The organism is Microbispora sp. NBRC 16548, from assembly GCF_030268985.1.
GTDB classification, from domain to species: domain Bacteria; phylum Actinomycetota; class Actinomycetes; order Streptosporangiales; family Streptosporangiaceae; genus Microbispora; species Microbispora catharanthi.
Window position 1 is genome coordinate 1 of record NZ_BSSF01000003.1, and the last position, 56,023, is coordinate 56,023.

Genomic DNA, 56,023 nt, shown 5'->3' on the forward strand with positions numbered 1-56,023 from the left:
GCCCCGCCGAAGAGCGGTTCGGTGAACTGCCGGTTGACCAGCAGGTCCATCCGCCGCGCGGCCCGGACGTCCTGCGGAGAGGCAGTCACCGGCACGGTCGGCGACATGTTGAGCGTCACCCCGACCTGCTGACCGGGTCTGGCCATCTCCCGCAGGCGCGCGACGGCCAGGCCGTGGCCGAGCAGCAGGTGGTGGGCCGCGGCCAGCGCGCCGTGCCCCTCCTTGGCGCCCGGCGCGTGCCGGCCCTCGCCGTAGCCGACGATGGCCGAGCAGTACGGCTCGTTCAGCGTGATCCAGTTCGAGACCGAGTCGCCGAGGGCGTCGTACATCACCTCGGCGTAGTCGGCGAAGCGCTCGGCGGTGTCGCGGACCCGCCAGCCCCCGCGGTCCTCCAGCGCCTGCGGCAGGTCCCAGTGGTAGAGGGTCACGTACGGCTCGATGCCGCCCTCGCGCAGGGCGTCCACGAGCCGCCGGTAGAAGTCGAGCCCGCGCCGGTTCACCGGTCCGCGGCCGTCGGGCAGCACCCGCGGCCAGGCCACAGAGAATCGGTAGGCCCCCGCCCCCAGGTCTTTCATGAGATCGACATCTTCTTGCCAGCGGTGATAGTGGTCGCAGGCGAACTCGCCCGACTCGCCCCGTGCCACCGCGCCGGGCACCCGGCAGAAGGTGTCCCATATCGAGGGCCCCCGGCCGTCGGTGTCGACGGCCCCCTCGATTTGGTACGCCGCGGTGGCCGTGCCCCACACGAAGCCGGCGGGAAAGGTCCGCGGCCGGGTGAGGCTTTCCTCGATCGCCGTCATCCCTTGATCGCCCCTGACATGATTCCTCCAATGATCTGCCGGCCCAGGGCCGCGAAGACGGCCACGACGGGCACGGTCGCAAGCACCGTGCCGGTGAGCACGAGCGCGTAGTCGGTCGTGTAACCGCTGGCCAGCGAGGAGAGCGCGACCTGCACGGTCGGGTTCTCCGGGGTGAGGACCACCAACGGCCAGAAGAAGTCGTTCCATGCCTGCATGAACGTGAACAGCCCGAGCACGGCCGCGGCCGGCCGCGCCGCGGGCACCACCACGTGCCAGAACAGGCGCAAGGTGGAGCAGCCGTCGATCCGTCCGGCCTCCAGGAGTTCGTCCGGCACCGCGCTCGACAGGTACTGCGTCATGAAGAAGACGCCGAACGCCGTGACCAGGCCGGGCACGATCACCGCCTCCAGTCGACCGGTCCAGCCGAGCTCCGCCATGAGGATGTAGAGCGGGATGATCCCGAGCTGGTGTGGCACGGTGGTGGTCGCGATGGCCATGACCAGCAGCGACGTCCGGCCCCGGAAGCGGAGCTTGGCGAAGGCGAACCCGGCCAGCGTGGAGAACAGCACGACCGAGACGGTGACCGAGCCGGAGACGATGAAGGAGTTGAGCATCGCCTTACCGAACGCGGTCGTGTCGAAGACCCGCGCGATGTTCTCGAACAGGTGCCCGCCGGGCGTCAGGACGGGAGGCACGCGGGCGATGGCGTCGTTGTCGTGCGACGCCACGATGAGCGACCAGTAGACGGGGAACAGGGAGCCGAGCAGGACGGCGACCAGCGCCGCATAGGTCCAGAACCCGGCCGAGCGGCGCCCGCTGTGGGAGCGGGCCGCCCGCGAGCGGGGCACGCGCGCCTGCCGGGGGGCCTCGGTGATGATCGTCGTCACGTCAGCTTCTCCTGATCCGGCGGGTGACCGAGTAGTTGACCAGCGCCATGACCACGATGATCAGGCACAGGGTCCATGCGATGGCCGAGGCGTAGCCGAACTTGTACAGGCTGAACCCCTGCTCGTAGAGGTAGAGGCCGACGGTCTGGAACTGTCGGTCCGAGCCTCCCGTCGGGTTGCCCGTGCCGGCTTGGAACAGCAGCGGCTCGGCGATGATCTGGAAGCCGCCGATGGTGGACACGACGGCGGTGAAGATGATCGTCGGTCGCAGCATCGGGATCGTGATCTTCCGGAACTGGGTGAACTGGCCGGCCCCGTCCAGCGTCGCGGCCTCGTACAGATGGTCGGGGATCGTCTGCATGGCGGCCAGGTAGATCAGCGCGTTGTAGCCGGTCCACCGCCAGATGACGATGAGCGAGATGGCGATGTGCGAGGACAGGGTGCCCGCCTGCCAGTCAACCGGTTCGAGCCCCACCAGATCGAGCGCCCAGTTGACCATGCCGAAGTCACGGCCGAAGAGCTGGGCGAAGATGATCGTGACGGCGACGATGGACGTCACGTTGGGCAGCAGCACGCCCATCCGGAAGAACGTGCGGGCACGCAGGCTGCGGTTGAGCATGTGCGCGATGAACAGGGCCGCGAGCAGCTGCGGCACGGTGGACAGCAGCCAGATGCTGACGGTGTTGAACAGCGCGTTCCAGAAGTAGTCGTCGGTAAGCAGTTCGGCGTAGTTCGCCAGCCCCACCCAGTGCCGGGTGGGCTCCAGCAGGTTCCAGTTCGTGAGCGAGACGTACGCGGTGTACAGCAGCGGGAACATCCCCACCGCGCCGAACAGCAGGAAGAACGGGGCGATGTAGAAGTACGGCGAGCCCTTGACGTCGAGCTGGTAGGCCCAGCGGCGCCGTGGCCCGGATCGTGCGAGGGGCATGGATCCATCCCGGGGGAAGGGGTGAAGGCGGGCCCTGACCTCCCGCCGTCACCCGGCTTGGCTGGGCGGCTACTGCTCGATGCGCTCGACGTCCTTGAGCATCTGCTCCCAGGCCTGCGGACCGTCCTGCTTGCCCTCCTCCACCCGGTTGATCGCGTCGCGGATGGCGGTCTGGATGTCGCCGGCCCGCGGCCCCTGGTACTGCGGCTTCAGGTTCAGCGCGGCGGTGGTGAAGACCTGCCCGACCGGGGCGTCGTTGAAGAAGGCGTTCTTCAGGTTCTTGACCTCGGGCTTCTCGTACGTCGCCACGGTCGAGGGCAGGATGCCGTGCGCCTTGAACACCTCGATCTGCTGCTCGGGAGCCGTCAGCCAGGTGATCAGGTCCACCGCCTCCTTCACGTGCTTGCTCTGCGCCGGAACCGTCAGGTAGGAGCCGCCCCAGTTGCCGCCGCCGCCGGGGATGGCCGCGATGTCCCACTTGCCGGCGAATGCCTTGGCCTGGTCCTGGATCTTCGCGAGCATCCAGGCGGGACAGGCAACGGTGGCGAACTGGCTCTTGGCGAAACCGGTGTTCCACGCCGGGGAACTGCCCACCAGCTTGGCCGACTCGCCGTCGGCCACGGCCTTGAGCACCTCGTCGTACGCCGAGCGGACCGCCGGGTTGGAGGCGACGATCACCTGGTCGGAGGTGTCGTAGTAGCCGGTTTCGGCCTGTCCGATCATGGCGTTGAAGATCTGCGCGGCGCCGTCGAAGAAGCCGGCGCCCGCCGGCTTGTTCGCGGTGTACTTCTTGCCGGCCTCGAAGTACGACGCCCAGTCCGGCCAGAGCTTGCTCACCTCGTCGCGCTCGGTGGGCAGGCCGGCCTTCTCGAACAGGTCCCGCCGGTAGCACATGGCCAGGCCGCCGACGTCCGTCCCGTACCCGATCTGGGCCCCGTTCTTGGCCACCGACGCCTGCCACTTCCACGGCAACCACCGGTCCTTCAGCCCGTCGGCGCCGTGCTTGCGCAGGTCGACGAAGCGCTCCGGCTGCGCCCTGAACTGGGCGATGAAGCCGGTGTCGATGCCCTCCACGTCCGCCGCGCCGCTGCCCGTCGCCAGATGCGCGGCCAGGTTGCGGTGGTGGTCGTTGTACGCCGAAGTACGCTCGACGATCTTGATGTTCGGATGGGCGGCCTCGTACTTGGCGTACAACTCCTTGAACCCCATGTTTCCGAACAGGTTGAGGGTGAGGGTGATGTGGCCGTCGCCGGACGAGCCGGACGAGCCGCCGCAGCCGGCGGTGAGCACGCCGACGGTGAGCACACCCACGAGCAGACGAAGTTTCGCAGCAGACACCGTGAACTCCTTGGCAGGGAGAAGGGGGGTGGCTGCGAGATGCGACGGTCGAGCCGTGGCAACGAGAAGCATCGACCGATACGCCCGCCATAAGACATAACAGCAGCACGCGATGTCAAATCACGAAAATGTAACGCCGATGAAATTTCCGGCCACCTTGACAGACTTCCCGAGATTGCGTAATTTCCTCGAAACCGGTTACATGAAACCGGTTGCAGCGAGATGCGATAGCGTTCGATCCGTGGCAACGATCAGAGAGCTGGCACGCCTGTGCGGCGTGTCCCCGGCAACCGTCTCCCGCGTTTTCAACAATCCGGAGGTAGTGAACGCGAAGACCAGGACACAGGTTCTGCGGGCGGCGCGTCAGATCGGTTACCTGCCCAACGAGTCGGCCCGCACGCTGGCCACCAAGAAGTCCTTCATGGTCGGCCTTGTGTGGGACACCGACCACCGCCGCCCCGGCTGGCGGCACCCGTTCTTCCAGGAAATCCTCATCGGCCTGAAAACCGCGCTCAGCGGGCGCGGATACCACCTGCTCATGCTCGCCACCAGCGGGGACATGAACGGAGAGCGGACCGACGACGCCTTCGTGCGCGCCGTGCGCAGGCACAACCTGGACGGCGTGGTGATGATCGACAGCGGCACGTGGGATCCCTCACTGCGGCGGCTGGCCGAATCAGGCGTCCCGTGCGTCAGCCTCGACCGTCCCGTCGAGGGGCCCCGCGCCACATACGTGACCTCGGACAACGCGGGGGGCGCCCGCCTGGCCGTACGGCACCTGCACGAGCAGGGGCGCCGAGCCATCGCCACGATCACCGGCCCCGCGCACACCCGACCGGGCGCCGAGCGCCTGCGGGGCTACCAGGACGAACTGGCCCGGCTGGGGCTGCCCCGCCGGCCCGAGTTCGTAGTCGAGGGCGACTTCTACCTGTCGGGCGGCCACGCAGCGATGCGCCGCCTGCTGCAGGCCGACAACCGGCCCGACGCCGTGTTCGTCGCGGGCGACGAGATGGCCGTCGGCGCGCTGCGCGCGATCGGCGAGGCCGGCCTGAAGGTACCCGAGGACATCGCTCTTGTCGGGTTCGACGACATCGAGGTGGCCGCGCTCGTGCCGCCGGGCCTGACGACCGTCGCGCAGGACAAGGCCGGATTCGGCACCGCCGCCGCGGAGGCGGTCGTCTCCATGATCACCGGCGCGGACACCCCGCCACCCCGGATCCTGCCGGCCACGCTCGTCGTGCGAGGCTCCAGCACGCCCCCGCTGTGAGACACGGGCGAGTGCCGCCACATCGGGTCAGCGGGCGGCGCCGGGGACGCGGAGCCGGTCGACGGCCTCGCGGCGGCGCCGCTCGGGCCGCCGGTCGTAGCGCGCGGTGGTGGCGGGGGAGGCGTGGCCCACCAGGGCCTGGGTGGTGGCGAGGTCGACCCCGGCGTCGAGCAGTTCGCCGATGAACGTGCGCCGGAAGTCGTGCGGCGTACGGGGGGACGCCCCGGCCGCGGCCAGACGCCGGGAGACGATGTCGGCGATGGCCTGGCCGGTCATGTGGGCCAGCCGTAGCCGCCCGCCCTTGTTGATGGGGCAGAACAGGGGGCCCGTCGCCCGGCCGCGTACGGCGAGCCAGAGGTCGAGGCGTTCGACGGCTTCCGCGGTCAGGTAGACCAGCCGTTCCTTGTCGCCCTTGCCGCGCACCCGCAGGGAGCGCGCGTGAGGATCGAAGTCGGCCAGGGTGAGCCCGGCGATCTCGGCGCGGCGGCAGCCGGTGGAGTAGAGCGCCGCCAGCATCGCGCCGTCGCGGCGGCCGGCGGGGGAGTGGTCGCCGTCGCACACCTCGAGCGTGGCCGCCAGCGCCTCGGCCTCGACGTGCCGTCCCGCCGGAACGCGGGTGTGCTTGTAGGCGGGCAGGTCGGCGGCCCGCTGGTAGTCCTCGCCGCTCATCAGGCCGAGCCGCCACGCCTCCTTCAGCACGCGGCGCAGGGCGACCAGGTGCTTGTTGACGTGGGAGGGCGACCAGCCCTGCTCCCGCATCAGCGTCCGCAGACGGATGGTGTGCTCGTAGCGGAGCAGTTCCCAGGGCTGACCGGCGCCGGTCGCCTCCGGGTCGCCGGTGATGAGGCGGGCGACGCGGTCGAGACAGCCCTTCATCGTGCGCTTGGACTCGGGGCTCTGCAGCGCGTCGAGATACACCTGGTAAGGGTCGCACTCTGGCCGTGCGGGGGTGTTCCGCTCGGGGACGGCGGGGGTGTTCATCGCCTCGATCCTACTATGAATCTACATTGTAAAGGCAGGCGGTTAATGCAAGATCATTTACGCCGCCGATCAAACCCTCGGCGACAATGAGGCAACCATGCGAATCGGGATTCTCGGGCCGTTGTGGGTGACCGGCACCCAGATCAGGGGCGTGCGCCTGCGCGTGCTGCTGATCCGGCTCGCTCTGGAGCCCGGCAGGGTGGTCACCACCGAGAGACTCGCCGACGACCTCTGGGGGGAGCCGCCGGCGAACCCGGCGGCGGCGCTGCACTCCCTGGTGTCGCGGCTCCGTCGTGAGCTGCGGGAGGGGCTATCGGGTGCCGTGGTGTCGCATCCGGCCGGTTACCTGCTCGACGTCCCGCCACAGGAGGTGGACGCGGCGGAGTTCGAACGCCTGGTGCGCGCGGGCCGGGCCGAGCGCGATCCCCGGCGTGCCGCCGACTTCCTGCAGTCCGCCCTGTCGCTCTGGCGCGGTGCGGCGCTCGCCGACGCGGCGGATCTGTCGTTCGCGCGGGCGGCGGCGGCGCGCCTGGAGGAGTTGCGCCTTTCCGCACTGGAGGCCCGGGTGACGGCCGATCTCGCCGTGGCGGACGCGGCGGCGGCCGGAGCGCTGGTGGCGGAGCTGGAGGAGCTCGTCGCCGCGCACCCACTGCGAGAGCCGTTCCACGCCCTGCTGATGCGGGCGCTGCGCGCGGCGGGGCGACGCGGGGACGCGCTGGAGACGTTCGAACGCGTCAGGCGGCGGCTGGCGGACGAGCTGGGCGTCGATCCCGGGGCGGAACTGCGCGCGGCACACCTTGAGGCGCTGCGCGACCTGCCCGCGGCGCCGGCCTCACCGCGGCGGGCCGTACGGGGGAACGTGCCGGCGCCGGTGACGCGCCTGGTCGGGCGGCGGGAGGACGTGGCACGGGTGCGGAGCCTGCTGTCGGCCGCCCGGCTGGTCACGCTCACCGGACCGGGCGGCGCGGGCAAGACCAGGCTGGCGGTGGAGGTCGCGGGCGGGCTCACCGCCGCATCGGGCGTGTGGCTGGTCGAGCTGGCCTCTGCCGGTGATCCGGCGGACGTGGCCGCCGCCGTGCGGGCGACCATACCCCCGGCCACGCCCGAGCCGGACGGGGACGTCGCCACGCGGCCGGCCGCGTCGCCGCTCGACGCGCTGGTGGAGGCGCTGGCAGGCCGGGAGCTCGTGCTCGTGCTGGACAACTGCGAGCACGTCGTGGACGGCGCGGCGGCGGTGGCGGAGCGGTTGCTGGCGGGGGTGCCGGGGCTGCGGATCCTGGCGACCAGCCGTGAGCCGCTCGACGTCCCCGGCGAGCATCTCCATCCGGTGCGGCCGCTGGCGCTGCCCGGCGACGGGGTGGACGCGGCGCGGGCGCTGGAGTTCCCGGCGGTGGCGTTGTTCGCGGAGCGGGCGTCGGCGGCGCGTCCGGGGTTCGCCGTGGACGACTCCGTGGTGGCCGATGTGGTCGCGGTGTGCCGGGAGCTGGACGGCCTGCCGCTCGCGATCGAACTGGCGGCGGCCCGGCTGCGGTCGTTCACGGTGCGGCAGCTCGCCGAGGCGGTGGGGGAACGGCTGACGCTGCGCGGCGGCCGTACGGCGGGGCCGCGGCACCGGACGCTGCGGGCGGTTATCGACTGGAGCTGGGGTCTGCTGTCACCGGGGGAGCGCGTGGCGTTGCGCCGGTTGTCGGTGTTCGCGGGCGGGGCGACGGCGGAGGCGGCGCTGCGGGTGTGCGGGGCCGACCTGGAGACAGTGGCCTGTCTGATGGACAGGTCGCTGGTCGTGGTGGCCGAGCCGGACGGGCCCGCGGACCGGGCCGCGCGGGTGCGTTACCGGCTGCTGGAGACCGTCCGGGCGTACGCGGCCGAGCGGCTGGAGGAGGCGGGCGAGGCGCGGGCCGTGCGGGACCGGCATCTGGGCTTCTTCATCGAGACGGCGGAGGAGTCCGAGCCCGGGTTGCGTACGGCCGATCAGCTTCGCCTGCTGGCGATGCTGGACGCCGAGCGGGGAAACCTCGACGCGGCGCTGGGCCACGCCGTGCGGACCGGGCAGGAACGACGGGCGCTGCGGCTGTTCACGGCCAGGTTGTGGGCGTGGACGGTGCGGGGACGGGGCGACGAGGCGGCCGGGTGGGCGCGGGCGATCCGGGCGGCGCTGGGTGATGTCGCGCCGCCCGGGCTGGAGCTGTCGCACACGTTGTGCGCGCTGCTGGCGTCCGAGGGGCCGTACGCGCCGCCGGAGGCGCTGCGTGTGGTCGAGGAGTCGGGCCATCCCGTGGCGTTGTGGGCCTGGATCGTGGGGGTCAGGCCCTCGGGCGGGGGCCTGGAGCACTGGCGCAGGGCGCTTGCGGCGATGCGGGCGTTCGGCGATCACGAGGACCCGTGGGCGCGGGCGACGGCGCTGCTGATGGGTGGGATCGGGGAGTTCGAGTACGGCAGGGCGGGGGCGAGGGCGGCCGAGGCGTGGTTGCGGAAGGCGCTGGCGGGCTACCGCGCGCTGGGGGAGCGGTGGGGGCTGTCGCTGACGCTGTACTGGTTGTCGCTGGCGGCGGAGAACCGGGACGACGCGGGGGAGGCGCTGACGCTGCTGGAGGAGGCGGCGGAGCTGGCGGGGTTGATCGGCGGGGTGGACGCGGTTCCGGTCCCGTTGATGCTGCGGGTGCGGCTGGCCCAGTTGCGCGCCCGTACGGGTGACCTGGCGGGGGCGGAGCGGGAGCTGGCGCGGGCCGGCGAGGTGGCCGGCCGTACGGGGGATCGGGTGGCGGCGGCGCGGGTGCGGCAGGCCGCCGGGGAGGTGGCGCGGCGGCGGGGGGCGCTCGGTGAGGCGGAGGGCCTGCTGGTGGAGGCGCTGGAGCTGGTCGGCGGGCAGGCGGGCGTGCCCGCGCAGTTCCTGGCCACGGTCCATGTCGAGCTGGCGCGGGTGCGGGCGGAGCGTGGTGACCGCGAGGCGGCGTGGCGGTCGTTGCGTTCGGCGCTGGAGTCGTCGGGGCGCGCGGGTGACGAGACGGTGCGGGCGATGGTGCTGGAGGCGGTCGCGGAGTGGTGCGCCGGGGGCGGAGACCTGTCGCGTGCCGCGCTGCTCGCGGGTGCGGCGCGGTCGCTGCGGGGATTGGAGCTTACGTCGCGTGTCCGGAGCAGCCGCTGAGGTCGTCAGGGCAGTTGCGCGCGCACCCATCGAGGGTCGGGGTTGACGTGCGGCTCGCCCGCCACCACCACGGTCGGCACCGTCTCGTCGCCGCCGGTGGCGGCCCGGACCGCCGCGGCGCCGTCCGGGTCGCGCCAGATGTCGACCCAGTGCATCCGGTAGGCGTGGCGGCCGAGCCGCGTCCGCAATCGGAGGCAGTAGCGGCAGCCGGGGCGCCAGTAGACGATCGGGCGGCCGTCGGTCTCGCTGCGGCGCTGCGCCTCCGCCGCGCTGACGGACCTCGGGAAGACGAGTGGGGACAGCAGCGCTGCGGCCAGCAGGAAGATCAGGAGCAGCGTGACAGCGGCGCCGGGGAGCCCCTTGGTGACCTGCCGCGCCGCCGCGGCGAGCCCGACGGCCACGAAGAGGATCGGCAGCATCCATCGGCGCAGCATGGCGATCACGCTAGCGCACCGGCCCGTGGTGCCGGCGGTCGCGGCCCTCGAGGTGGCGGTCGAGGTGGGCGACCGCGCAGAGCAGTCACGCGCCCGCGCCGGACTGGATCAGGCGAGCAACCGGTCGACCAGCCCGTCGAGGTAGTCAGGGGTGAGCGGGCCCGCGTCGAACAGGACGCGCATGTAGATCGGCGCCAGGAGATGGTCCAGCACCTCCAGTGCGTCGGGCGGGTCCTCACCGCGGTCGCGGGCGCGGTCGAGCATGGCCTGCAACTGTCTGGTGCGGTCGGCCAGGAGCTCGTCGCGCGCCTGAAGGCCCTGCTGACCCTCGCCTGACAGCGCGATGGTCAGCCGCACCACCGCCAGGCCGTCGGGTCCGTTGACCTCGCGGGCCACGATGGCGGCGTAGGTGCGCAGGTCGCCGGCCAGGCTGCCGGTGTCAGGCATCGGCGCCTGCGCGTTGAGCCGGGTCAGCAGCACATCGCTGAGCAGGGCTTGGAGGTTGCCCCACCGGCGGTAGAGGCTGGTGTCGGCCACGCCCGCGCGGGCCGCGATTTCGCCGATGGTGAAGTTTCCGTAGCCGCGCTCGCTGACCAGCTCGGTAACGGCCGCGTGCACCGCCGCGCGGACCCGGGCGCTGCGTCCGCCGGGCCGCCTGGCCCGCCCCTGCTCGTCCATGCCCCCACCTTAACGCAGTCGAGACTTGCGTTAGAGTCTCTGTTAACGCAGTCATTGACTGCTTTTAGGAGGGATGTGTGTGAGAGCGTTGCTCACTCTGACCTGCGCAGGTCAGTTCATGGTGCTGCTCGACAACACGATCGTCGGCGCCTACGTGCTGCTGGTGGCCATGCTGCTGCTGTCGGGCGGCGTCTTCGCCGACCGGTTCGGCCGCAGGCGGGTGTTCCTGACCGGGGTGGTGGTGTTCACGGCCGCGTCGGTGGTGTGTTCGCTCGCGCCTTCGATCGGCTGGCTGATCGTCGGGCGGGTGTTCCAGGGTGTGGGGGCCGCGGCGCTGAGCCCCGCCTCGCTGGCGCTGCTCGCCGCCGCGTATCCCGCCCCGAGGGAGCGCGTCAGAGCGATCGGGTTGTGGGCCGGGTTCAGCGGCATCGGCCTGGCCGCCGGACCGCTGGCGGGCGGGATCCTGGTGGAGGCCTTCGGCTGGCCCGCCATCTTCCTGGTCAATGTGCCCATCGGGGCGGTCCTGCTGCTGGCCGGGCTGCCCGTGCTGGGGGAGTCCCGCAACCCGAGCGCGCCGCCGATCGACGTTCCCGGCACGGTCCTGTCCGTCGCGGGCGTGGGCGCTGTGACCTACGGCCTGATCGAGGGCGGTTCCCGCGGCTGGACCTCGCCGGTGATTCTGGGCAGCTTCGCCGCCGGGCTGGTGCTCCTGGCCGCGTTCGTCGTGGTCGAGGGTCGTGTGTCGACGCCGATGCTGCCGCTGCGGCTGTTTCGTCAGCGGCTGTTCACGGTGTCCAACACGGCGATGGTCGTGGTCGGGTTCGCGCTGATGGGGTCGTCGTTCTTCTTCTCCCAGTTCTTCGTCTATGTCCAGGGCACTTCGATCCTGGTCGCCGGGCTGCGGACCCTGCCCACCTCGCTGGCCATGGTGATCGTCAGCCCGTACGCGGGCCGGTTCGCGGCCAGGTACGGCTTCCGCGTCGTCGTCAGTATCGGCCTGGCCCTGGCCGGGCTGGGGCTGCTGGCGCTGGACTCCGTCCACGCCGATACCGGCTACGGGAACGTGTGGTGGCGGCTGGCGGTCGTCGGCATCGGGTTCGCTCTCACCATGTCGCCGCTGACCGGGGCCGCCATCCAGGCGGTCAGCCCGCAGGAGGGCGGCCTCGCCTCGGGCGTCAGCAGCACCACCCGGCAGATCGGCGCGGTGCTCGGAGTGGCGGTGCTCGGGGTGATCGTCCACACGCGGGAGTCCGGCGGCGCCTCCTTCGGATCCGGCCTCAACAGCGCCTTCCTCGCGGCGGGTGCTGTAACGCTGGCCTGCGCCGTATTCACCGGCCTGTGGCTGACCGCGGCCCGGACGCCGAGGGGCGTCCGGGGCGAACAGTCAGGAGGCCAAGCAGTCGGTGAGCCGCTGCTGACAGCTCCTCGCAGTCGGCCCACGTCCTGAGCCGCTCATCGCCAAGACCCTGCACATCCCGCACCTGGCCGACGAGCCCGGCGGTCCGCCGCGGCGACTGATCGTTTCGTTATTGCTTGTCGCGCGCGGCGGACCGTTTGGTGATCTCGGTCTTGACCGTCTCGTGCAGCTCGTCCGACGTGAAGCCGAGGTTGCGCAGGATCTGCGCGGCCAGGCTCTCCTCGGCGCGGATCAGGCCCAGCAGCGTGTGCTCCGTGCCGACCCAGTCGTGACCGAGGTCGGCGGACGCGCGGGATGCCTGCTCGATGGCCTCCTTGCTCTCCGGCCGGAACGCGATGTGACCCCGCAGCGCCTTCTGCCCGGCTGGCGGCATCGCTTCCTCGATCGCGTCGCGGATGCGTTGCTCCGACTCGGTTTTCGCCATCAGCACCTCGTACGCCAGGCCCCGCGGTTCGCCGAGCAGGCCGAGCAGGATGTGTTCGGTGCCGATGAAGTCGTGCTTGTGCGTTCGGGCGGCCTCCTGCGCCAGCACGATGCTGTGCCGGTTCAGGTCGGTGAACCGCTCGAACGCGTTGGGCGCGTGGCGTTGCTGGGCGGCCTGTTTGGACACCCCGATGGCGTCGCCGACCTCGCTCCACGACGCGCCGGCCTGCCTGGCCTTGCGGACGTAGTGGTCGACGAGCTGGTCACCGAGGTCGGACAGGGTCTGGGCACGAAGGTGTGCCTCACTGATGCGCGCCAGGTGATCGGCGTCGGGGAGTTCCTCGTCGAGACGGGCGATCAGGTCGGCGAGGCTGATGTTGAGTGGGCTCATGCGTCAACCGTAGGTTGACGATCCGCCAATCGTCAAGCTGTAGTTGACGGATGTTCCGGGCGTGCCGGGCACGGGCCGCGATACCCCGCTCAGTTGCCGATCTTGTCTAGCTCGGCGAGTTCCTCGTCGGAGAGCGAGAGTCCGGCGCCGGCGACGTTCTCGCGCAGATGCGTCACCGAGGAGGTGCCGGGAATCAGCAGGATGTTCGGCGACCGCTGCAGCAGCCAGGCCAGGGCGACAGACATCGGCGTCGCATCCAGCCGGGCGGCTACGGCCGACAACGCGGAGGACTGCAGAGGGCTGAAGCCGCCGAGCGGGAAGAAGGGCACGTAGGCGATGCCCTCTTCGGCGAGCTCGTCGATCAGGGCGTCGTCCTGGCGGTAGGCGAGGTTGTACATGTTCTGCACGCACACGATCGGCGCGATCGCCTGTGCCTCGGCGACCTGTTCCGGCGTCGCGTTGCTGACTCCGAGGTGGCGGATCAGGCCCTGCTGCTGGAGTTCGGCGAGCGTCTCGAAGGGCTCGGCGAGCGAACCGGGCTGGGGTCCCCGGGCGTCCCCGAGCCGGAGGTTGACCAGGTCGAGCACCTCGAGGCCGAGAGTTTCGAGGTTCTCGTGGACGGCGCGGCGCAGGTCTTCGGGCTTACGGGCCGGGGGCCAGCCTCCCTGCTCGTCGCGGATCGCGCCGACCTTGGTCACGATGTGCAGCGATTCCGGGTATGGGTGCAGCACTTCACGGATCAGCTGGTTGGTGACGCGCGGCCCGTAGGCGTCGGCGGTGTCGATGTGGGTGATGCCGAGGTCGATGACCTCGCGGAGGACTGCGAGTGCGCTGTCGTGGTCGGCGGGCGGGCCCATGACCCCGGGGCCGGCGAGCTGCATGGCGCCGTAGCCGAACCGGGTGACGGTCAGGTCACCCAGGGTCCAGGTGCCGCCGGGAAGCGAAGTGGAGAGCGTGCTCATGCCTCTGTCTTTCATGGTTGAGCTGGATGGTGGTGCCTCAACGGCTCCTTGCTGCAGTATGGATAGGTAACTTCCTGACGGGAAGTAGGCACTTCGGAGTGCGTAAGGCGCCCAGAGGTTAGAGGAGCGGCGGATGGCGACGATGACGGCGGCCCAGCAGAAGGCACAGGCCAAGGCGGAGTACAACGCCTTCGTAGCGGCCTGCCCCAGTCGCAAGCTGCTCGACCGGATCTCCGACAAATGGGTCACGCTGATCCTGGCCGCGCTGGGCAGCGACGGCTCGCATCAGCTGGGCGCCGACTGCGCCGGTGAGCCCCGGTCGATGCGCTTCTCGGAGCTGTCCCGCCTGTTGGCCGGCGTCAGTCAGAAGATGCTCACTCAGACGCTGCGCTCCCTGGAGCGTGACGGGCTGATCACCCGCACCGTGACGCCGACCGTGCCCGTCACGGTCTCCTACGAGCTGACCGACCTCGGTCTGTCCCTGCACCAGATGATGCGTGGTCTCAAGACCTGGGCCGAGACGCACATGGACGATGTGCTCGCCAACCGCGCGACGTACGACACCCGCACCACCTGAGCCGAGGAGCGGAGACGTCGCAAGAGCTCCGGGTGCCCGCCGGGCGGCGTCACGGTCTGCTCAGGGCAGCAGTGCCAGCTTGCCCACGGTGGCGCGCGCTTCCAGTTCTGCGAGCGCCTTCGGCCCCTCGGCCAGGTCATAGAGGGTGGGCCGGCCGGGGCCGAGCACTCCGGCTGCGAGGAGCCCGAGCATCTCACCCATGACTTCGCCGAAGACCTGCGGTGCGGCCTGGATCAGGGTGCCGATGTTCAGGCCGATGACGTGGACCTGGTGCTTGTAGACGAGCTCCCAGTTGGTGATCGCGGCCTCCCCGTCGGCCACGCCGTAGACGACGACCCGGCCGGTGACCCGCCTGGTCGCGGCCAGACTGGCGTCGAGGGTGGCGCCTCCGACCGACTCCAGTACCAGGTCGGCACCCGCGCCGCCGGTCAGTCGCAGGACCTCGGCTGCCAGGTCGGCGCCGCGGGAGTCGATGACGTGGTCGGCGCCCAGCGCTTGCACCACCTCGTGCTTGCCCGGCGAGGCCGTGGCGATCACCGTCGCGCCGTAGTGCTTGGCCATTCTCACCGCGGCCTGGCCGGTCCCGCCGGCCGCGGCGTGGATCAGCACGGTCTGTCCTGCGGCGATGCGGCCCAGTGGCTTGAGCGCCGCCAGCGCGGTCGGCCAGTTCACCACCAGGCCCAGCGCCTGCTGGTCGGCCCAGCCCGCCGGCACGGGGACCGCCGCGGCCGCGGGCAGCGCCATGTACTCGGCGAAGGCGCCGCCTCCGATGCCGACGCCGATGACGTGGGCGCCGGGCTCCAGGCCGGTCACCCCCTCGCCGACGGCGGTGACCTCGCCGGCGCCCTCGATGCCCGCCAGGTAAGGCGGCTGCGGGCCGCCCGCGAACGTGCCACGGGCCTGTGAGATGTCGACGAAGTTGACGCCGGCGGCGGTGACCCGGATCAGGATCTCGCCCGGGCCCGGGCTTGGTATCGGCGCGTCCGTGATCAGGCGCAGGTCCTGCGGGCCGTTCAGTGACGTCTGCTGCAGTGCGCGCATGGTGGAGGAAATGCTCACGGCGGTCGCCTTCCTTGTTTGTTTATCGAACGACAAACAAAAGTGCCACGGTGGTCTCCCCGGGTCAAGGTAAAGTTGATCGAACGACAAAGAAGTCCGGGAACGGAGACTGGATGGCTACTCGCGGCAGGCCGCGCACATTCGACCCGGACGCCGCCCTGCGCACGGCGCTGGACCTGTTCTGGGAGCGGGGCTACGAGGGGACCTCGCTCAACGACCTGGCCAAGGCCATGGGAATCGCCTCGGCCAGCATCTACGCCTGCTTCGGCAGCAAGGAGGACCTGTTCCGCAAGGTCATGGCGCTCTACGGCACGACCTCGGGCGAGCCGCCCAGGCGCGCGCTGCGGGAACAGCCGACCGCACGCGCCGCGGTCCACGCCATGCTGCGCGCCACCGCCGACGAGATCACCCGCCCGGACACGCCGCACTACTGCATGCTCATCCTGGCCGCGCCCACCGGCGCGGTGGAAAACCACGAGGTCCGGGAGTTCCTGGCCGACCTCCGGCGCGACATGCTGACCACCATCAAGGACCGGCTCGCCCGCGGCGTCACCGACGGCGACCTCGCCGCACCGCCCGCCGGCCTGGACGCCATCGCCCGCTACTACACCACCGTGGTGCAGGGCCTATCCGTACAAGCCCGAGACGGCGCCACCCGCACCGAGTTGGAAGCGGTCATCACCTGCGCGATGGCGGCCTGGGACACGCTCACGTCCACGCCGTCGCACATCGGCGGTTGAGAAGCAGGCGGGAGCCTGCCCATGCCGATGGCCTTTCTCGGCACAAGAAGGGGTGCCGTTAACGAGGGGCGAACGAACCGACATGTAGCTGAGCGTGACGTGCTGGGTTCACCATGAGGGGTCCGGCTCTGCAGTGCCGGTCTCTTCGTCGTGCTCGCGCAGCATGCGCATGACGGTGGCGGGTGAGGGGCGCTTGCCTTTCTTCGCACCTTTGGTGATGACGAGCCGGGCGGCGATATCACGCAGGCTCATGTCCTGGTCGCGCAGGCGGAGGGCCATCGAGAGCATGGCGTCATCGGTGACGCCGGCGCCGCCGATGGTCTTGCCGCGCCTGCGGGCGGACTCGTGACCTTCCAGGCTGCGGTCGCGGATGTACTCGCGTTCCATGCCGGAGAGGGCGGCGAGCACGGTGAAGGCGACGCCGGAGGGGTCGTGCGAGCCCTGGAGTTCGCCAGTGAGGAATTCCAGCGGACGCCGGAGGCGCGCAGTTCGCGGGCGAGGGCGACGGCCTTCTCCAGCTCTGGCCGCCGGGTGGCGCGGGTGGTGATCTTCTCAGAGAAGATCCGGGTGACGCCCGCGTCGGTGAGGGAGTCGATCTGGGTGTCGAGGGACTGGCGGGCGGCACCTATGAAACACCGGGTGCCGCGCGGATGGTGGTGGACATCACTGGGCAGCTGACGCCGCCACAGGCCCCAACCTTCTTCAGGTCGGCGCAGACCATCCCCATTCGGTGGCGATAAGCGTTCTTCTGCGGGTCCCTCTTGAACGCTGGGCAAGCATGTCCAGACCGGTCATCCGCGGTGTCATGGGGCCGAGGTGGTGCCCGGGGCTTGGACATCGGGACCGGCCGCGGGCGCGGCAACGGTGGCCGGCCGTACAAGCACAGTCAGCGAAAAGGCGACCGCGGTGGCGGCGGCGCCGACGACCACGCAGGTGACGAACCCCGCCTGGAGGCTGTGCGCGGTCCCGAGGAGTGGCCCGAAGGTGGCCACACCGATGGCCGCGCCGATCTGGCGGGAGGTGTTGAACATCGCGGACGCGGCTCCGTGCAGAGCGGGTTCGACGGCTGCGATGGACTGGGAGGTCATGGTGGGCACGAGCAGTCCCGAGCAGAAACCCGCGGGGACGAGGGCAAGCACCAGCGGCCACAGCGCGGATGCGGTGCTGGCCCACGCCACCGCGAGGAACGTGGTGGCCAGGGCGGCCTGGCTGGTGCCGAGGAGGGCCGCGCGTCCGATGCGTTGCGCGAGCGGGGCGGCGCGGATACTGCCGATCGAGATGAGGCCGGTCAGGGGCAGGAACAGCACGGCCGGGACTCCGATGACCACGTTGACGGCGAACACGGCACGCCAGTTCGCCAGCGCGACGAGCGCCCCGCCCAGCAGGGGGCCGGCGGCCATTCCGATGCCGCCCGCGGCGGCCCACCAGCCCACCAGTCGGTGCCGGGCCTGCTCGTCGGGTGCGGACGCGGTGGCCAGGACGAGCGCGCTCGGCAGCAGAAGAGCGGAGCCCGCGCTCTGGACCAGCCGGGCGACGTTGAGCACCGGCATGGAACCGGCGGCCGCGCAGACCGCGGACGAGGCGGTGAAGACCAGCAGGCCTGTCACGAAGGCCCGCTTCGCTCCGAGGGTGTCCGTGATCGCGCCGGCGCCGAGCATCACTGCGGCAAAGGAGAGGGTGTAGGCGTTGACCGCCCATTCGAGCTCGGACCGGGAGGCGTGCAGGTGCGAGGCGAGTTGGGCGAGGGTGAGGTTCACGATCGTGCCGTCGACGAAGACCATGAAGGCCGCGATCAGCGCGAGCGCCACGACGCCCCGACGGTGTTCGGCGGCCACTACCTGAACGCCTGCGGTGCCGTGGCGGACGCGGTGGCGACCGCCACGGCCAGGGGATCGCGGACGGGGCGGCCCAGGATGTCGGCGAGGTCGGGGCTGGTGCCGTCCAGGAAGCCGTGCCGGACACTGGCCGCGATCGAGACGAGCATGGGCGGTTGGAAGGGCAGCAACGGCGTCGCGTGGAGCCTGCGCCGGTACTCGCCCAGGCCGATGGTTCGGTGCGGGACCCCGAGTCGGCCTGCTACGCCCGCGGCCGTGATCGGCGTGCCGACCAGGTCGTAGGTGCGTCCGCTGTGACGCGCGGGATCCGCCGCGACGACCGCCGCGGCCTCGGCGAGGTCCGCGCGGGCGACCGCAGCCAGAGCGCCGCTGTCGCCGAACGCGGACTCCACCCCACTGCCTGCCCACATCAGCAGACCGCCGAAGAGTTCGGCGTAAAGACCGTTGCGCAGGATCGTCCACGGCACACCGCGACCTCGCACGAGCCGTTCGGTCGCACGGTGCGCCAGCGCGAAACCGAGATGGTCGCCGGCACCGGTCAGGCTCGTGTAGACGACATGCCGCACCCCGTCCCGGGCGGCGGCGTCCAGAACAGCCGCGTGCCGCCTGATGACCTGGTCGTCCTCGGCGTAACCGGCGGAGATCAGCACCAGGGTCGACACACCGGTGAGGTCGATGCCGGACGGCTCGTCGAAGTCCAGGAGCCGTTTCCCGTCGCCTGGGGTTCGGCTGCCGCCTGTCGCGATCGCACCCCGGGCACGCAGCGCTGCCAGAGTGGCCGAGCCGAGGTTCCCGTTCGCTCCGGTCACCAAGATCATGTCAGTCACGTCTCCCGATGTGGTTCTCTTCAGTAACTACGCTTGATCCTTATCCGCCCACCAAGCGGCCACAAGGAGGCAGTTCGATGTCACCCACGCACACGCCGGTAACCACCCCACCCGCCGACCTCGATCCCTGCGGGCGCGAGGACCACCCGGATTGCGGGATCCGCGACGTCCTGGACCGCATCGGGGACAAGTGGTCGGTACTCGTGATCGTCGAACTTGCCGGCGGCCCGCGCCGCTTCCGGGAACTGCAACGCGCGATCGACGGCATCTCCCAGCGCATGCTCACGCTCACGGTGCGCAGGCTGGAACGCGACGGGCTCATCCTGCGCACCGTGTACCCGATGGTCCCGGCCCAGGTCGACTACCGCCTCACCGAGACCGGGGCCGGCCTCACCCACCTGGTCAAGGCACTCGCCGACTGGTCCCTCACCCATCGCGCTGTCATCGCCGAGGCGCGGCACCACTACGACCAGACCCACCCCGACCACGACATTCGGTGACCGGCACCGTCGTTGCCGCGGCGCCGACGGCTCGTTGGGCTGAACGAGTGAACGCGGGCATGCCCGGCTGACGGGCTGATGGCGAGGGGCGGGGCGTTCGGGATGGCGCGACATCTGGGGCTGGACGAAGTCGTCGACCACTTCACGCTGGACGGCGACGAGTCCCGCTGGCTGCGCAACAAGACCGGAGCGACCCGGCTCGGCTTCGCGGTGCAGTTGAAGTTTCTGCTCTGGCGCGGCCGGTTCCCCAAGATGCGGTTGGAGCTGGCGGGCGACGCTGTCGAGCACGTCGCCCGCCAGGTCGGCGTCGCCGCCACCGACCTGGCGCTTTACGACCTCACCTCGCGGCAGGCTCAGCGGCACCGAACCGAGATCCGGGAGCTGACCGGCTGGCGCGAGTGCACCCGCACCGACCTGGTGAAGCTGACGTCGCCGCCGACCAAGGCGGCACCAAGTCCGCCGACGGTGACGACGGCGAGGGGGACGAGGACATCGAGGCGGTGCTGTCCCAGATCAAAGCCCACCCCGGCAACGTCAGCCTCAACTCGCTCCTCGACGAGATCTCCAAGCTCAAGCAGGTCCGTGCCCTGGCCGTCCCGGACAGTGCCTTCGCCCGCGTCGGCCCGCAGGTGATCAACGCGTGGCGGGCCCGAGCCGCAGCCTCCTCGCCCAGCCACCTGCGGCGTCTCGCCGACGAGGCACGACACGTACTGCTCGCCGCACTGGTCTACCAGCGCGAGCGGGAGATCACCGACACCCTGGTGGAGCTGCTGAACTCCACGGTGCACCACATCAACGCGCGGGCGGAGAAGGCGGCCTGATGGACCTGCTCGGCGTCCTTCGGTTCCGCTCGTCCAACGACCAGCACAGGCCGGTCATCGACGCCCTGGCGCTGATCGAGCGGCACAAGCACTCCTCCACCACCTACCTGCCGCTGGGCGAGACCATCCCGCTGGAGGGCGTTGTCCGCAAGGAGAGGACCTGCCCGACGACTTCGAGGCCAGCCGCGCCGAGTACTCGATGACCCGCCCCATCCGCTGGGACATGATCGAGAACAACTACGACCAGCTCATCAAGTACGCCACCGCGATCCAGGTCGGCACTGCCTCCACCGAGGCGATCCTGCGCCGCTTCACCCGCACCGCATCCCACCCCGTCTACCAGGCCATGCTGGAAGTCGGCCGCGCGCAGAAGACTCTCTTCGTCGCCCGCTACCTCCGTGACCGCGACCTGCAACGCGAGATTAAAGAGGGCCTGAACGTCGTCGAGGGCTGGAACGCCGCCAACGACGTGATCTTCTTCGGCAAGAGCGGCGAACTCGCCAGCAACCGCCGCGACCAGCTAGAACTGTCGATCCTGTCCCTACACCTGCTCCAAGCGGCCCTGGTCTTCATCAACACCCTGATGATCCAGGACATGCTCGCCGAGCCCGAATGGACCAGCGTCTTCACCGAGGAAGACCACCGCGCACTCACCCCGCTGTTCTGGACGCACGTACGGCCGTACGGCGAGGTAAGGCTGAACATGTCCAGCCGCCTGAACCTCTCTACCTCGGCGCCTGCCCCCGACGCGGCCTGAACGACCCCCAACCAGGCTAAGGACCGGCGAACCTTATCGCCCGTCACGCTCAGCTACATGTCGGTTGGTTCCGCCCTCGTTAACGACACCCCAAGAAGCCGCACGATCGCTGGCGCACCGGCGCCAGGGTGTCAGCGGTCGAGGCGGCGGTGGCGGCGGACCGACAGCGGGAGGAAGACCGCGATGAGCAGCAGCGGCCAGACCAGGGCCATGACCGCGGCGTGCTCGGCGATCCAGGTGGTGCCGCCCGCGCCGGGGTTGCCGAACAGGTCGCGGGTGGCGGCCATCGTGGCCGACAGGGGGTTCCACTCGGCGACGGCCGCGAGCCAGCCGGGCATGGTGCCGGTCCAGGCGAAGGCGCTGGACAGGAAGCCGATGGGCCACACGAGGATCTGGACGGCCATGACGGCTTCCGGGCCGCCGAGGGTCAGCCCGAGGTAGATGCCGACCCACAGGAACGCGAAGCGCAGCAGCAACAGCAGTCCGACGGCGAGGGCCGCGCGGACGGGGCCTTCGTGCCAGCGCCAGCCGACGGCCAGGCCGCAGGCGATCATGACGAGGAGGCCGAGGACGGTGTTGAGCATGTCCGCGACGCTGCGGCCGAGGACGACGGCGGCGGAGGCGATGGGCAGGGAGCGGAAACGGTCGGTGACGCCCTTGGCGGCGTCGCGGGCGACGGCGGTGAAGGTGGCCTCGATGCCGAAGAGCATGGTCATGGCGTACATGCCGGGCATGAGGTATTCGCGGTAGTCGCCGCCGCCCGGTACGGCCATGCCGCCACCGAACAGGTAGCCGAACATCAGCACGATCATGACGGGGAACAGCAGGCCGGCCACGACCTGGCCGGGTTTGCGGGCCCAGTGGGTGAGGTCGCGCAGCGTGACGGTCCAGCCGTCGGCCAGGGCCCAGCGCAGCCGCGCGGCGGCGGTGCGGGGGATCTCGGGTGCGGTGACGGTCATACTCATGCCGCGGCTCCCCTTCTCGTGCTGTTCTCCGTGCCGGTCAGGTGGAGAAAGACCTCGTCCAGGGTGGGCCGTCGCACGGCGATGTCCTCGACGGTGATGCCTGCGGCGTCGAGGGCGCGCAGGACCTCGGGGAGCGCGGCGGACCGGTCGCGCACGGGTGCGCTGACCCGGCGGGAGTCGGCGTCCACGTCGACGGACACATCACCCCGGGCGCCGGTAACCCGGCCGGCGATCGCGGCGGCGGCGGGCAGGTCGGCGGTGTGGCGCACGACGACGTCGAGGCGGTCGCCGCCGAGCGCGGACTTCAGCTCGTCGGGGGAGCCCTCGGCGACGACGCGGCCGGCGTCGACGACCGAGACGCGGGAGGCCAACTGGTCGGCCTCCTCCAGGTATTGGGTGGTGAGGAGCACGGTGGTGCCCTCGGCGACGAGGCCGCGGACGGCCTCCCACACCTCGGTGCGGCCGCGCGGGTCCAGACCGGTGGTGGGCTCGTCGAGGAACAGCACCGGCGGGGAGCAGATCATGCCGACCGCCAGGTCGAGGCGGCGGCGCATGCCACCGGAGTAGTGCCCGACGGGTTTGGTCCCGGTGTCGGCGAGGCCGAACCGGGCGAGCAACTCGTCGGCACGGGCGCGGGCCGCGGCCGGGCGCAGGTGGTGGAGGCGGCCGAACATGACGAGGTTCTGCCTGCCGCTGAGAACCTCGTCGAGGGCGGCGTGCTGGCCGACCAGGCCGATGCCGCGGCGTACGTCGGCGGCCTGCCGTACGACGTCGAAGCCGGCGACCCGGGCCGTGCCGCCGTCGGGGCGCGTCAGCGTGGTGAGTATCCGGACGGCGGTGGTCTTGCCGGCGCCGTTCGGCCCGAGCAGGCCGTGCACCGTGCCCTCCCCGACGGCCAGGTCGACGCCGTCGAGGGCGAGGGTGTGCCCGTATCGCTTGCGCAGCCCTTCGGCCGCGATCGCGTACGTCATCGTGATTCCTCCCGAGGATTCCGTACGCTGTACCGTACAGCATACGGAACCAGGGTGCGCATAGAATTCGCAGGCGATGACGGAGTACAGCTCGCAGGGAGACCCGGCGCGGAGTCTGGCCCTGCTGTGGCGCACCGGCGAGCGAACCGGGCGCAAGGGCAAGCCGGAGATCGGGGTCGATCGGATCGTGCGCGCGGCGATCGAGGTCGCCGACGCCGAGGGCCTGGCCGCGCTGTCCATGCGCAAGGTCGCCGAACAGCTCGGGGTGGGGACGATGTCCCTGTACACCTACGTCCCGGGCAAGGCCGAGCTGATCGACGTCATGCTCGACACCGCGTACGGCGAGCTGCCCGCGCCCGCGGAGGTGCCGGGCGGCTGGCGGGGCAGGCTGGAGCTGATCGCGCGGGAGAACCTGGCGCTCTACCGGCGGCACCCGTGGATGCTGCAGGTGTCGTCGGTCACCCGGCCCCCGCTGGGCCCCAACCTCATCGCCAAGTACGACTACGAGTTGCGGGCGGTCGACGGCATCGGCCTGGACGACCTCGAGATGGACTCGGTCGTCACGTTGCTGAACGGCTACGTGAGCGGTGCGGCGCGGGGCGCGGTGGAGGCGGCGCAGGCGCCGGGGGACACGGGCGTCACCGACGAGCAGTGGTGGTACGCGCACGCGCCCTACCTGGCCAAGGTGTTCGACCCCCGGCGTCACCCGGTCGCCGCCCGGGTGGGTGCGGCGGCGGGCGAGGCGTACAACGCGGCCTACGACCCCGACCAGGCCTTCGAGTTCGGCCTGCAGCGCGTGCTCGACGGCATCGAGGCGTTCGTCGCCGCCCGCACCGCCGGGTGAGGTGCTGTTCAAAGAGTCGGTAGGCCCGGCGGTGGATCCGCGCGTGCCTGCGTGACTACACCCTCGCGTCCGGAGAACCTGCCCTGGCGGAGTCCGCACAGCGGCGCGAAGGGGACGGAGGCACGGCGATGGCGACCACCGCGGGCGAGGCCCGGGCCGGCGTGACGCCGGTCAGCCTGCGGCTGCCGGGCATCGTGCTCGGGGTGGGACTCGGCGGGTTCGTCGACGGCATCCTGCTGCACCAGCTTCTGCAGTGGCATCACATGCTGAGCAGCACCGACAGCGACCGCATCGGGGTGAAGTACTACAACCCCCGCACCGTCTCCGGACTGGAGATGAACACCGTGTGGGACGGCATCTTCCACGCCGTGTGCTGGCTCGCGGTGCTCATCGGCCTCGCGATCCTGTACTCCAGGGTCACCCGCGACCGGCGCCGGGTGTGGACCTCGCGGGTGCTGTGGGGGTGGATCCTGGCCGGCTGGGGGATCTTCAATCTCGTCGAAGGCGTCGTGGACCACCACATCCTGGCCATCCACCACGTCCACGGCGGTCCCTACCAACTCTGGTGGGACATCGGTTTCCTCGTCCTGGGCGCGCTGCTGCTCGCCGGGGGCTATCTGCTCGCGCGCAGCGGCCGGTCCTTCGACCCGGCCGAGACCCAGGCCGAGACCCCGGCGTGACGGACCCCGGCGTGACGGACCCCGCGTGATCGACCACGACGTAATGGACCACAGCGTGATGGGTCCCGGCACGCACTCCGCGGGTTTGTCCGGCGTGCTGCCGCCGGTCCTCGCCCTGCTCGTCTACCTGCACCTGGCCCGGCGGGCGCGCCGCCGCAACCCGGTCGTGGGCTGGAGCCGGTGGCGTATGGCCGGCTTCGCCACCGGGCTCGCGCTGGTGGCCGTGGCGCTCCTGCCGCCCGTCGCGTCCTTCGCCCACGCCGACTTCCGCGGCCACATGGTCCAGCACATGCTCATCGGCATGTACGCTCCGCTCGCCCTGGTGCTCGGCGCCCCGGTCACCCTGCTGCTGCGGACCCTGCCCTCCGCCGGCGCGCGACGGCTGTCGGCCGTCGTGCACAGCCGTCCCGGCCGGCTGCCGACCCATCCGGCGACCGCCCTGCTGCTGTCCACCGGCGGCCTCGTCGTGCTCTACTTCACCCCGCTCTACAACGCCGTCACGACCCTGCCCGCCGGGCACTGGCTGCTGCACGCGCACTTCCTGCTGTCGGGCTGCCTGTTCGCGCACGTCATCGCCGGCCCCGACCCCGCACCCGCCCGGCCGGGCGTCCGGGCCCGCCTGGTCTACCTCGGCTGCGCCATCGCCGTGCACGCGGTCGTCGCACAGCTGATGTACGGCGGCTTCTGGGTGGACGTCCACGCGCCCGTCTCCGAGGTCCGGGGCGGCGCGGAGATCATGTACTACGGCGGCGACATCGCCGAACTCCTCCTCGCGGCCGCCCTCGTCTCCACCTGGCGTCCGGAACGCCGGTCCCGGCCCGTCACCGGCCGGGCCGTACGGGCCTGAAACGCGACCGGCCTGCCGCCGCGATGCGGGGCAGGCCGGTGACAGCGCGGGCCGATGTAGGGGAGTGCGACGGCGTCAGGCGCGGCTCGCCACTCGCGTGAGGAGCGGCTGGACCAGACGGGCCGCCAGGGGACCGAAGGCCGCCAGGATCAGGACGTACGTCGCCGCCAGCGCGCCCAGGTCGGGATGGGCGCCGGCGGCCACCGCCAGCCCGGCGATGACGATGTTGAACTCACCGCGGGGGATGAGCGCGATGCCCGCGCGGACCCGTCCGGCGCGGGCGATGCCGGCCCGGCGCGCGGCATAGATGCCGGTCATCAGTTTGGTGGTCATCGTCACCAGCGCCAGGCCCGCGGCCAGGCCGGCTGAGGGCAGGATCTTGGTGGGGTCGGTCTGCAGGCCGAAGAACACGAAGAAGACCGCGGCGAACAGGTCGCGCAGCGGCGCGAGCAGCGCCTGGGCGTCTTCGGCCAGCTCACCCGACAGCGCGATGCCGACGAGGAACGCCCCGACCGCGGCCGACACCTGCAGCTGCTGGGCCAGCCCGGCCACCAGCAGCGCCAGCCCGACCACCTTGAGCACGAGCACCTCGGAGTTGGGGCTGGCGACGAACGCCTCGATGTAGCGGCCGAAGCGCAGCGCGACCAGCAGGACCACGCTCACCGCGGCGAGTGCGATGGCCACGGTGACCGCCCCGGCGACCAGGCTCAGGCCCGCCAGCATGGCGGTCAGGACCGGCAGGTAGACCGCCATCGTGAGGTCCTCGAACACCAGCAGCGACAGCACCACCGGGGTCTCCCGGTTGCCGATCCAGCCCAGGTCGGACAGGACCTTCGCGGTGATGCCGGAGGAGGTGGCGTAGGTGACGCCGGCCATGGCGACGGCGGCGACCGGCCCCCAGCCGAGGAGCAGCGCCAAGACCGCGCCGGGCGCCGCGTTGAGCACGAGGTCGACCAGTCCGGCGCGGGCGTTGCCCTTGAGGCTGGTCACCAGCTCGTCGGCGTTGTATTCCAGGCCGAGGGTGAGTAGCAGCAGGATGACGCCTAATTCGGCGCCGGTGGCGGTGAACTCCTCGCTGGTGGCAAGCGGGAGGATGCCACCGGTGCCGAAGGCGAGGCCCGCGATGAGGTAGAGGGGGATGGGGGAGATGCCGACGCGCAGCGCCAGTGCTCCGAGGATGCCGAGTCCGAGGACGACGGCGCCGAATTCCAGGAAAAGTATGGCGGTATTGTGCACGCGCTGCCCTCAGCCGCTGGCGAAGATGTCGGCGACGGCGGCGGTGCTCTCCTCGCTGCCCACCACGACCACGATGTCGTCCCCGGTGAGGACGAAGTCGGGGGCGGGACTGGCGAACACGTTGGCGGCGCGGACGACGGCCACGATGGAGGCTCCGGTGCGGGTGCGCACCTGTGCCTCTCCCATGGGACGGCCGGTGTAGGGGGAGCCCGGCGCGATCGGCAGCTGGACGCTGACCAGTCCCTCGACCTCGCGGTGCAGGGCGTTGAGCCGCTGGACGATGCGGGGGGCGCCAAGCAGCTCGACGAGCGCGTCCGCCTCCTCGTCGTTGAGTTTCACTGTCTCGCAGGCCCTGTCGGGATCGTCGGGATCGTAGATCACCAGGTCGCGCCGCCCGGTGCGGTGGGAGACCACCCCGATGCGCCGTCCCGAGCGCGTGGTGAACTCGTGCCGCAACCCGATCCCCGGCAACACCGTCTGCTCGACATCCACGGCGCCGCTCCTCCGTTCCGATAAGTCAACACTTATCCAGGAACCTACCAATAATGGACGTGGGTCTCATTTCGGCCGTCTTCGCACGTGTCGTTGCCGCTATGGCAAGCTGACGGCGTGGACGACGACCTCGAACACGCGCTCGTCTCGGTCGGGCCCCGGCTGCGCGCGCTGCGCCGGCAGCGCGAGACCACCTTGGCCGGCCTGTCGGCGGCGACCGGCATCTCGGTGAGCACGCTGTCGCGGCTGGAGTCGGGCGCACGGCGGCCGACTCTCGAACTGCTGCTGCCCCTGGCCAGGGCCCACGGTGTCACGCTGGACGAGCTCGTCGACGCCCCGCTGACCGGGGATCCGCGCATCCACCTGCGCCCGGTCGTCCGCAACGGCATGACGATGCTGCCGCTGACCCGCCGGGCCGGGGGCATCCAGGCCTACAAGCTGGTGATCCCGGCGGGCAGCGTCAGGAGGACGCCGGAGCCGAAGACCCACGAGGGTTACGAGTGGCTCTACGTGCTCAACGGGCGGCTGCGGATGGTCCTCGGCGAGCAGGATCTGGTGCTGTCACCGGGTGAGGCGGCCGAGTTCGACACCCGGCTGCCGCACTGGTTCGGCGCCGCCGACGCCGAGGCGGTCGAGTTCCTCGTCCTGTTCGGCAGCCAGGGCGAGCGCGCCCACCTGCGCGCCCGCCCGAAGGCGAAGCAGGAGCCTACGCGGGCCGGCGGGCGAGGGTGAGCATGTGGCCGCTGACCCCGAGAAGCGACGGCACGCGTTCCAGCCTGCGCTGGGCGTCGAGCATGAGCCTGCGGCGTTCGGGGTCGTCGAGCCAGTCGTTCACGTCGCCGTACAGCCAGAAGGCGCCCTCAAGGCCGTATCGCTCGGCGTCGGGGAGCCCGGCGTCGGCGAACTCCCCGGGCACCTCGTCGGGATCGTGCAGGTAGGCCGAGAAACCCTGCACGGGACCCAGCAGGCGGCCGTCCTCCATGGCCTGGCGCGCGGCCCGGCGGTGTGGTTCCTGCTCGTAGACCCCCAGGTAGACCATGTCGTGCACGGCCGCGTAGCGGTTGATGGTGGCGGCTGCCACCAGTCCTCCGGGGCGCACCACGCGGCGCGCTTCGGCCAGGGCGGTGACCCGGTCGGCGCGGTCGGCCAAGTGGTAGAGCGGGCCCAGCAGCAGGACCGCGTCCGCGCTCGCGTCCGGCAGGGGCAGGTCGCGTGCGTCGCCCAGCCGCGCGGTCAATCCCGGAAGGGCCGCGGCCCGCTCGACGTGAAGCGGGACCGGGTCCAGGAGTTCCACCTCGTAGCCGTCGGCGACCAGCCATTCGGCGTGCACTCCGGTGCCGCCGCCGATGTCGAGCACCCGGGCGGGCGGTGACGGCAGGGCCCGGCGCAGCACGTCCTGCGTCCGCCACAGCTCCAGCCGGCCCCGTCCCGTACGGAGCCTGCCGTCCTCCTTGCCCTGCTCGTAGTAGGCGAGCACTTCCCGGGTCACCGTCATTGACCGATCACACTCCGGCTGGTGAGGGGGCTGGTCGTGGTGCTGGGCCGTGGTGCTGGGCTGTGGTGCGGGGATGGAGGTCAGGCCGCGGGCTCGGCGGGGAGCCAGATCTGGTGGCGGCCCGGCACCTCATGGTAACGGCGCAGCGCGGCCAGGCCGCTGAGCCAGCCGATCCAGGCGGCGTACGGCGGGTTGCCGGTGTCGAAGCCGCTCTGGACGAACGTCAGGCGGGTCTTGCCGCCGCTGTCCTCCAGCTCCCAGGTGACGACGCCCCCCGGTCCCCAGTCGGCCGACATGGTCTTGCCGGGGACCAGGTCGATGATCTTCGCGGGGTGCGGGTCGGCGTCCAGGCCGCCCATGGCGAAGCGCCCGCCGACGTACGGCTCGATGCCGATGGGGTATCCGAACCAGTCGCTCGCCTTGTCCGAGTCGACCAGGGAGTCGTACACCTGCTCGACCGGCACGTCGACGACCATCTCGCCGCGGAAGTCGGCGGAGGTGAAGTCGGGCTGGGGGCCGATCTCGCGCCCCTCGACGTAGTCGGCCAGGTTGGACAGCGCCAGCGACCAGAAGGTCTGCAGCACGCCCCGGATGCTGGCCCCGGTGATGACGTCCTGGAAGTCGAAGTGGCTCTGCGACAGGGTCAGGACGGTCGTGTCCTGGGCCTCCTCCGCCAGCGTGATCTCGGTGGTCGTCTCCACGCCGTCCAGCAGCCAGGCGAAGCGCAGCGTGTGGTCGTCGGCGTGCAGGGGGCGCTGATGGGGGGCGTCGCCCTCCGGGGTGCGGCGGCCCCAGAACGCGTAGCGGCCGGGCAGGTCGGCCTCGGCGTGCTCGGCCAGCCACACCCGCATCGCGGCGGGGTCGGTCAGTGCCTGGCGCACCTCCTTCACCGGGGCGGCCAGGCGGACGCGGACGATCATCGGTTCACTCACGGTCGTCTCCCTGTGGGTAGTGGGGATAGCAGGCCACGACGAGCTTGAAGGCATCGCCTTCGGCGCCGCCGTAGCGGGTGAACAGGTCCTGCAGCGCGGTGCGCAGGTCGGCCAGGAACTGCTGGCGTCGTTCCGGGGGCACGCGCACCTCGCCGGACACGCCGATGGACGGCAGCTCCGGCGCGGTCCGGTCGAGGGCGGCGATGTCGGCCTGCACCTCTTCCATAAGGTCGAGCAGGTAGCCCAGGCTGAGCTCGTCCTGCCGCCGGCGCAGCCCGCCGATGCGGCCCACCAGGCTGGGCGACAGCCAGTAGGAGCGGGCGCTCGCCTGGTAGATGCCTTCGGTGATGCCGCGCACCCGCCGCTCGGAGACCTGGTCGACCAGGCCCGCCTCCACCAGGCGTTTGACGTGGTAGTAGACCCGCTGCGGCGTCTGGTCGAGCACCGCCGCCACCTCGGTGCACGTGCGCGGCTCGGCCAGTTGCCGCAGCACCTCGATGCGCTGCGGTTTGAGCAGTGCCTCGGCCTGCTCGATCTGCTCCAGATACAGGACGTCTCTCATCGCAAAAACAATGTTGTACGTAAAAACTCTCTTTGTCAATGGCCCGTGGAAGAGGAAGGGGGCACCAGGCAGGGGGTCGGCTACCCGCGGTCGGCGGCGCGCGCCAGGAACAGGGCCCGCTCCCGCTCGTTGCCGGTCAGGGACGCCGCTCGTTCGAACTCCCGCCGCGCCTCGTCCGTACGGCCCAGCCGGGCCAGCAGGTCGCCGCGTACGGCGGGTAGCTGGGGGTAGCCGCGCAGGGCCTTGTCGCCGGCGACGGCGTCGGCGATCTCCAGCCCGCGTGCCGGGTCGCCGGCCATCGCGACCGCGACGGCGCGGTTCAGCTCGACCACGGGGGAGGGCGAGATATGGGCGAGCACCCGATAGAGGGCGGCGACGCGCTCCCAGTCGGTGTCGCCGGCGCGGGCGGCCCGGGCGTGGCAGGCGGCGATGGCCGCCTGCAGGGCGTACGGGCCGAAGGCGCCGCCGAGCGACTCGGCCCGCTCCAGTGCCTCCAGCCCCCGGCGGATCAGGAGCCGGTCCCACAGGCGCCGGTCCTGGTCGGGGAGCAGCACCGGCGCGCCGTCCGGTCCGGTGCGGGCGCTCAGGCGGGAGGCCTGCAGTTCCATCAGTGCGGCCAGGCCGTGCACCTCCGGTTCGCCGGGGAGCAGGCCGGCCAGGAGACGGCCCAGGCGCAGTGCCTCGTGGCAGAGGTCGGGGCGGGTCCAGTCGTCTCCCGCCGTGGCCGAGTAGCCCTCGTTGAAGATCAGGTAGACGACTTCCAGCACCGAGGCCAGCCGCTCGGCCAGGTCGTCGGGGGCAGGCATCTCGAACCTGACCCCTCTGGCGGCCAGGGTGCGCTTGGCGCGGACGATCCGCTGCGCCACCGCCGGCTCGGTGGCCAGGAACGCCCGGGCGATCTCCCCGGTGGTCAGGCCGCCGAGCAGGCGCAGCGTGAGCGCGACCCGCGCCTCGGTGGTCAGCGCGGGATGGCAGGCGGTGAATACGAGCCGCAGCATGTCGTCGCGGATGTGGTCGTCCATGTCGGCGTCCGGGTCCGGCTGCGGCCTGCTCTCGACGTCACGGCCGATCTCCTGGAGCTTGCGCTCGTAGCGGCTGCGCCGCCGCAGGTGGTCGATCGCGCGGTGCTTGGCGGTGGCCATGAGCCAGGCGCCCGGGTTGTCCGGCACGCCCGCCTCCGGCCACTGCTCCAGCGCGATGAGCAGCGCGTCCTGGGCGAGTTCCTCGGCCAGGCCGACGTCGTCGACGAGGCGGGCCAGCCCCGCGACGAGCCTGGCGGACTCGATCCGCCAGACCGCCTCGATCGCGCGGTGCGCCGCGAGCAGCGCCTCGGTGCCGGTCATCGGAGTGCTCAGCTCACAGGGGCTCAGGCCGTCGGATGGTCAGGCCGGGGGGGATGGTCAGGCAGGGGGACGGTCAGGCCGGCGGGGCGAAATCCTCGGGGCCGAACACCTTGACCACCTCGGCGTCGCCCTCCCAGCCCGCCCACAGGTCGCGGTGCAGGCGCATGAAGCGCGCGGTCCACTCGACCGCCTCCTCCTTCGACCGCACGTCGTACAGGGCGTAGCTGATCAGTTCCTTCGACTCGGTGAACGGGCCGTCGGTCACGCTGAGCTCGCCCTCGGCCATGCGCACCCTCGCCGCGGACGCGCTGGGGGCCAGCCCGGCGGTGTCGAGCAGTGCCCCGGCGACGGTCGCCTCCTGGCCGAGCTTGGCGATGGCCTCCATGAGGTCGGCCGGCGGCGGGGTGGCGGGCTGGGCGGCCCTGAGCAGAACCATGTAACGCATCGGTCGTCTCCTTCCGGTCAATGATTTATCAGGTGAACGTGGGACGGGTCAGGCGTTCCGGTAGGTGTGCACGGCCAGGGCGCTGATCCAGGCCCAGCCGAGCACCACGGCGCCGGTGAAGGCGAGGTTGGCCCAGGCCGCGCCCGCGCCGGAGGCCACGGCCAGGAACCCGGCCGCGAACAGCGCGCCGGTCGCCCGCGAACTCCACGCCCAGGCCGCCCGCCCGCGCCGGGCGAAACGGCGGGCGAGGACGAAGCAGGCCGCGACCAGGCAGGCGAACCCGACGCCGCCGGAGGCCAGGTGCGCGAGGCCGTGCCAGCTCACCTCGCCCGCCGGCACGCCGCGGGGGAAGCCGCCGGCCGGATCGGCCCGGAAGGCCCCGGCCGCCAGCAGGCTCAGGCCGTACACCGCCAGCAGGCGGGGGGCCCAGCCGCCGCCGTGGGCCCGGCGCAGGCCCACGGCGAAGGCGATGGTCATCGCCCCGGCCAGCACGAAGTTCGCGATGTGGATCCAGCCGAGGTCGCCGTTGGCGAGCAGGCTCCAGGCGTGCCGGGACAGGTCGAAGCCGTCCCGGGTCAGGGCCTCGGTCAGCGACACCCCGACGTAGACCGGGCCGGCGATCACGCCGTACCCCAGCAGGCTGCGGGTGACGCTGGTCTCACGGTCGCAGGTGCGGGCGGTGGCGCCGGCGTGAGCGGTGGCGGTGGTCATGGGCGGTTCTCCCTCGGGCCGGGGCCGGTCCTTCACCGGCCCTTCACCCACGCCTCGAACGGGACGCCCCCGAATCGACACACCTCCGGATTTTTTTCCAAGATTTTTTCCGGCAGCCCTTCGCGGGGAGCACCGCGCCCGGCTGTGGGCGCGCGTACGGCCTGGTGAACGGCGTGATGCCAGGGCGGAGCGGTGGCGCCCGCCGCCGGTCACCGGTCGTCAGCGGTCTGTCGTGCGGTCGTCCGCTCGGTGCGGACGAGATGCCGCCCGATCGCGGCGCGGTCGAGGAGCGGCAGTCGGAGGACGAACCGCGCTCCGCGGGGGGAGTCCTCGATGCGCAGGGTTCCGCGATGGGCGTGGGCGATGTCGCGGGAGATGGCAAGCCCCAGCCCGGTGCCGCCGGCGTCCCGGCGCCGCCCCTCGTCCAGACGGGTGAATCGCTCGAAGACCCGCTCACGGTCGGCGGCCGCGACGCCGCTCCCGTCGTCGGTCACCGCGAGGACCGCCTGGCCGTCGGCGGATCCGACGCAGACCGTGACGCCGGTCGCCGCGTGGCGTCGCGCGTTGCTCAGCAGGTTGCCCACCAGCCGGATCAGTTGGATCCGTGAGCCGTGCACCCACACGTCCCCGGTCGTGTGGATCTCCACCGGTGTGCCGCCGGGGTGGGCGTCCGCCTCCTCGGAGACGAGCTCGGCGAGATCGATCGGCTCGCGCGGCGCCGGCTGACCCCCGCGTAGCCTGGCCATCGTCAACAGGTCCTGCACGATCGCCTCCAGGCGGTCCGTGGCCGACAACGCCCCCTGGATGGTGTCGCGGGGGTCGACGTGATCGGGGTGGAGCAGCGCTTCCTCCAGTTGGACCCGCAGTCCGGCGATCGGTGTCCTGAGCTCGTGGGAGGTGACGGAGGCGAGCCTGCACTGCTGCTCCGCCGGGCGCAGCGCCCGGCCGATGATCCACCACATCAGGCGGCCGCCCAGCAGGACGATGAGGAGTGCGGCCCCGGCGATGAGGTATTCGAGGCGGTGTGACGCGATGAGGGGCGGCTCGACGGTTCCGGCGTAGACGACGGGGGCGTCGGGGGCCGGCGACACCCGGTTGGCCATGAGCAGGACGCACGGCTCGCCCGGGCGGCACTCCACGCGCCGCTGGAGCCGGTCGTCGGGTGCGGGCCTGAACGTGCTCAGCCGTGGCCGCCCCGTCGCGCCCGGGCTGGCCTCCACGACGCTGCCCCGCGCGTCCACCAACTGGACCAGGTCGACGATGCCGGAGACGGAGGCGGGGCTCGGCAGCGCGCCGCCGCGCACCTGCGCGCTCCACTGGGCAGCGACCTGCTCGGCGTCGAAGAACACCTGGTCCTGGATTCTGTATCGGATCGCCAGGTCCAGGCTCACGCCGCCCAGGACCGTGAGCAGGAGCAACAACATCGTCGCCGCTGTCGTGTAGCGCGCCTGCATCGAGTGCAGAGACGGCATCGGTCTCACCATTCTCCTGCCGCACCCGGTGGACCACCACCAAGGGGAATTGGACGATTTCGTCCACTTTGCGGTCAGGTGTCCTGTTGTGTCAAATTGGCGACAGGGGCTCTGACGTGGGCTTTCACGTGGTCCAGTGCCATGTCGAGGGCGACCAGGAAGGGTCGTTCGTCCTGCATGGTCTCGGCGAGCAGGTAGCCGCCCTGCAGGGCGGCGATGACGGCGACGGCGAGCTCCGCGGGGTCCGCGCCGGGGTCGAGTTCGCCGCTCTCCCGCATCCGGACGAGACCGTCCGCGAGCAGTCCCTGCCACCTGCAGAAGATGGCCGCCAGGGACTGGCGGGCGTCGTCGGAGCAGGAGAGCTCGTTGGCCAGGGAGCCGATGGGGCATCTGTAGGGCACGTCGCGCTCCCGATGGCCCGTCACCAGCGAGTCGCGCCACCTCTCGAGATCCCGCATCGAGTGCACCTGGTCGAGCTGCGGCTTCTGGGAGGAGACCATGCGGCGCTCCCGCATCGCGATCACCTCGGTGATCAGTGCTTCCTTGTCCGGGAAGTAGTGATAGAGCTGCGACTTGCTGATGCCGCAGGCGTCCACCACCTGATCGAGGGTCGTCGCCGTCACCCCCTGCCGGAACATGAGGTCCGCGGCGGTCGCGACGATGCGCTCGCGAGTGGCCGCGCCGCGTGCGGTGAGCCTCGGAGAATCCTTCCTCGGCCCTCGAACGGCCATGTGACAACCCCATCTTCGGATGTGGGAGCCCGCCGGAGCCATGCCGGAGGAACAGTCTTGACAACTTAGGACATACCACCACAAACTGGACGAAATCGTCCAGTCCTCCGCCGGGATCACCTGACGGCCGCCCGCGGTCACGAGCACCCCGGTGTGTGGGGAGGCCGACACCACGCCGGGCGACACCGCGCTCGACGGCCTGCGCCCGCGGGCCGCGAACTCGACTCCCCGACAGTACGACCAGTGGTGGGCAGGAGCGCGGTCATGACAGTGATCTTTCGCAGCGGCAACGGGCACGTACGGGCACTCGCCGGCCGCCTGCGGAGGGTCCGCGCCGGGCGGATCGCCGGCGCCCTCCTGATCGGGGTCCCGGCGGCCGTGAAGGCGCGGCGAGCGGGAGACGGGTCACTGCGGGCGGTGGCGTCCATCCGCCTCGAACTGGACGCCATCAACCTCAAGGAAGCGAGCACCCGGGTCTCCGAGACAGACGGGGGTGAGGAGGTCGCCCGGCTCGCCCGGGCCGTCAACAGGACGCTGGAACGGCTGCGCGAGGCCGGCGATCGCGCCGAACGCGCCCGGGAACGGCAGCGGCAGTTCGCCTCGGACGCCTCGCACGAGCTGTGCACCCCCATCGCCGCGCTGCGCATGCGGTTGGAGGAGGCGCAGTTGCATCCGGACGAGACCGATCTGGACGACCTCCTCTGCCACACGTTGCACGACCTGGACCGGGTGCAGACCATCGTCACCGACCTGCTCCTCCTGACCCGGCTGGGGACCGCGCCTCGGAGAGTGGAGCGGGTGAACCTCACGGCGCTGGTCCAGGCGGAGGCCGCCCGGCAGGTGGACGGGCACCACATCCACCTCCGGCTCGATCCCGGCGTGATCGTCGACGGCGATCCCGAGCAGATCATCCGGATGCTCGGCAACCTGCTCGACAACGCCCGGCGGCACGCCGCCCGCACGATACGGATCGGCCTGCGCCGCACGAGGGATGGCGCCGAGCTGACGGTCGCCGACGACGGAGAGGGCATCCCCTTGGCCGACCGCGAGCGGATCTTTCACCGTTTCGTGCGGTTGGACGCCGCCCGCAGCCGGGACAGGGGAGGCGCCGGCCTCGGCCTGGCCGTCGCTCGCGGCATCGCCTCCGCACATCACAGCAGCCTCCACGTCGAGGAGTCCGTATGGGGCGGAGCGTGCTTCGTCCTGCGGATGCCGCTCTCGCCGGGTCGCCGCGCGTGATCCGCCCGGCCCTGGCGTCGGAGCGCGCGCCACGCCGCTCCCGCCGGGTGTGATGCCATGGGCGGCGTGGAAGGCCGCGTCACGGGCCGGCCGCCGGACGGGGAATGCCCGCGGCCGGACCGGTCGATGCGGGACGGGTCAGGCCGCGTACGCCGCGCTGATCGCGTGGCTGTCCTCGTGCATGCGATAACCCGTGATCTTGCCGTCGGCGACGGTGAAGTGCAGGGCGAACTCGTTGAGGAACGACCTGCCGGTCGACAGCACGCAGAAGCGGCTGCGGCCGGTCGTCACCGCGTGCCCGCCCTCGACGAGGGTGGTGTCGATCGTGAACTCCTCGGGGGTGAGCTCGGTGCCGAGCAGCGTGAAGAACTCGGCGATCTCGTCCCTGCCGGAGCGGGCCCCCGTCCAGGGCACCTCCGGGTCGCCTGGGACGAGGAAGTCCACCCGGTCGGCGAACAGGTCGAGCAGCCCCGTCATGTCACCGGCGGCGAAGCGGGCGAAGAAGGCGTCGACGACCTCGCGGGTGGTCGGGGGTGTGGCGGTCATGCCGTTTTCCGATCTGTCGTGGTGGCGTGGAGCGAGGCCAGCCGGCGCCGAAGGCGACAGCCCGGCCGCGCGGCGCGCCGGGCTGGTCCGGATGGTTCGCCGCCTGACCGCTTCCGCTGAGGACTGATCGGGGACGGGAGCTCGCACGCGTGAGCCGCCACCCCCGGCGGAAGCCGGGCGCCGGGCGCTCGTTCGGTGGGATACGTTCTAGCTGGGCGCCGGAACGGCGAGCGGCCGCGCGCCCACGGAACACGAGGAGATCAGGCACGTTGCCCGACACGCACGACCGCGGGGACGCCCGCGGAAAGGCCCCGGCCGACTCCGGCGGCGGACGGACCGACCTGCGGGCCGACTGCGCGAACTGCTTCGGGCTGTGCTGTGTCGCGCTGCCCTTCGCCGCCTCGGCCGACTTCGCGATCAGCAAGGACGCCGGGCGGCCGTGCCCCAACCTGCGGGACGACTTCCGCTGCGGCATCCATTCACGTCTGCGGGACAGCGGCTTTCCCGGCTGCACCGTCTACGACTGCTTCGGCGCGGGGCAGAAGGTCTCGCAGGTCACCTTCGGGCGCAGCTGGCGGGGCGATCCGCGGACCGCGGCGCGGATGTTCGAGGTCTTCCCCGTCGTACGGCACCTGCACGAGCTGCTGTGGTACCTGGACGAGGCGATGTCCCTGCCGGTGACCCGTCCGATCCACGCCGAGCTGCGCGGCGCGTTCGAGGAGACCGAACGCCTGACCATGGGCACCCCCGACGACCTGCTGGGCGTGGACGTCGCCGCCCACCGCGAGAAGGTCAACGTGCTGCTGCTGCGGACGAGCGAGCTGGTGCGGGCGTCGGCCGGGGGCCGTGCCGCCGACCGCAGGGGAGCCGACCTCATCGGCGCCCGGCTCAGGAAGGCCGACCTGCGCGGAGCCAACCTGAGGGGCGCCTACCTCATCGGCGCGGATCTGCGCGAGGCCGATCTGCGCGGCGCGGATCTCATCGGGGCGGATCTGCGCGGGGCCGACCTCGGCGGCGCCGACCTCACGGGGAGCGTCTTCCTCACCCAGGTCCAGGTGAACGCGGCAAGGGGAGACGACGCCACGAAGCTGCCCCCGGCCCTCACCCGTCCGGCGCACTGGTCGGGCCCGGCGGCCCGCCCGGCCGCCGCGGCGGGCCGGGCCTCCACCCGCCGCCCGCGCCCCCGCCGGGGGCGCGGATAGAGGCTCCTTGCCGGCGGCTAGGTCCAGTTTCGAAGTCCGCTGAGTGACGGCGTGTCGTGCCCGGACAAGCAGTGAGGTCTCCGGTAGACGGTTCATCGACCAAGAAAAACCTGAACACCGGAGACCTCGTTGGCCACCTTAGCGGTGACGAGGCGGTTCGACCTGACCGATGCGCAGTGGGCGCGGCTGGAGCCGCTGCTGCCCGCGCCGAAAAGACCAGGGCGGCCGTCGAAGTGGACCAAGCGGCAGCTGATCGACGGGATCCGGTGGCGGGTACGGGTCGGCGCTCCCTGGCGGGACGTGCCGGAGTGCTACGGCTCCTGGCAAGCGGTGTACGCCCTGTTCCGCCGCTGGCAGCGTGCCGGTGTCTGGCAGAAACTCCTCACCCGGATGCAGGCCCTGGCCGACGCCGCCGAACTCATCATCTGGCAGGTCGGGGTGGACTCCACCATCGTGCGGGCCCACCAGCACGCGGCAGGCGCCCGGCGCGATCCGCGTCTGCAGGCCGAACCACCGGGCGGAGTGAGCACCGAGCCGGCCGACCACGCGCTGGGACGCTCACGCGGTGGCCTGTCGACCAAGCTGCACCTGGCCTGCGAGCAGGGCCAACGACTGCTGTCGCTGGTGCTGACCGCCGGTCAGCGGGGCGATGCCCCACAGTTCGAGGCGGTCATGGCCGGCATCCGCGTTCCCCGGCTCGGGCCCGGCCGGCCCCGCACCCGGCCTGAGGTCGTCCGCGCCGACAAGGCCTACTCCTCCCGGGCGATCCGCGCCCACCTACGCAGTCGCGGGATCAGGTGCACCATCCCCGAACCAGCCGATCGCATCGCCGCGCGCCTACGGCGCGGCAGCCGCGGCGGACGTCCCTTCACCTTCGACGCCCGCGACTACCGCGCCCGTCATGCCGTGGAATGCGGCATCAACCGGCTCAAACGCCACCGTGCCATCGCGACCAGGTACGACAAACTCGCCGTCCGCTATCAAGCCGTCGTCCACATAACCGCGATAGACGACTGGCTAGCCAGGCTTTGAGACAGGCCCTAGGGTGTCCTCCTGTCGCCGGTCGAGGCGGGTGGCGAGCCCGGGGTCTTCTCGCGGATGTGCCAGGTCTCTCCGGGGCACATGGGCCGCCCGTAGGTGTAGCGCTTCCCGGTCTCCGTCGTCGCGGTGAACCGGTCGTCGGGCAGGGGAGTGACCCGGCAGCGGTTTGGCGGCGGAATGGTTTCAGTGGATCGGCCGGGAGGAAGTCTGGCGTACACGCCGCCGTCCCAGGTGACCACGACGTTCTCGCCGGTCTCATTGACGATCATGAAGATCTCGTCCCGGTAGGGCTGGCACGCGGCCAGGGTGAGGGTCACCAGGACCACCGCCCCGGCCAGCGGCCGAATGCGCAAGCGGCTCGCGCGTGATGCCACTTGTCCTCGTCTCTGCCGGCTACGTGTTCTTGGAGAAGAACGCCGATGTGGGCACGTCGAAGAACCGCGGCTGATAGATGTCCGGGAAGGAGGATCCTCTGATCCAGCAGGTCAGATCCGTCGCGCTCGTGCTCACGGTGTAGGAGATGACGACCCTGCTCCTGTCCGGGAGGGCGTTCACATGCACGCGTGCTCCGTACACGGATGAATATCTGGGGTTGGTCTTGGTCTCTGGAGGAGTATAAAGGTCCACTTGGTCCGAGCCGAAGCCCCATGGGGTCGTGGCGGGCATCGCGACGATCTTTCCGGGTGCCTGTGAGGCGGGTGTGTGACGCACCAGCCAGAACCGTTCGTTGAGGTAGACGACACTGAAGTCGACTTCGGACTTGGGCTGGAGTGGCGTGGAAGCGCTGCAGGACGGGGACCACTGTGCCGATCCGTCGGCGGCCGTCCCCGCGAAGTACTGCCAGCGGGTCTGGTCGGCCGGATCCGCCGTGCTCGCCGTTCGTGCGAGGTAGAGCGTCTTGTCCGCGCTCGCCGCATCCGCCTCCCATCCGTAGATGTAGGTCATCCCGGCCTGATCCAGTAAGGAGGCTCCCCAGATAACGGGGTAACCCTGCCTGACGAAGCAGTCCTGGAGCCTTGTCGGTACGACGTTCGCCGTGTTGGTGTTCAGCAGATCGGTGTGGGAGAAGCGGGCATAGGCGGCGCGGGTGTTCTCGTCCCCGACGCCCTCGTAGTAGAACTTCACCAAGTCTGGAACCCCGATGGCGTCGGTGAGGAGCTTGGCGTCTCCGGTCCAGTATTGTGCGCCTTCGCCCGCAGGCGTTTTCGCGTATCGATCCCAGTCATCTGCGTTGGTGTTCGTCTCTTGGCAGGTGCGCCCACCGGTGATCGTGCGCAGGGTGGAACCCTGCTGGACCACGATGGAGTTGCGGAGGTAGCTGACCTCGGTGCCGGGTGACTGTTTGCTCGGATCGCCGAGGAAGGTGTCGGAGAAGAACCATGCCCGGCCTCCCTCGGGTAGCGGGGTCGATTGGACGGCGTCGCCGCCGCTCCAATCGGCGCAGCCGGCTGAGGCCGATCGGTTGGACCACATGGTGTTGAGGGTGCTGGTGGGCCGGGGTCCGCCCTGGGCGACGGAGGCGCTCCAGTTGATCGGGATCAGAGCGTCGTCGGCGTCGCCGGCATTTCCCATCAGGTCGGTTCGCACCGCTATCAAGGTTGCGACCTCGCCGGGTTCCAGGCTGATGCTGATGTCGCCGTCGCCGGTGGACCGGCTCCAGTGAGACGGTGTGTCGGACGGACCGCCAGGGCCGGTCGGCCAGCTCACCAGTAGATACCGCAGGTCCGCGTCCGGACTTCCCTGGGTGAGATGCATCGTGAGCACACTCTGGGTCGTGGACGGCCCGGTGATCTCGAGATAGGCGGCGCCGCCCGGGTAAATCGCGGTTGTCCCGTTGGTGGAGCCGCCCACGAGCAGGGTGTGTTCCGCTGCTCGTGCGGGCCGGTTGTCCTGCAGCCTCACTGCCCACAGGATCTGGGCGTCCGGGTCGCGGTATCCCACGGGCGAGCCCAGGTATCTGCTCAGATCGGGCGCGTCCACGTTCAACCGATAGTTCGCCACCCAGAAACCGAGCAGCGCCTTTTCCATGTCGAGGCCATAGTCCTCCACCACGTCCTGTATGGCCTCCAGAGGGAGCCGGGTAATCCCCATCGACTCCCAGGTGTGCAGGACGAAGTTCACGTCAGTCTGCTCGGTCAGGTACTGCGCCAAGATGAAGGCGCCGTACTGCCGCTTGAACGGCTCCCATGGCCAGGTGCTGGAATTGATCGCCTTGTACGGCTCGCTGAGGAAGAGAGGCAGGCCGTTGGCGTAGGTATCCCACCCCGGTGCGGTGGGAGCCGTCAGGTTGAACATGCGGTGCGTTGCCCACTCGGCCGACGCCTCCATCCACCAGTTCACGGAGGGCAGGTCGAGGAGCAGGTTGAGCGTCGGGATGAAGTGGTACTGCATCACGTGGAAGAACTCGTGGTAGGCCAGGTAGCGGTATCTGTCGGCGCCCGGATCCGAGGGGAGAAGGATTATGGAGCCCTCTGTGTCATCGAACAAATGATCACCGAAGGGCAGCGTCAGTCCCGGATTCTGGTTCTCGTTGAAACCGAAATACACGCTGACATAATCACCGGGAAACTCATATCCCCATGACATGTAAGTGTTCCACGCCGTCGACAAGTCGTCGATGAACTCGTCGATGGCGTCCGGCACACCGTTGGTGTTGCTGTCGACCGCAGGCACGCCGGTGAAGCCGTTCACCCCGGAGATGCTGTAGAAGATGTTGAACACCTTCGAATGCAAGATGTACGACCGCTTGCAGTCGAAGACATGAAGGAGATAGGACCAGCTCATCGGCTCGCAGTCGGTCCAGCCCGTGGACGCGCCGGCGGACTGCGTCGCGACGACGGACAGCTGCTTGTCGATCGCGGAGTTCGCGTCCGTGGCCTTCCGGTCTCGTAGCGACATCGCGTGTCCGAGCGCCAGCCCCGCCGATTCGGACAGGCCGCCCTCGGCGCGGTACTCCTGCGGGAGCTTGCCAGGCTCGGCGATGCGCTGGACGGCGAGTCTCAGATACTCCTCGTCCGAGATCTTCCGGCCGGCCCAGGCGTGGGAGACGGGGTCATCCGGCCCGAAGTCGGGCCTCTTCCCCCTCAGTTTCCGGTGGAGTTCGCTTTCCTTGCGCTCGGTCCGGTGATACGGACGGGCGGGTGGCTGGGGTGTAGGGGGCGCTGCTACCTGCGCAGCGGGCGGGGGAGTGGGAGTGGGGGCGGCCGTCGCGGCGCCGGGCGTCGACAGGAGGGCCGCCAGCATGCCGGCCACCATCAGTATCGCCGTCCGTGCACGCCGACGGCGTCCAGGTGAGGACAACAAGTGCTCCGCCTAAGGAGAGAGATGTGACCAGGGGGCTCAGGGGCAGGTGACGGGGACGAACGCCACGGCGTCGAAGACGACGCTCTCGTCGCCGGTGCCCGTCATCGTCATCGTGCTGAGGGAGACTTTCGGCGTGCCCGCGAAGGTGAAGACCCCGAGCTCGACCCAGCGGTTCACCTTCTGGGCGGGGTTCGTCTTGACCGGCCGCTGGGAAATCACCCGGGATCGTATGCCGCGCGCGGTGAGGACGTCATAGCGTGCCCGCTGGGTGTAGCCGTAGTGGTCGGGCAGGTGGACAAGGACCTTCGCGGTCCCGTTGATCTGCTGGTTGAGCGTCCAGGTGCCGACGATGCGCATGACGGCGCCGTTGTGTGTGCTGTCGCGGGCATAGCCGAACCATTGGTGCCCGCCGAAGCCGTTGCCGAGTTGCTGGAAGTCGGCCTTGGCAGGGACCTTGCCAGCGGCGTCGCGTCCGAACCGCAGGGAGAAGGTGCCCGAGTTGGTCCAGGCGCTGTTGTCGCAGCCGCCGCGGATGGCGGGGACGCTGCTGGGCACGTCGTCGACGATCAGCGCGCCGGAGGGCAGGCCGGGGGTGTAGCAGGGGGACCAGTAGTCGGTGGGCTCTTCGCGCTCGGTGCCGGCCCAACTCGGATCGGAGTAGCGGATGTTGCCTTCGTTCCCACACATCGTCGCGCAGTTGGTCTTCCAGATCTTCGACAGGTGCCACCAGCACTTGAAATCGGCGCGGGTGCAGGTGCCCGGCTGGGCGCTGGGCGCTCCTGGCGCCGGCTGGCATTCGTTGCCGGCGGTGCCGGCTACGCAGAAAGCGCTGGCGTCGACGAGGAGATCGATGGTGGGGACGATCTGGGTGCGGTAGCTGGAGCTGTTCCACCAAGCGGCGTTGTAGCCGGCCTGCTCCTGAAGAGCGCCGTTGGCGTCGTAGTAGCTCTTGGTGATGGGCCAGGCGGCCCAGCCCAGGACCTTCTCCTGGTAGGGCCAGTACTGCGGGGTGGCGGCGTCCTGGTAGGTGTTGCCATCGAGGTAGGGATGACGTCCCGGCCGCCAGAAGGAGTTCGAGGGGTTGTTGGTCCAGCCCAGGCCCCACGCACCGTTGTTGGGCTGCCCGTTCTCATCGTTACCGTTGGCGGCGGCTTTGGGATGCCAGCCGGAGTTGTAGGCCCAGATCGCGAAGTACCAGTTCTCCAGCTTGGCTGCGTTTCCGTCGTTGGCCTTCATCGCGCCGGCTGTGTCGTCGTAGATCTGATTCCACTTCTGCGTCAGGGTGCGTAGCCCGGCTGCGATGTTGGTGACGTAGTCGAGAGCCACGGCCTTCTGCTTGACTGCGTCTTCGGGAGTGTGGGCGTCCGCCTTGCGCATGCCGTCGGTCTGCTGTGAAATGCCGTACCCGCAGTCGGCCTTGGAGAAGTCGATGGCCCAGTCGTTGGAAGGATCATCGTCGTAAATGTTGACACCGTAGTAGTTGCCGACCAGAGGGTTGCCGGTCTCGCCTTCGGACGCCCTGCGCTGTGCCTGCCACAGATTCGACTCCTGGGCCAGAATGCCCAGCATGATGTTGGTCGGCACCCGGCCTCCGCCCTTCAGGTCCTCCGCGGGGAACATCGCCTGCGGCGACCACTCCGGCAATCCCAGCTTTTTCCAGTTCTGCTCACGTTTCAGCGTCAGACGCTTCTGCACCAGCTGGTCGACCGCCCACTCCACCTGCCGCCAGTGAGGCTGATAGACCTGAAGGCGCGGATCATTGCGGGGCACCGCACAGGTGTATCCCTCATCCACCGAGTCGTCGGCCGCCGCCGAGGACGTCGAGGCCGAGGCGGTGGCCGTTGTCTCGCCTGCGGTATCGCCGGCGCGGGCCGCGCCGACGCGCCGCATCTGACCGGCTTGGGTTCTGGCACCCCTCACTCGGCCCAGCCGGGGATTGATCAGGTTACCGGTGGAGCTCTTGGGATCCTGGATCGTCGCGAGGGGAACCTCGAAGTCCACCTTCGTCCGTGTCGCGGGCACCTGCGCCGCCACCTCGACCGGCTCTGCTCCGGGAACCGGCGCGCTCACCCCGGCGATCCGGGAGTCTCGGGGATCGCCCGCCACGCCTGCGCGCAGCCCCCGACGGGCCGCGCTCTGCACCACCAGCTCGCCCTGTGAGGAGACCTGGCCCTGCGCCGCCGCCAGCACGCTCATCCTCGCCGGCAGGTCATGGAGCTTGTCGGCCTCACCGACCAGGAAAACCCGGCCGCCGGATCCCGCACGGATCGACAACTCACCGAGCGAACCCTCGGCCACTGTGCGGACTTTGCCCTGGTGGTAGTAGCGGGCGGTGACACGACCGGCGACCTGCTCGGCAAACGCGACCCCGCCCTGAGCGTCCACGTGCACGTCGAAGGGGACCGATCCCGCCTTGGCGAGAGTGCGAACCTTCCCGTCCTTGGAGACGGCTACCAGTTCCGGACCTCGAGCGGCCACCACGCCACCCTCGTAGGGCACCGCCGAAGACAGCTGGCCTGATACCACCATGGCACCGGCGCTCTTTCCACTGTCGGCCGACACTGTCACCAATCGAGTGGTGGGATGCTCCTGGGTGGCGCCCTGCGTCAGCGCCACTGTGTCCCCGGCTCCGCAGCCCGGGTTGAAGTACGCCAGGGTGCCTTGATCCGACAGCTTTTTCACCGCGCCGCTGTCCACATCCACCATCGCCGCGAAGGCGCCTCGCGCGAACAACTCCGGCCGGTTGGTGAAGTGCCGCGGAGCGTAGACGACCATCACCTGCTTGCCGGTCCCGGTCAGGCACGCGTTCCCGATCCATTGGTCACTGTCCATGCCCGGCTCACTCAAAGTCGCCAGCGTCCGCCATTCGTACCCATCACGCGCCCGCGCCATGAGCACGTGAAACCCCGACCCGTCTCCAGCGGTCGCCACCGCCACATCCGTCGACTCACGCCAGCCTGTGCCCAGCACGCGGTCACGGCGGGGGCTGTCCACGAAACCGCTCGGAGATCGGCCGGCGGACGCCTCCGCGGCTGTGTCATCAGCTGATCCGGCGCTCGGGCTCACCCCTGGAGGCCGATCAGGACTGGATTCAGCGGAGGCAATGGGAGCGACCGTCAAAAACAGAGGCGCCAACGAGGCGAGGACTGTGATTCGAGCGAGTAATCCGCCGCTTTTGATCATTTGCTCCCCTGTCTCGGATAGTGAGCGCTGCGCATGTCCGCACCTCTGACCAGAGCTCTGAGTCGCAGCCCGCCGGCGCCCGCTCGCGCTGTCAGTGGGCAAGCCCTTGTGCCGGGTCGGTGCGCACGGATCAACTGGATCCGGGCCACGTTTTCCCTCGGGGGATTAAATGCGCCTTGGGCGATCCGATCTCCGCGGGCTCTCGGAGTTGATTCAGGCACGTGCACGAAGGCTCGCGAATTTCGCGCGAGCCCTTCCATGGTCAGCCGCACTGGCCAGGTGAGCCGACCCTTGCCTCGTTCGTTCCTTCCACCCGCCCTTGTACAGCAGATGGGCGAGGCGGGAATGTTTCCACCTCGCCCCCGGCTACGGCATAAGCGTCCGCTGCCTACCTACCAGATCGAGGGAAGCTTCAGTCCGCCGCGGAGATACTTCTGCGCATTCTCGAGCCGGGCACTGTTTCGTGACCTGATTGCATCGAGTTCAGTGCGGTGCTCGGCGATCAGCTTCTCCTGATACTCCGAGTAGATCGCCTTCCGCGCGCCGTAGTAGTTGGTCGAGATCCGGCACTTCTCGTCAGCGACGGCCGTTCGGATTTCGTCCGCCGTGCCGCGAGGGGGTGGGTTGTCATCATTGTTGACCGTCACCGCCCACCGCGGATCGAGTTGTGCCTTGATGGGCGTCGCGTAATCGAATCCCGCATCCTTCATGCAGGCGCTCCAAACGGCTTCGGCCTCGTGCAGTCGTGGATCGTTACCCGCCTCGGCCGCCTCGTCCGCCCACTCGTAGAGTCGCTGTTCTCCGCCCACCGGGAGAGCGGAGCCCACAAGATCTCCGCCGGACGAATCAAGCAGCCCGGCGACGCGGCCGTCACAGCCACCTGCTGGAACGTCCCGGCCCGCGGCTTCCTTCACCTGGCCCTTCAGGACCTGCATGCTGGCCCTGGACACCGCGAAGCCGCGACGGCCGTCCTGCGCCGCATCGATCTCCTCAGCGAGACCGGGCGGACCGGCGTACCCGTACTTGGTGACCTCGTAGTGCCCCAGCCACTGCAGGTACGCCGCGTTCCTGGGCACTCGGACCGGGCTCACCTCCGGCGGGGCAAGTTGGGCGTCGAAGGTTCTCATGCAGGCCTTGAGCAGCTTGAACCGAGCCTCCTGCACGATGGACTGCTCGTCGCTCGACAAGTCGAACCGGTCCAGTGGAAGGCTCAGGTCCGCCGCTGTCCGCACCTGCGGCGCACTGGTGGCGGACGCGGAGAAAGAGAGTTGTGTGGACGCCGCCAGGCCGGCCGCCACAACGATCGTGCAGCAGGCGGCAATCTTCATTGATTTCCTTTTCATGATTTCTAATCCTCTGCAGTACGCGATGACGACTTACCGGTCAGAATGTGAGCATGTACGTCGACCATTCCCAGGGGTAGTAGCTGAACCCTCCCGTGCATTCATCGGTAGTGCAGTAGGAGCTCTGGAACGCCGACCCGATGTAACTCGCCGTGGACTTCCATACGGTGTTCGTGTATGCGCCGTAGGACAGGTCGGTCACTGTCCGATACGAGGCGCCGTTCCATCCGCAGTAGTAGTCGGACTGGCCGGTGGATTCAGCCCACCAGATCGTACGAAGGCGCGAATTCATCCAGGTGTTGCCGATCGCGTCGTTGTACAGCTTCGCCCAGCCGTACCTCCGCCCGGTCGCGGCGTTCGTCCCCGTGTTGACCTGGAAGTGCATGTAGTTGTAGCTCGAATAGGTACGCGACGAAGTCCCGTCCCGAACCAGGGGAGATGCGATGTCGGTCATGTCATAAGCGCTGGGGTCGCCGATGCTGCCCGAGCCGCAACTGGTTGTGGCTGCTTGGGCGGGCGCGGACAGCGACATGGCCACAGCCGTCCAGGCGACGGCTACGGCAAGCCCCGCTCGTGCCAATTTCGCAGATGTCATCAGGGTGGTCATCTCCTCATGCGTTCGCGCCCCGGCGGATCGGTGCCAGAGTCGGGTCATGGACACTACGCCCGCACAACTTGGCCGATTCCATTGCTTTGTCCGGATGGAACGGTATGAAATGGATCGCATAAGAGCTGCATCGATAACGCATATGCTCGGCTTTGGCCGTAACATCGCGATCTGTGATGACATGCTGACGCATTGTAAACGGGATTGTGGGGCCAGTGAACATCTGGGAAGATCGGCGCGGCAATCAATCGCATACGAGTGGGTAGTGGATGCTGCGCTTCGTATTACTTGGTCCTGTCGGTGTCAATGCGGATGGCGGGGGCGCGATTGCCTTGCCACCCATGGCGCGGACACTGCTGGCGGCACTTCTTCTGAGGGTGGGACGACGGTCGGCCAGGGAGAATTTGATCGGCCTGCTCTGGGATGATCCACCCAAGTCCGCGGAAGCCAACCTACGACAGCATTTTTCGATTCTGCGCACTCGTCTTGCCGAGCACGGCTGCTCAGAGCGGTTGATCACAATCCGCGGGGGAGGAGGCGGAGGGAGCAGCGCTTACGAACTCGTCCTTGAAGCTGATGAGCTCGATGTCACCGTGTTCACTACGCACCTCGCGCACGCCCGCGCCGCTCTCCGGGATGGCGATCAGAGCCGGGCGATCAGTATGCTCGCCGCCGCGTCAGCCCTGTGGCAGGGGCGGGCCGGCGAAGACGTGACAGGGTCCCGGCTCCTTCGCGAGCATCTCGCCGGGCTGGACGCGCTGAGAGCCGAAGCCGAGGTGGATCTGTGTGAGCTCCGGCTCCACCGTGAACCCGCCCGTCATCTTCTCGGAGACCTTCGGAGGTTGATCACGGCCCATCCATTGTGGGAGCGCCCCTACCTCCTCCTTGCTCAAGCGCTATGGGAGTCGGGAGACCCGGCGGCGGCACTTGGCACGCTCCATCGGGCCCGCGAGGTGCTCGGTGAGGAACTCGGGCTCGTTCCCAGCCGGCAATTCCACCGCCTCTACACGTGCATCCTCCGGCACGAGCCCGTCGCCGCCGCGGGCTGAACGACGCCCGGTGTGCGGGCTCATGGAGGGCAGGCCGGTCGTCGGCCCGGCGGCTCACGCATCAGGGCTCATGCCGTCTTCGACGGTGCCGGTGGCGACGCCCTGCCGGTGTTCGGCCGCTGGTCGGCCGAGAGCCGCGGCGAGGTCGTCCAGGTGCGCGGCCACCGGACCGAGCGTCAGCACGCCGCTGCCCGCCCCGGCCAGCTCGCCCGCGGCGGGCAGCAGCGCGGCGTGGGCGCGTTCCATCGTCGTGCGGTCCCCGAGTGTGAGGGCCGCCCGGGCGGCGAGGCACCACAGGGCCTCCGTCAGCAGGTCGCGCGGCGGCTCGGGCAGGGCGCGCAGCGCTGCGGCCGCCTCGGCGCGGCGGTCGCGCGCCAGCAGCACCAGAGGCCGGGCCCACGGCGCGTACGGCCCCCAATCGGCATGTTCGACGTCGGGCGGGGGCTGCCCGTGCCGCAGGCGCAGGCACAGCAACGCGAGCGGCAGCAGGCCGCGCTCCATGCCGGGCATGCCGGCGCCGTCCAGCCGGGCGGCGGCCTCCCGGTAGGCGGCCTCGGCCTCCTCCACCGTCGCCCGGCCGGTCGCGTCCAGGCGCAGCGCCCGATACCACGCGGTGAACACGCCCACCAGGGGCCGCTCGTGCCGTACGGCCAGGCGCTCGGCCTCGGCGGCGTGGGCGTCGGCGGTCGTGAAGTCCGCGAGCGCCGACCTGGCCTGTATCCGGATGAGATGCCCGAGCACCTCGAAGGTGACCAGGCCGTGCCGGGCGGACAGCTCCACCAGTTCGGCGCCGATCTCGTCGCGGCGGGCGGCCAGGCCCGTTCGATCGAAGGTCTGCATGAACAGGCCGCTCAACGCGAACGCCAGCAGCGCGGGGTCGTTCAGGCGGCGGGCGATCTCCTCGGCCTGCCGCGCCGCCCGCGGCCCCCGGCCGGAGCGGTCGCCGCGCGACTCCAGCGCGATCGTGGCCATCAGGCGGGCCCGGGCCGCCTCGTGACCGGCGGCCTCGTGACCGGGGACCAGGGCGGCCAGCGTGCGCCCGGCCGCCGCCACGATGCGCGCCGCCTGCCCGGGGTCGTCGGACCGGGTCCAGATGGCCGGGACGTCGAAGGCGCCGATCACCCTGGCGGTCAGCTCCGCGTCGCCGAGTTCCTCGGCCGCCTCGACGGCGGCCACGCGGTGCTCGCGCGCCGCCCGCAGGCCGCCGCCCCCGGTCACGGCGAGATCGCGCAGCAGTCCTGCCGTCGTCTCAAGGCGGGCCCGCGCCCCGGATGCGACCGCGCGGTCGTAGGCGGCGGTCGCCTCGGCCCATACCCGGTCGGCCGCGCCGCGCACCGAGGAGTCGAGGTGATCGGCCTGACGCAGGATGTCGGTCTCCAGGCGGCGCAGCCCCGGGCCCGGGTCCACTCCCAGCTCGTCCACCAGCAGTGCCCGCGCCCGGCGCAGCACGGCGAGAGCATCGCCCTGCCGCCCGCTGCGGTACAGCGCGAGCGCGAGCAGCCGCCATGCCTCCTCCCGCCAGGGGTGCCCGGCCGCGTGCGCGTCCAGGTCGGGCACCGCCTCGGCCGCCCGTCCCAGGGCCAGCCGCATCTCCGCGTGACGCTCGACCGCGTGCAGCCGGAGCTCGGCCAGGCGGGAGCGCTCGGCGCGGGCCCAGTCCTGGTCGGCGAACTCCGCGTAGGCGGGGCCGCGCCACCACCCCAGCGCCTCCTCCAGCCGTCCGAGCCCGTCTTCGGGGGACAGATCCGCGGCGGCGGCCACCGCGTGTTCGAAGCGCCAGGCGTCCACCGCGTCGGCGCCGGCCCGCAGCGCGTACCCCGGTCCCTCGGTGACCAGCAGCCGTGCGGGGGTGCGGGGCGGCCGGCCGGGTTCCAGCGCGCGGCGCAGCGCCGCGACGAACGTCCGCACAGCCCCGACCGCGCCCGCCGGCGGTCCGTCCCACAGGTCGTCGATCAGGCGGGTGACCGGGACGACGCGGCCGCGGGCGACGATCAGCCGGGCCAGCACCGCGCGGTGCCGCGGCCCCTTCAGGGCGATCGCGCCGCCGGTGCGGTCCCAGGCCGTCACCGGCCCCAGCACTCCGAACGCGATGCCCATCTGCGGCCCCCTTTCCGCGCGTACCCCCAGGTCAAAGCCACTGCCACGGTAGCGCGCTGATCGGATGCTCATTCACGCCCGGCAGCCTGGGGGCATCTGATCCCGCACAGAAAGGGGGGCGCGTGATGGCGCCTGTCCTTCCCGGTTTCGACTACCTTCGCGTGCCGGTCGCCGACGGTGTGTCGCTGAACGCGGCCGTCGCCGGGTCGGGGAGCCCGATCCTGCTGCTGCACGGCTTCCCCCAGACCCACCTGATGTGGCGGCACGTCGCCGCCGACCTCGCCGCCGACCACACCGTGATCTGTCCCGACCTGCGCGGCTACGGCGCCAGCGACAAACCGGCCGAGGCCGGTCGCGAGACCTATTCCAAGCGCACGATGGCCGCCGACGTCGTCGCCCTGGCGCGAGCGCTGGGACATGAGCGGTTCGCGCTGGCCGGGCACGACCGCGGCGCGCTGGTCGCCTTCCGCGCCGGGCTCGACCACCCGGCCTCGATCAGTCACCTGGCGTGCCTCGACGTGCTGCCCACGCTGAACATGTGGGAGGTGATGCACGGCGCAGGCGCCGCCGTCGGATTCCACCTGTACCTGATGGCCCAGCCGCCCGGCCTGCCCGAGCGGATGATCGGCGCGAGCGCGGACGCCTTCTCCGGCCACTTCCTCGACGTCTGGACCCTCGACCGCGAGGCGATCCCCGCCGGCGTACGCGCCGCCTACCTGGACGCCTGCCGTGCGGCGGTGCCCTCGATCGTGGCGGACTACCGCGCGTCGGCGGGGATCGACGTGGACCACGACCGGGTGGACCGGGAGGCGGGGAACCGGCTGCGGATGCCGGTGACCGTGCTCCAGCAGGACTGGGGAGCCGCCCTCGGGTACGACGCCGAGGCGCTGTGGGACGCCTGGGCCTCCGACCTGGTGCACACGACGGTCAAATGCGGGCACTTCATGGCCGAGGAGGACCCGGCCGGCGTCGCCGGGGCCCTGCGCGCCCTCCTCACCCGCTGATCGAGGCGCCGGTACGCCCGCGGGATCGGCCCCACGTCAGTCGCGACGTCACCGCGGTTGGCGATGATGACGGCGAACGGCGGGATCACCAACGCCACCGCGGACATCACCAGGGCGGCCACGGGCGAGACTGCTCTCATGACGCCCGTGCAGTCGCGCTGATCAGGTGGCCTTACCGCGGGCGATGTAGAGGTTCATGTCGGTGAAGTCGAGAGTGACGTTGTAGGGCTTGTAGAAGCAGTGGAAGAAGGCGGTCGGCACGTCGAACCCCAAGGGGGCGAGCTCGGCCCCTGGGTGGTTCTCGCAGTAGATCTCCTCGGCGGTGGCGTCGCCGAGGCGGATCTCCTTCGGGTAGCAGGGGTAGGTGACGGCCGGGTGGCTGTGGGCAAAAGTCCCGATCGGGCGGTCGTAGTCGGTGCGGATCCCCAGATGCTTGGCAGTGTCCCCGAACACGACCGCGGCCATCTCGCCCGTTCCACCGAAGTTCACGCCCACCACCCCTGTGGCGGAGCCGGCGACGCCGGCGACGCTGCCCCTGCTGTGCAGATATTGCTCACGGGCCAGCCACAGCGGCAGGGGTTTGGCACCCGCCCGTATGGCGTCAGCGCGTGCCTTCCCGGCCGTTTCGGGGGTCCGGCGGCGCAGGATCAGCGACCGCCCCGCGTAGTCGAAGGTGGTCAGCAAGTGGTAGAAGACCCACGTGCCGATCAGGCCGTCGCTGTCAGTGTCGACATCCTCGCCCGACTCCGTCGACGACCAGCCCACGGGTACGTTGCGCAGTTCGATGCCGCCCAGCTTGAAGGAGTCCAGCACCCCGTAGTACGCCCATATGGTGTCGTTCTCGTACTCGATCTTCTGACTGGCGACCGGGCTCAGCCCGGCCTCCTTTGCCACCGACGCGCGCATGCTCAGATTCGGGGCGCCGGTGTAGAACATGAAGCGCTTCGGCGGCCCGCCGTTGACCGAGGCCTCCACCAGCGGAATCGGGTCCATCTGCTGGAACGGCATACGCGCGATGTCGCCGTGGATCTGATACGGCTCCCCGCTGGCCGCCGCGAACCACTTGGCGTAGCTGTCCTCGCCGGCTGCTTGCCAGTGTGGTGCGGACAGGGAGAATTTGTCCTGCCGGATGTAGCAGTCGGCCAGGAAGTAGTTGGCGTCCTTGTCGTCGGGTGCCAGCTCGACGGCCATCTTGAGGTATTTTTCGGCGTCGGGGAACTTGTTGGCCAGTAGCGCTACATAGCCGCGCCGTCGGGCCGCGTGCAGGTTCGTGGGGTCTGTCTTCAGAATCTCCTCGTACGCGCGGCCGGCTTGCTCGAACTTCCCGGCCTTGAACAGCGCGTCCGCGTCACCGCTGCCCGCCAGCGCCGTGGCCGCCCCGCCTAACAGCGGCGCCGTCGCGGCCGCACCGGCCAGCACCGCGGCGCCCCGCAACACCGAACGCCGGTCCCATTCTCCGTCATTCACCAACGCCTTCTCCTTTTCGTGATCACCTTCGCCGGATGCCGCCGGACTTCGCCGCACGCTCGGGTACTCACCCGCGGTTCGCCCGCCGACCCCACTCACTGTCGGCCAGCCGTGTCCCCGCCTCGTCCGCGCCGTGTCATGGTCGTGTCACGGCCGCAACCGACGGTGGCAGCCGGCGAGAAATCGCGGCATGGGGCAGACAACGCTGCAGGTGTTCCGCGAGCTGTTCCGGGGATGGGGGCTATGCGGCGGTGTTCAGCCCATTTCCGCGGAGGGGCGGCGCCCTGTGCCGGGCCGACCCGGGCCGACGGGGTCAGCAGGCGACGTCGGCGGGCGGGAGCGTCCCGGTGGTGAGGAAGGCGTCGACCTGGCCGTTGAGGCAGGCGTCGCCGAAGGCGGGGTACGGCGCGTGGGTGTGCGCGTCGATGGTGACCAGGCGCGAGCCCCGGATGCCCGCCGCCACGGCGCGGCTGTTGGCCACCGGCGCCGCCACGTCCCGCAGCGCGGCGGTCACCAGGACACCGGGCGCCCGGTCGGCCGGCAGCCGCACCGGCTCGTCCTTGATCCGGGGCCAGAAGGCGCACGGCGTGATGTTGGCGTTGGCCGGGCCGAACAGCGGATACCGTGCGCTATAGGAGGCGAGATCACGCTGGTAGTCGCGGGGGTCACGCGGCCAGGGGCCGTCCCCGCACCGGTAGGCCATGTTGGTCGCCGTGTGGTTGTCGGCCGGGACGCCGGGCACCCCGGCGGGCGGCAGCGGGCGGACGGGGAACGGCACGTAGGGCTCCCGCCCGGCGGCGATATCGGCGAACGCCGCAGCGACCAGCCCGAAGGAGCGCTCGTCATAGATGCCCGCCACGAGCAGCGTCCCCAGTTCGCCCGACGTCCAGGCGTGACCCCCGACGACGAGCGGGGCCGTCGCGGCGCGCCGGATCAGCCCCGCGACGGCGTCGGTGACCTCCCGCGCCGTGCCGCCGAGGCCGTACACGGCGTTTCGCTCGGCCGTCCAGGCGGCGAAGGCGCCCGTCCCGGCCTCGAACGCCGGGGTGCGGTCCAGTTCGTACGGCCGCCACGCGTTGTCCGGGTTGACCGGGCTGTCCAGCACGAACCTGTCCACCCTGCCGGGGAACAAGGCGGCATAGACCGCCCCGAGCATCCCCGCGTACGATCCGCCGAGGTAGGAGATCTTCTCCTCGCCGAGCGCGGCCCGGATGACGTCCATGTCCCTGGCGGCGTTCGCCGTGGTTGCGTACGGCAGGGCCCACCCGGCGGCGCGCACGCAGTCGCGGGCGTACGCGCGGGCCTCGGCCGCGTCGGCCGGGAAGCTTCCGGGGGTGGCGGTGCGGACCCAGTAGCCGCCGGGCTCCTCCACCTCCCGGCCGCAGCCGATGGGCGTGCTCCGCTCGACGAATCGGATGTCGAAGCCGATCAGGTCGTAGCGCGCCCGCACCTCGGGGGACAGCAGGGGTGCCAGGCTCGACGGCAGCGGCACGCCCGGCCCGCCGGGGCCGCCTCCGGTGGTGAGCAGCACGCCGCGGCGCCGGGCTGGGTCGGTCGCGGGCAGCCGCGAGATCGCGATCGTGATCGTCCGGCCGCGGGGACGGCGGTGGTCAAGCGGCACGGTGACCTCGGCGCAGCGCAGGGCGGGATCGTCGACGCCCGCGCAGCCGCCCCAGCGCAGATCCCGCGTCGGATGCCGGCGCGGATCCCGCTGTGGATCCCGCTGTGGGTCCTGCAGGGGATTCTGCTGCGGATTCCGGCCCGAGGAGAGGCCCGCCACACCCGCCGCCGGGAGCGCCGGTGAGAGCAGCACGATCGATGCCGCGACGGCCGCGATCCGCGCCGCGCCTGCCCAGTACGTCATGCCGCACACACTGATCAACGGGAGCCGCGCGCGCCAACGGTCCGGCCCTGCGTGCCGTCCGGCGGGGGAGTGCGCGCTGCTCCGGGGCACGGCCCCCGTGCCCGCGCGTGAAACTTTCCCGGCGTTTCCCCGCTTGACAGGGCCCGCGGCCGCTCCGGCACAGTGGCCGGACGGTCTTTCGTGCTCACGGGTGTGTCCGGATCCGGGGGCCGGCTTCGACGTCCTTGGTGAAGCGGTGCCGAAGATGCCCGCCGGAGAGGAACGAACCGTGAAGTACATGATCATGCTGTACGGCTCGCAGCGGGACTACGACGAGCTGGCGGGACGGCCGGGCCACGGACCCGCCTGGTCGGCCGAGGACGCCGCGGCCATGCACGCGTTCATGACGGAGTGGAACGACGACCTGGTGAAGTCGGGGGAGTTCGTCGACGCCCAGGGCCTGACCGCCCCTGTCCACGCTCGCAGGATCCGGCTGCGTGAGGGCGTCCCCGTCGTCACCGACGGCCCGTACGCCGAGACCGAGGAGGTCCTGGCGGGCTACACGATCGTCGAGTGCGACAGCTTCGACCGGGCGACGCAGATCGCCGCGTGCCTGGCGCACACCCCGCATCCCGAGGACGCGGCTCTGGCGCACGAGTGGTACGTGGACGTGCGTCCGATCGCCGAGTCGCAGGCCGAGCTGGAGCTGTGACGACGCCTCGCGGCGAGGCCGAGGACCTGCTGCGCGGCCTGGCGCCGCGGGTCCTCGGCGCGCTCGTGCGACGGTACGGCCACTTCGACACCGCGGAGGACGCCGTGCAGGAGGCGCTGCTCGCCGCCGCCGTCCGCTGGCCGGAGGACGGCCTGCCGGATAACCCGCTGGGCTGGCTCGTCACCGTCGCCGCCCGCAGGCTCACCGACCTGCTGCGCGCCGAGCAGGCCCGGCGCGAACGGGAGGACGCCGCCGGCAGGCGGGCGCTTCCCGAGTGGCGGCTCGCGCCCGCCGCGGACGCGTCCACGTCCGGGTCCGACGACACGCTGATCCTGCTGTTCATGTGCTGCCATCCCGCGCTGTCGCCCGCCTCGCAGATCGCCCTCACCCTCCGCGCGGTCGGCGGCCTGACCACCGCGCAGATCGCCCGGGCGTTCCTGGTGCCGGAGGCGACCATGACCCGCCGCATCACCCGGGCCAAGCGACGCATCAGGGACAGCGGCCTCCCGTTCGGCATGCCAGCGCGAGCCGGCCGCGACGCGCGCCTCAGCGCCGTCCTCCACGTGCTCTACCTGGTCTTCACCGAGGGGTACGCCGGGGAGGCCGGGCTTCGCCGTGAGGATCTGACCGCCGAGGCGATCCGGCTGGCCCGCATCGTCCACCGGCTGCTGCCGGACGACGGCGAGGCGGCCGGGTTGCTCGCGCTCATGCTGCTCACCGACGCACGTCGCGCCGCGCGCACCACCCCGGACGGCACGCCGATTCCGATGGCCGAGCAGGACCGGACCCTGTGGGACGCCGCCCGCATCGCCGAGGGCGTGGTGCTGGTCGACGCGGCCCTGGCGCGGGGTGCGCCCGGGCCCTATCAGGTCCAGGCGGCGATCGCCGCCCTGC

The 56,023-nt window shown here is 70.7% G+C and carries 53 protein-coding genes and 2 pseudogenes (1 of these 55 cut by a window edge); 21 read left to right on the forward strand and 34 right to left on the reverse strand.

The features are described 5' to 3' along the window. The 4 genes from QSK36_RS07795 to QSK36_RS07810 all read right to left on the reverse strand — a co-directional run. On the reverse strand, positions 1–800 hold an 800-nt coding region (locus QSK36_RS07795), incomplete at its 3' end, for a family 1 glycosylhydrolase (protein ID WP_285781856.1). After that, positions 797–1,687: a carbohydrate ABC transporter permease gene (locus tag QSK36_RS07800; protein WP_182903770.1), complete on the reverse strand. Its 891-nt coding sequence runs from the start codon at positions 1,685–1,687 to the stop codon at positions 797–799. The genes QSK36_RS07800 and QSK36_RS07795, both read right to left, overlap by 4 nt. A gap of 1 nt (position 1,688) precedes the next feature. Then, positions 1,689–2,615 carry a carbohydrate ABC transporter permease gene (locus QSK36_RS07805; protein ID WP_285781857.1) on the reverse strand — a complete coding sequence of 309 codons (927 nt, stop codon included), beginning with the start codon at positions 2,613–2,615 and terminating at the stop codon, positions 1,689–1,691. A gap of 69 nt (positions 2,616–2,684) precedes the next feature. Next, positions 2,685–3,953: an ABC transporter substrate-binding protein gene (locus QSK36_RS07810; protein WP_285781858.1), complete on the reverse strand. Its 1,269-nt coding sequence runs from the start codon at positions 3,951–3,953 to the stop codon at positions 2,685–2,687. Positions 3,954–4,194: 241 nt separating this feature from the next. Between QSK36_RS07810 and QSK36_RS07815 the strand changes: the two genes are divergently transcribed. Next, positions 4,195–5,220: a LacI family DNA-binding transcriptional regulator gene (locus tag QSK36_RS07815; protein ID WP_285781859.1), complete on the forward strand. Its 1,026-nt coding sequence runs from the start codon at positions 4,195–4,197 to the stop codon at positions 5,218–5,220. A 27-nt stretch (positions 5,221–5,247) separates the two neighbouring features. On the opposite strand, the gene QSK36_RS07820 is transcribed toward QSK36_RS07815, so the two are convergent. Then, positions 5,248–6,201 carry a tyrosine-type recombinase/integrase gene (locus QSK36_RS07820; RefSeq protein WP_285781860.1) on the reverse strand — a complete coding sequence of 318 codons (954 nt, stop codon included), beginning with the start codon at positions 6,199–6,201 and terminating at the stop codon, positions 5,248–5,250. Between the two features lie 97 nt (positions 6,202–6,298). Between QSK36_RS07820 and QSK36_RS07825 the strand changes: the two genes are divergently transcribed. After that, positions 6,299–9,346, forward strand: coding sequence for an AfsR/SARP family transcriptional regulator (locus QSK36_RS07825; protein ID WP_285781861.1), 3,048 nt, complete (start codon positions 6,299–6,301; stop codon positions 9,344–9,346). Positions 9,347–9,351: 5 nt separating this feature from the next. Here QSK36_RS07825 and QSK36_RS07830 read toward each other — a convergent pair whose 3' ends face one another. Together QSK36_RS07830 and QSK36_RS07835 are read right to left on the reverse strand one after the other, a co-directional pair. After that, complete coding sequence (locus QSK36_RS07830) at positions 9,352–9,780, reverse strand: glutaredoxin domain-containing protein (RefSeq protein ID WP_182903775.1); 429 nt, start codon at positions 9,778–9,780, stop codon at positions 9,352–9,354. A 108-nt stretch (positions 9,781–9,888) separates the two neighbouring features. After that, entirely contained in the window at positions 9,889–10,458 is a 570-nt protein-coding gene (locus QSK36_RS07835; RefSeq protein WP_285781862.1) for a TetR/AcrR family transcriptional regulator, read from the reverse strand. A gap of 79 nt (positions 10,459–10,537) precedes the next feature. On the opposite strand from QSK36_RS07835, the gene QSK36_RS07840 reads away from it, so the two are divergent. Then, positions 10,538–11,905, forward strand: coding sequence for a DHA2 family efflux MFS transporter permease subunit (locus QSK36_RS07840; protein WP_285781863.1), 1,368 nt, complete (start codon positions 10,538–10,540; stop codon positions 11,903–11,905). A 79-nt stretch (positions 11,906–11,984) separates the two neighbouring features. On the opposite strand, the gene QSK36_RS07845 is transcribed toward QSK36_RS07840, so the two are convergent. Together QSK36_RS07845 and QSK36_RS07850 are read right to left on the reverse strand one after the other, a co-directional pair. Further along, positions 11,985–12,689 (reverse strand): Clp protease N-terminal domain-containing protein, encoded by a 705-nt coding sequence (locus tag QSK36_RS07845; RefSeq protein WP_285781864.1) that lies wholly within the window; start codon positions 12,687–12,689, stop codon positions 11,985–11,987. Between the two features lie 89 nt (positions 12,690–12,778). After that, positions 12,779–13,651, reverse strand: coding sequence for an aldo/keto reductase family oxidoreductase (locus QSK36_RS07850; RefSeq protein WP_285781865.1), 873 nt, complete (start codon positions 13,649–13,651; stop codon positions 12,779–12,781). A 133-nt stretch (positions 13,652–13,784) separates the two neighbouring features. Between QSK36_RS07850 and QSK36_RS07855 the strand changes: the two genes are divergently transcribed. Next, complete coding sequence (locus tag QSK36_RS07855) at positions 13,785–14,228, forward strand: winged helix-turn-helix transcriptional regulator (RefSeq protein ID WP_285781866.1); 444 nt, start codon at positions 13,785–13,787, stop codon at positions 14,226–14,228. A 60-nt stretch (positions 14,229–14,288) separates the two neighbouring features. On the opposite strand, the gene QSK36_RS07860 is transcribed toward QSK36_RS07855, so the two are convergent. After that, positions 14,289–15,287 carry a zinc-binding dehydrogenase gene (locus QSK36_RS07860; RefSeq protein ID WP_285781867.1) on the reverse strand — a complete coding sequence of 333 codons (999 nt, stop codon included), beginning with the start codon at positions 15,285–15,287 and terminating at the stop codon, positions 14,289–14,291. Positions 15,288–15,400: 113 nt separating this feature from the next. Between QSK36_RS07860 and QSK36_RS07865 the strand changes: the two genes are divergently transcribed. Beyond that, a complete protein-coding gene (locus QSK36_RS07865) occupies positions 15,401–16,027 on the forward strand; it encodes a TetR/AcrR family transcriptional regulator (protein ID WP_183532534.1) in 627 nt (208 codons plus the stop codon). Between the two features lie 108 nt (positions 16,028–16,135). Here the strand turns inward: QSK36_RS07865 and QSK36_RS07870 are convergent, their stop codons facing one another. From QSK36_RS07870 to QSK36_RS07880, 3 genes are all read right to left on the reverse strand, one after another. After that, positions 16,136–16,414, reverse strand: a complete 279-nt coding sequence (locus tag QSK36_RS07870; RefSeq protein WP_285781868.1) for a hypothetical protein — start codon at positions 16,412–16,414, stop codon at positions 16,136–16,138. Positions 16,415–16,830: 416 nt separating this feature from the next. Beyond that, a complete protein-coding gene (locus QSK36_RS07875) occupies positions 16,831–17,835 on the reverse strand; it encodes an MFS transporter (RefSeq protein WP_285781869.1) in 1,005 nt (334 codons plus the stop codon). Positions 17,836–17,861: 26 nt separating this feature from the next. Continuing rightward, complete coding sequence (locus tag QSK36_RS07880; protein WP_285782296.1) at positions 17,862–18,680, reverse strand: NAD(P)H-binding protein; 819 nt, start codon at positions 18,678–18,680, stop codon at positions 17,862–17,864. Between the two features lie 86 nt (positions 18,681–18,766). Between QSK36_RS07880 and QSK36_RS07885 the strand changes: the two genes are divergently transcribed. The 5 genes and pseudogenes from QSK36_RS07885 to QSK36_RS07905 all read left to right on the forward strand — a co-directional run. Beyond that, positions 18,767–19,189, forward strand: coding sequence for a winged helix-turn-helix transcriptional regulator (locus QSK36_RS07885; RefSeq protein WP_285781870.1), 423 nt, complete (start codon positions 18,767–18,769; stop codon positions 19,187–19,189). 102 nt (positions 19,190–19,291) lie between these two features. Beyond that, positions 19,292–19,558: pseudogene (locus QSK36_RS07890) on the forward strand (DUF4158 domain-containing protein); the annotation flags it as partial. 29 nt (positions 19,559–19,587) lie between these two features. After that, positions 19,588–20,010 carry a hypothetical protein gene (locus tag QSK36_RS07895; protein ID WP_285782320.1) on the forward strand — a complete coding sequence of 141 codons (423 nt, stop codon included), beginning with the start codon at positions 19,588–19,590 and terminating at the stop codon, positions 20,008–20,010. Beyond that, a complete protein-coding gene (locus tag QSK36_RS07900; RefSeq protein WP_285781871.1) occupies positions 20,010–20,213 on the forward strand; it encodes a hypothetical protein in 204 nt (67 codons plus the stop codon). Before QSK36_RS07895 ends, QSK36_RS07900 begins: the two co-directional genes overlap by 1 nt. Further along, positions 20,207–20,767 (forward strand): annotated as a pseudogene (locus QSK36_RS07905) (Tn3 family transposase); the annotation flags it as partial. The gene QSK36_RS07900 and the pseudogene QSK36_RS07905, both read left to right, overlap by 7 nt. Before the next feature lie 131 nt (positions 20,768–20,898). Here QSK36_RS07905 and QSK36_RS07910 read toward each other — a convergent pair. Both QSK36_RS07910 and QSK36_RS07915 read right to left on the reverse strand, forming a co-directional pair. Beyond that, entirely contained in the window at positions 20,899–21,732 is an 834-nt protein-coding gene (locus QSK36_RS07910; RefSeq protein WP_285781873.1) for an ABC transporter permease, read from the reverse strand. Next, complete coding sequence (locus tag QSK36_RS07915; RefSeq protein WP_285781874.1) at positions 21,729–22,703, reverse strand: ATP-binding cassette domain-containing protein; 975 nt, start codon at positions 22,701–22,703, stop codon at positions 21,729–21,731. Before QSK36_RS07915 ends, QSK36_RS07910 begins: the two co-directional genes overlap by 4 nt. A 76-nt stretch (positions 22,704–22,779) precedes the next feature. Between QSK36_RS07915 and QSK36_RS07920 the strand changes: the two genes are divergently transcribed. The 3 genes from QSK36_RS07920 (at position 22,780) to QSK36_RS07930 (ending at position 25,074) form a co-directional block, all read left to right on the forward strand. Further along, positions 22,780–23,547 carry a TetR/AcrR family transcriptional regulator gene (locus QSK36_RS07920; RefSeq protein WP_139572707.1) on the forward strand — a complete coding sequence of 256 codons (768 nt, stop codon included), beginning with the start codon at positions 22,780–22,782 and terminating at the stop codon, positions 23,545–23,547. A 128-nt stretch (positions 23,548–23,675) separates the two neighbouring features. Next, the gene (locus tag QSK36_RS07925; protein ID WP_183532522.1) at positions 23,676–24,227 is read left to right on the forward strand and encodes a DUF2243 domain-containing protein; all 552 of its coding nucleotides are present in this window, start codon (positions 23,676–23,678) and stop codon (positions 24,225–24,227) included. A gap of 25 nt (positions 24,228–24,252) precedes the next feature. Beyond that, on the forward strand, positions 24,253–25,074 hold the full coding sequence (locus tag QSK36_RS07930; RefSeq protein ID WP_285781875.1) for a cytochrome c oxidase assembly protein: 822 nt from the start codon (positions 24,253–24,255) through the stop codon (positions 25,072–25,074). Between the two features lie 75 nt (positions 25,075–25,149). Here the strand turns inward: QSK36_RS07930 and QSK36_RS07935 are convergent, their stop codons facing one another. Continuing rightward, the gene (locus QSK36_RS07935) at positions 25,150–26,310 is read right to left on the reverse strand and encodes a cation:proton antiporter (protein ID WP_183532520.1); all 1,161 of its coding nucleotides are present in this window, start codon (positions 26,308–26,310) and stop codon (positions 25,150–25,152) included. Between the two features lie 9 nt (positions 26,311–26,319). Then, on the reverse strand, positions 26,320–26,802 hold the full coding sequence (locus QSK36_RS07940) for a cation:proton antiporter regulatory subunit (protein WP_139572701.1): 483 nt from the start codon (positions 26,800–26,802) through the stop codon (positions 26,320–26,322). Between the two features lie 117 nt (positions 26,803–26,919). Between QSK36_RS07940 and QSK36_RS07945 the strand changes: the two genes are divergently transcribed. Continuing rightward, entirely contained in the window at positions 26,920–27,534 is a 615-nt protein-coding gene (locus QSK36_RS07945; protein ID WP_183532518.1) for a helix-turn-helix domain-containing protein, read from the forward strand. Here the strand turns inward: QSK36_RS07945 and QSK36_RS07950 are convergent. From QSK36_RS07950 to QSK36_RS07985, 8 genes are all read right to left on the reverse strand, one after another. Continuing rightward, positions 27,509–28,297, reverse strand: coding sequence for a class I SAM-dependent methyltransferase (locus QSK36_RS07950; protein WP_285781876.1), 789 nt, complete (start codon positions 28,295–28,297; stop codon positions 27,509–27,511). The genes QSK36_RS07945 and QSK36_RS07950 overlap by 26 nt on opposite strands. 80 nt (positions 28,298–28,377) lie before the next feature. Continuing rightward, a complete protein-coding gene (locus tag QSK36_RS07955) occupies positions 28,378–29,229 on the reverse strand; it encodes an SRPBCC family protein (RefSeq protein ID WP_183532514.1) in 852 nt (283 codons plus the stop codon). After that, positions 29,222–29,791 (reverse strand): ArsR/SmtB family transcription factor, encoded by a 570-nt coding sequence (locus QSK36_RS07960; RefSeq protein ID WP_182903792.1) that lies wholly within the window; start codon positions 29,789–29,791, stop codon positions 29,222–29,224. Before QSK36_RS07960 ends, QSK36_RS07955 begins: the two co-directional genes overlap by 8 nt. A gap of 80 nt (positions 29,792–29,871) precedes the next feature. Continuing rightward, entirely contained in the window at positions 29,872–31,134 is a 1,263-nt protein-coding gene (locus QSK36_RS07965; protein ID WP_285781877.1) for an RNA polymerase sigma factor, read from the reverse strand. Positions 31,135–31,207: 73 nt separating this feature from the next. Then, positions 31,208–31,579 (reverse strand): YciI family protein, encoded by a 372-nt coding sequence (locus QSK36_RS07970; protein ID WP_285781878.1) that lies wholly within the window; start codon positions 31,577–31,579, stop codon positions 31,208–31,210. Positions 31,580–31,627: 48 nt separating this feature from the next. Further along, the gene (locus QSK36_RS07975) at positions 31,628–32,290 is read right to left on the reverse strand and encodes a DUF998 domain-containing protein (RefSeq protein ID WP_183532508.1); all 663 of its coding nucleotides are present in this window, start codon (positions 32,288–32,290) and stop codon (positions 31,628–31,630) included. Between the two features lie 209 nt (positions 32,291–32,499). Beyond that, on the reverse strand, positions 32,500–33,762 hold the full coding sequence (locus tag QSK36_RS07980; protein ID WP_285781879.1) for a sensor histidine kinase: 1,263 nt from the start codon (positions 33,760–33,762) through the stop codon (positions 32,500–32,502). Between the two features lie 74 nt (positions 33,763–33,836). Further along, positions 33,837–34,493: a TetR/AcrR family transcriptional regulator gene (locus QSK36_RS07985; RefSeq protein WP_285781880.1), complete on the reverse strand. Its 657-nt coding sequence runs from the start codon at positions 34,491–34,493 to the stop codon at positions 33,837–33,839. Positions 34,494–34,757: 264 nt separating this feature from the next. Between QSK36_RS07985 and QSK36_RS07990 the strand changes: the two genes are divergently transcribed. Next, on the forward strand, positions 34,758–35,732 hold the full coding sequence (locus tag QSK36_RS07990) for a sensor histidine kinase (protein WP_183532504.1): 975 nt from the start codon (positions 34,758–34,760) through the stop codon (positions 35,730–35,732). A gap of 138 nt (positions 35,733–35,870) precedes the next feature. On the opposite strand, the gene QSK36_RS07995 is transcribed toward QSK36_RS07990, so the two are convergent. After that, positions 35,871–36,278 (reverse strand): nuclear transport factor 2 family protein, encoded by a 408-nt coding sequence (locus tag QSK36_RS07995; RefSeq protein ID WP_285781881.1) that lies wholly within the window; start codon positions 36,276–36,278, stop codon positions 35,871–35,873. A 341-nt stretch (positions 36,279–36,619) separates the two neighbouring features. On the opposite strand from QSK36_RS07995, the gene QSK36_RS08000 reads away from it, so the two are divergent. Continuing rightward, the gene (locus tag QSK36_RS08000) at positions 36,620–37,480 is read left to right on the forward strand and encodes a pentapeptide repeat-containing protein (protein WP_225897692.1); all 861 of its coding nucleotides are present in this window, start codon (positions 36,620–36,622) and stop codon (positions 37,478–37,480) included. A gap of 129 nt (positions 37,481–37,609) precedes the next feature. Beyond that, entirely contained in the window at positions 37,610–38,512 is a 903-nt protein-coding gene (locus tag QSK36_RS08005; RefSeq protein WP_285781882.1) for an IS5 family transposase, read from the forward strand. 8 nt (positions 38,513–38,520) lie between these two features. On the opposite strand, the gene QSK36_RS08010 is transcribed toward QSK36_RS08005, so the two are convergent. The 5 genes from QSK36_RS08010 to QSK36_RS08030 form a co-directional block, all read right to left on the reverse strand. Further along, positions 38,521–38,874 carry a hypothetical protein gene (locus tag QSK36_RS08010; protein ID WP_285781883.1) on the reverse strand — a complete coding sequence of 118 codons (354 nt, stop codon included), beginning with the start codon at positions 38,872–38,874 and terminating at the stop codon, positions 38,521–38,523. Between the two features lie 40 nt (positions 38,875–38,914). Next, positions 38,915–41,764 (reverse strand): DUF5005 domain-containing protein, encoded by a 2,850-nt coding sequence (locus QSK36_RS08015; RefSeq protein WP_285781884.1) that lies wholly within the window; start codon positions 41,762–41,764, stop codon positions 38,915–38,917. Between the two features lie 96 nt (positions 41,765–41,860). Next, entirely contained in the window at positions 41,861–44,794 is a 2,934-nt protein-coding gene (locus QSK36_RS08020) for a golvesin C-terminal-like domain-containing protein (RefSeq protein WP_285781885.1), read from the reverse strand. A 605-nt stretch (positions 44,795–45,399) separates the two neighbouring features. After that, complete coding sequence (locus QSK36_RS08025; RefSeq protein ID WP_285781886.1) at positions 45,400–46,335, reverse strand: hypothetical protein; 936 nt, start codon at positions 46,333–46,335, stop codon at positions 45,400–45,402. Between the two features lie 55 nt (positions 46,336–46,390). Further along, on the reverse strand, positions 46,391–46,957 hold the full coding sequence (locus tag QSK36_RS08030; protein WP_183532494.1) for a hypothetical protein: 567 nt from the start codon (positions 46,955–46,957) through the stop codon (positions 46,391–46,393). Between the two features lie 269 nt (positions 46,958–47,226). On the opposite strand from QSK36_RS08030, the gene QSK36_RS08035 reads away from it, so the two are divergent. Further along, the gene (locus QSK36_RS08035) at positions 47,227–48,006 is read left to right on the forward strand and encodes an AfsR/SARP family transcriptional regulator (RefSeq protein WP_183532492.1); all 780 of its coding nucleotides are present in this window, start codon (positions 47,227–47,229) and stop codon (positions 48,004–48,006) included. Positions 48,007–48,060: 54 nt separating this feature from the next. Here QSK36_RS08035 and QSK36_RS08040 read toward each other — a convergent pair whose 3' ends face one another. Beyond that, entirely contained in the window at positions 48,061–50,103 is a 2,043-nt protein-coding gene (locus tag QSK36_RS08040) for an AfsR/SARP family transcriptional regulator (protein ID WP_285781887.1), read from the reverse strand. A gap of 125 nt (positions 50,104–50,228) precedes the next feature. Here QSK36_RS08040 and QSK36_RS08045 point away from each other — a divergent pair, with 125 nt between their 5' ends. Beyond that, positions 50,229–51,107, forward strand: a complete 879-nt coding sequence (locus QSK36_RS08045; RefSeq protein WP_285782297.1) for an alpha/beta fold hydrolase — start codon at positions 50,229–50,231, stop codon at positions 51,105–51,107. Positions 51,108–51,269: 162 nt separating this feature from the next. On the opposite strand, the gene QSK36_RS08050 is transcribed toward QSK36_RS08045, so the two are convergent. Then, positions 51,270–52,631: a tetratricopeptide repeat protein gene (locus tag QSK36_RS08050; protein ID WP_285781888.1), complete on the reverse strand. Its 1,362-nt coding sequence runs from the start codon at positions 52,629–52,631 to the stop codon at positions 51,270–51,272. 256 nt (positions 52,632–52,887) lie between these two features. Further along, positions 52,888–54,438 carry an alpha/beta fold hydrolase gene (locus QSK36_RS08055; protein ID WP_285781889.1) on the reverse strand — a complete coding sequence of 517 codons (1,551 nt, stop codon included), beginning with the start codon at positions 54,436–54,438 and terminating at the stop codon, positions 52,888–52,890. A gap of 277 nt (positions 54,439–54,715) precedes the next feature. Here QSK36_RS08055 and QSK36_RS08060 point away from each other — a divergent pair, with 277 nt between their 5' ends. Together QSK36_RS08060 and QSK36_RS08065 are read left to right on the forward strand one after the other, a co-directional pair. Further along, positions 54,716–55,129, forward strand: coding sequence for a YciI family protein (locus tag QSK36_RS08060; protein ID WP_285782298.1), 414 nt, complete (start codon positions 54,716–54,718; stop codon positions 55,127–55,129). Continuing rightward, a protein-coding gene (locus QSK36_RS08065; protein ID WP_285781890.1) for an RNA polymerase sigma factor crosses the window boundary here: on the forward strand, positions 55,126–56,023 show its 5' portion. The gene runs 347 nt beyond the window's last position; the window shows 898 of its 1,245 coding nt (coding positions 1–898); its start codon is at positions 55,126–55,128; its stop codon lies off the right edge, out of view. Before QSK36_RS08060 ends, QSK36_RS08065 begins: the two co-directional genes overlap by 4 nt.

What these genes read in the sequence shown, in the direction of transcription:
- QSK36_RS07805 (WP_285781857.1), bottom strand. Translation starts at nt 2,615, where the DNA reads ATGCCCCTCGCACGATCCGGGCCACGGCGCCGCTGGGCCTACCAGCTC.
- QSK36_RS07820 (WP_285781860.1), bottom strand. Translation starts at nt 6,201, where the DNA reads ATGAACACCCCCGCCGTCCCCGAGCGGAACACCCCCGCACGGCCAGAG.
- QSK36_RS07825 (WP_285781861.1), top strand. Translation starts at nt 6,299, where the DNA reads ATGCGAATCGGGATTCTCGGGCCGTTGTGGGTGACCGGCACCCAGATC.
- QSK36_RS07830 (WP_182903775.1), bottom strand. Translation starts at nt 9,780, where the DNA reads ATGCTGCGCCGATGGATGCTGCCGATCCTCTTCGTGGCCGTCGGGCTC.
- QSK36_RS07835 (WP_285781862.1), bottom strand. Translation starts at nt 10,458, where the DNA reads ATGGACGAGCAGGGGCGGGCCAGGCGGCCCGGCGGACGCAGCGCCCGG.
- QSK36_RS07845 (WP_285781864.1), bottom strand. Translation starts at nt 12,689, where the DNA reads ATGAGCCCACTCAACATCAGCCTCGCCGACCTGATCGCCCGTCTCGAC.
- QSK36_RS07850 (WP_285781865.1), bottom strand. Translation starts at nt 13,651, where the DNA reads ATGAGCACGCTCTCCACTTCGCTTCCCGGCGGCACCTGGACCCTGGGT.
- QSK36_RS07855 (WP_285781866.1), top strand. Translation starts at nt 13,785, where the DNA reads ATGGCGACGATGACGGCGGCCCAGCAGAAGGCACAGGCCAAGGCGGAG.
- QSK36_RS07865 (WP_183532534.1), top strand. Translation starts at nt 15,401, where the DNA reads ATGGCTACTCGCGGCAGGCCGCGCACATTCGACCCGGACGCCGCCCTG.
- QSK36_RS07870 (WP_285781868.1), bottom strand. Translation starts at nt 16,414, where the DNA reads ATGGAACGCGAGTACATCCGCGACCGCAGCCTGGAAGGTCACGAGTCC.
- QSK36_RS07880 (WP_285782296.1), bottom strand. Translation starts at nt 18,680, where the DNA reads ATGATCTTGGTGACCGGAGCGAACGGGAACCTCGGCTCGGCCACTCTG.
- QSK36_RS07885 (WP_285781870.1), top strand. Translation starts at nt 18,767, where the DNA reads ATGTCACCCACGCACACGCCGGTAACCACCCCACCCGCCGACCTCGAT.
- QSK36_RS07900 (WP_285781871.1), top strand. Translation starts at nt 20,010, where the DNA reads ATGGACCTGCTCGGCGTCCTTCGGTTCCGCTCGTCCAACGACCAGCAC.
- QSK36_RS07910 (WP_285781873.1), bottom strand. Translation starts at nt 21,732, where the DNA reads ATGAGTATGACCGTCACCGCACCCGAGATCCCCCGCACCGCCGCCGCG.
- QSK36_RS07915 (WP_285781874.1), bottom strand. Translation starts at nt 22,703, where the DNA reads ATGACGTACGCGATCGCGGCCGAAGGGCTGCGCAAGCGATACGGGCAC.
- QSK36_RS07920 (WP_139572707.1), top strand. Translation starts at nt 22,780, where the DNA reads ATGACGGAGTACAGCTCGCAGGGAGACCCGGCGCGGAGTCTGGCCCTG.
- QSK36_RS07925 (WP_183532522.1), top strand. Translation starts at nt 23,676, where the DNA reads ATGGCGACCACCGCGGGCGAGGCCCGGGCCGGCGTGACGCCGGTCAGC.
- QSK36_RS07950 (WP_285781876.1), bottom strand. Translation starts at nt 28,297, where the DNA reads ATGACGGTGACCCGGGAAGTGCTCGCCTACTACGAGCAGGGCAAGGAG.
- QSK36_RS07960 (WP_182903792.1), bottom strand. Translation starts at nt 29,791, where the DNA reads ATGAGAGACGTCCTGTATCTGGAGCAGATCGAGCAGGCCGAGGCACTG.
- QSK36_RS07965 (WP_285781877.1), bottom strand. Translation starts at nt 31,134, where the DNA reads ATGACCGGCACCGAGGCGCTGCTCGCGGCGCACCGCGCGATCGAGGCG.
- QSK36_RS07970 (WP_285781878.1), bottom strand. Translation starts at nt 31,579, where the DNA reads ATGCGTTACATGGTTCTGCTCAGGGCCGCCCAGCCCGCCACCCCGCCG.
- QSK36_RS07975 (WP_183532508.1), bottom strand. Translation starts at nt 32,290, where the DNA reads ATGACCACCGCCACCGCTCACGCCGGCGCCACCGCCCGCACCTGCGAC.
- QSK36_RS07980 (WP_285781879.1), bottom strand. Translation starts at nt 33,762, where the DNA reads ATGCCGTCTCTGCACTCGATGCAGGCGCGCTACACGACAGCGGCGACG.
- QSK36_RS07985 (WP_285781880.1), bottom strand. Translation starts at nt 34,493, where the DNA reads ATGGCCGTTCGAGGGCCGAGGAAGGATTCTCCGAGGCTCACCGCACGC.
- QSK36_RS07990 (WP_183532504.1), top strand. Translation starts at nt 34,758, where the DNA reads ATGACAGTGATCTTTCGCAGCGGCAACGGGCACGTACGGGCACTCGCC.
- QSK36_RS07995 (WP_285781881.1), bottom strand. Translation starts at nt 36,278, where the DNA reads ATGACCGCCACACCCCCGACCACCCGCGAGGTCGTCGACGCCTTCTTC.
- QSK36_RS08015 (WP_285781884.1), bottom strand. Translation starts at nt 41,764, where the DNA reads ATGCTGGCGGCCCTCCTGTCGACGCCCGGCGCCGCGACGGCCGCCCCC.
- QSK36_RS08025 (WP_285781886.1), bottom strand. Translation starts at nt 46,335, where the DNA reads ATGAAGATTGCCGCCTGCTGCACGATCGTTGTGGCGGCCGGCCTGGCG.
- QSK36_RS08030 (WP_183532494.1), bottom strand. Translation starts at nt 46,957, where the DNA reads ATGACCACCCTGATGACATCTGCGAAATTGGCACGAGCGGGGCTTGCC.
- QSK36_RS08035 (WP_183532492.1), top strand. Translation starts at nt 47,227, where the DNA reads ATGCTGCGCTTCGTATTACTTGGTCCTGTCGGTGTCAATGCGGATGGC.
- QSK36_RS08040 (WP_285781887.1), bottom strand. Translation starts at nt 50,103, where the DNA reads ATGGGCATCGCGTTCGGAGTGCTGGGGCCGGTGACGGCCTGGGACCGC.
- QSK36_RS08045 (WP_285782297.1), top strand. Translation starts at nt 50,229, where the DNA reads ATGGCGCCTGTCCTTCCCGGTTTCGACTACCTTCGCGTGCCGGTCGCC.
- QSK36_RS08055 (WP_285781889.1), bottom strand. Translation starts at nt 54,438, where the DNA reads ATGACGTACTGGGCAGGCGCGGCGCGGATCGCGGCCGTCGCGGCATCG.
- QSK36_RS08060 (WP_285782298.1), top strand. Translation starts at nt 54,716, where the DNA reads ATGATCATGCTGTACGGCTCGCAGCGGGACTACGACGAGCTGGCGGGA.